The following is a 52,457-nucleotide window of genomic DNA, read 5'->3' on the forward strand; positions in this document are numbered from 1 at the left end:
TAAAAGATTAGGGCTCTTTTTATTATTTATCTTCTCTTAATAAGTATTCGTTGTTATCTTGGTCTTTGAATGAGAACATTTTACCATAAGGCATAATCATAAGTTCTCCAACTTCAACCCCATTTTCTTTCATTTCATTGTATGACTTTTCTATATCAGTAGTACTTAGTAATATAGATGGATGATTAACATTTGCAGATGGGTTTTGAGCTAGCATCATTTTCTTATCATATAAAACAAATGTTGTAAATTCGCTTTCGCTTGGACCAACTTCTAACCACGTCATAGGACCCATTGATTGTTCAAGCTTTACTACAAAGTTTAACTTTTCAGTCCAAAATTTCTTAGCATCATCTTGATTATTTACATATATTGTTATCTTACCTATTTTATTGATCATGTCATCCTCCAAGGTTATGTATTATTTTTATTAGTATTCTTTACTTAAAATAATAATACTATAAATGAAATATTTAGTCAAACTTATGTTTGTAATTTTGCACAAACATAAGTGCTTAAAAATTATTGTTTTAAAATTATACATGGTTAATTATATCAAAATAAATATATAGATTTAAAATCTAATAAAATATATAATTAGTTAAATAAAGAAAAATTTAGAAACTATTAAAACGAGGGGAAAGATTATGAAGAAAAAAGCATTAATTATACTTGGAGTAATATTAGTAGTTATAGTATTAGCTCTAGGAACATATAAACTTATGAACTCTAGAACTTACCAAGTTATGGGTAATATTACAAATAAAATTAACACTGATAAAAAAGTGGTAGCTTTAACTTTTGATGATGGACCTACAAAAAATACAGATAAGATACTAGATATATTAAATGAAGAAGATGTAAAAGCTACATTTTATCTAATAGGTTCAGATATAGAAAAAAATTTAGAAGAAGGTAAAAAATAGTTAAGGAAGGTCATCAAGTAGGAAACCATACATATACTCACACAAGAAATGTATTTAAGTCTCCATCTTTTATAAGAAATGAATTAACTAAAACTAATGAATTAATAAATAGTATTGGATATAAAGGAGAAATAAACTTTAGACCTCCATTTGGTAAAAAACTATTTGTTCTACCATATTATTTAAATAAATATAATATGGATACTATAACTTGGAATTTAGAACCAGATACATATTTTGATAAAGCTAAAGATAAGGAAAAGTACGTGCTAGAAAATATTGAACCAGGTTCTATAATATTAATGCATCCAATGTATAATGAAGAATCTATAGATGCACTAAAAGGTATTATTACAGGTTTAAAAGAAAAAGGATATGAATTTTTAACGATAGATGAGTTGCTAAAACTAGAAAAATAATAACTTACTATATCAATTAATATACATAAATAGTATCAAAATCTTACTAATATAGAAATAGGCATAGAGGTGTGCTATAATTTATATAAAGGAACGAGGAAGTATATTCTGTATGTGGGCATCTGGAATATACGGAGTTAATGATGCAACCGACTTTAGACAATTACTGTCTAAAGTCTTTTTTTTTAAAGAAACGAGGAAGTATATTCTGTATGTGGGCATCTGGAATATATGGAGTTAGTGATGCAACCGGCTTTAAACAATTAATGTTTAAAGTCGGTTTTTTTATTGCAAAAAATTTTAGTAAAGGAAGTGTAAGTGTGAAAAGTAGTAAAAGGTATAGTTTTTTATTTACAACAATGTTAGTGTTAATTAGCTTAATGATAAACCTTATATCACCTGTTATGAATGTATTTGCCCTAGATGCAAATAAAAATATTAGCTTATCAATAAGTAGTAATAAAAATCCTATAAAAGAAAATGATGAAGTTAAGTTTATTGTAAACTATAGTATAAAAGGAGAATTAGGAACCTTAAAAGATGGAGGAAATGTTATAACATTTAACCTTCCAGATGGTTTTAGGGACGTTAAACCGTCTTATCCGAAAGATCATTTTGACAATGTTACAGTAGAGGGAACTAAAGTAGTAGCAACTTTAAGTGAAAAGGCACTTACAAATGGTATAGGGGGATACTTGAGTATTAGAGCTTTTGCACCTAAGGTGGATGAAGATAAAAAAGTTAGAGTGGAAGCTAGTTTAGATGGAGATAGTACATATTTAGATGTTGATTTAGTAAATACAGATCCTGTTATAATTCCAGATGAGAAACCAGATCATAACCCTATTGGAGATAGACTTTTGCATAAGTATGCACAAAACGCAAGCTATTATACTGATGGTATACCAACTGCAAATATACCTGCGCCTGCTGTAGGTAAAAGATGGGAGTTTTTTGTTTCTGTTAATGAAAAATATTCTAATTTAAACAATGTTGTTTTAAAAGATAAAATGCCTAACGGTTTAGAGTTAGATGTAAATAGTCTAAAAATAGAAGAAACACCATACATAGGAAGTAAAAAAGATGTAACAAAAGAGATACTTTCAAAAACAGAAAAGACTAAAGATGGACTAGTAATAAATTTTGGAGATATAAACTCAAGATATGATATTTCCTACTATGTTAATATAACTGAAGAGTTTCCAACTTATAAAAATACAGCAATATTAAATGAAAATGGAAATACTATTGAAAGTTCATCTATGCTAAAGACTGAAAAAGTAGAAGTACCTATGATTAAAAAATATGAAAATACAAAGTTTCATGATAAAAAAGGAAATAGTATAGTTACTGATATAGGTGATGAAATTGGTTATACACTTGTTGTAAATCAAAATGGAGAGAAAATTAAAAATGCAGTAATAAATGATATATTACCACAAGGTACAAAATATAAAGAATCAAGTGCATCAATATATTATTATGATTCACAAGGTAGTTATCAATTTGACCCTAATAGTAGTGATAAAGTTACTGTTAAGGATAACAAGATGACTATAAAACTTGGAGATATTAAAGATAAATATTTAATATACTATAGATTAGTAGTTACAGATAAACAAGAAGAGTACAAAAATAAGGCGATAATTAGTTATGATGATGAAACTTCAAGTTCTAATTCAACTGTTAAATATGAAAAAGATTCAGGTTCTATAAATGCTATAAAAAAAGTAGATAAAAAGACCCTTAAAGATGGAGATAATCAAATAGTAAACTATTCTATAGAAATTGATTCACATGGATTTTTCAGCGATGGATATATAGATTTATCAGATAATATTAATCCAGATGTTAAGATTGTAGGAGTTAATGTTGAGAAGCATAAGATTATTGGAGAAAAAGATGGTAAATATATAACTGAAAAAATAGAAGATAATTCAAATGGTATTAGTCTTAAAGTTGATAAAGTAAATAATAAAATAGAAGTTGCTAACGACAGTGTAAATATGAACTATGACGAAATTTACAAAGTAAATATAAAAACTGATTTTACTAATGTTAAAGATGGAACAACTATATTAAATGTTGCTAAAATAAAAGACTCAAGTACTAATACAGTTGAGACTAAAAAAGGGTATGCGTTTAAAGCTCTTAAAGTAGACAAAAAAACTAAAAAATTATTATCTGAAGCTAGATTTAATATATTAGATAAAGATAAAAAAGTTATTGGAACTGTTACTAGTAATGAAGATGGAGTAATAAGAGAAAAAATAGTTACCCCAGGAACATATTATCTAAAGGAGATAAAAGCTCCGAAAGGATACTATTTAAACAACGATTATATAAAATTTACTATAAAAGAAGATGACTTAGGAACTACAATTGATTTAGGATATATATATAATAACAAAATGGAAAATGATAAAAATAGTGGCGGAAACAACACAGACGAAATAGTAAAAGACCCAGATAAAACTACTGGGGAAGATAAACCAGATGAAAAGGTAAAAGATCCAGACAAAGCAACTGGAGAAGAAAAACCAGATGAAAAAGTAAAAGATCCAGACAAAGCAACTGGAGAAGAAAAACCAGATGAAAAAGTAAAAGATCCAGGCAAAACTACTGGAGAAGAAAAACCAGATGAAAAAGTAGAAGAACCAGAGAAAACAACTGAAGAAGATAAACCAAATGAAAAAGTAAAAGAACCAGAGAAAACAACTGGAGAAGATAAACCAAATGAAATAGCTAAAGAAAATAAGTTAAGTACAAATGATGGAGAAGCTAAAGTAGATAAAGTTATTAACGAAAAAAGTACTAATGTAAATAAATCTCAAAACTATAATAATCCAAAAACGTATGATGTAGGTATCGCTCCATATGTAGGTGTAGGTATATTAGCAATGAGTGGATTAGTTATAAATACAAGAAGAAAAAAATAAAATAATTAAAATAAAAGGACTGTGAAAATGATTCACAGTCCTTTAAATATTCACTATTAATTAGGTGTATATTTAAATTTTAGTTATACTTTCTAATCTATAACTAAGTAGATTTTCATATTTATCTAATTTTTCAATAAGTCTTATCATGATAGTATCACCGATATTTACAGTATCAAAAATGTCTTTATCATTTATTTTATAAGGTCTGTTTTTATATTCTAATTCTAATAAATAAGAGTTTGGTAAATTTGAAATAAAATACTTATTTCTATGAGCATAATTACAAGGCATGCCTTTAATAAAGTATTTGTTTTTTACAGTCATATTTACATTAGTTACCCTTATTTCAGAAACTCTCAATTTTCTATAAATGTTTTTTATAAAATCTCTAATTCTAAGGAGTATAAAAAATATTATACCTGCAATAGTAGCTAGGACTAAAAAATTATCAGATATTTCATTTCTCATTAATAATCTCCAATCTATTTATATATAATAGCTCAATTAAGAATAATATTTAAGTATGTATAATGCTAAACTAGTACGCCAACTTAAGTTATTATTTACTAATACAGCATAGTTTAAAAGTAAATTTGGTACTATACCTTAAATTATAACAGAAAATGTTAAAAAGTGCTAATTATCAAGATGTATTATGAAGCACATTTAATTATAAAGAGTAGGAAAGATAGATTAAACATTAAAAAAGGCAGGTTCCGCTGCCTGCCTTTTCGTAAGGATATAAAATTAGGATAAAATTTGAATAAAAACATTAATGAGTATACTTTAATTATATCCAGCATTCTTAGTTTTATACATTTATTTTAAAATTGATATGAATAAAATTATTGACAAAAAAAATAATAGTACATATAATAAATTTAACAACTGGTTTAATTAAATTAAATTTATATAAATCATTGAATGGAGAAAATAAATGAGTAAATATGATAAAATAAAATTAGAAAATCAAATATGTTTTTCATTATACGCAGCATCAAGAGAGGTTATAAAGCTATATAAGCCCTTACTTGATAAACATAACTTAACATATACACAATATGTAGCAATGCTTGTAATGTGGGAAGAAGAAAAAATTATATTTAAAGAATTAGGTAAGAGACTACACCTAGATTCTGGAACTCTTACTCCAGTAGTAAAAAAATTAGAATCTATGGAATTAATTACTAAATATAGAAATAAAGAAGATGATAGAGTAGTTACAGTAGAAATAACTGAAAGAGGTAAATTATTAAAAGAAGATATACTTGAAGTTCCAGAAAAATTATACTGCAACTTCAATGGTGATAAAGAAAATCTTAAAAAATTAAAGGTATGCTTAGATGAATTTTTAAGAGAATTAGATTAATAAATAGAGTTAAATTCTATATAGAATTTAGCTTTATATTTTAAATAAATCAATTGGATTAAATTAAATTTAAACAAACTAATGTAAACGAGGAAGGAAGTATTAATATGAAATTTTATGATTTTAAAGCTACAAAGATGAACAAGCAAGAAATAAGTATGGAAGATTACAAGGGGAAAGTAGTTCTAGTTGTAAACACTGCAAGTAAATGTGGATTAACTCCTCAATTTAAATATCTAGAAGAGTTATATAAAGAATATAAAGACAAGGGGCTTGAGATACTAGGGTTTCCTTGTAATCAATTTGCAAAACAAGATTCAGGTAGTAATGAAGAAATACATGAATTTTGCCAACTAAACTATGGAGTTACATTTACTATGTTTGAAAAGATTGATGTAAACGGAAAAAATGCACACCCGCTATATAAGTATTTAAAAAGCCAAGCAAAATCATTACTTAGCAAAGAAATAAAGTGGAATTTTACTAAGTTTTTAATAGACTCTAATGGAAATGTAATAAAAAGATATGCACCTACAGTATCACCATTAAAAATTAAAAATGATATAGAAAACTTATTAAAATAAACAAACATAAGGGAAAATATAAATTTAAGGTAAAGAATATGAAGGATTAATATAAACTTAACCTCTTAAAGTAGACACAAGTGAAAAATACTTGTACAATCTTAATTTAAGAGGTTATTTATTTTACTTTTATTTATAATGATTAAATAATAAAATATATAGTATAAGATAAATATATTTGATATAAATAATATATATAAGAAAATGTAAATTAGTGGGGGACAATATGTTTTATAATATTTCAAATAAAAAGTTTATGAACTTGTAATAGAACAAATACAAGATAGTATATTAAAGGGGAAACTAAAAAAGGAGACAAGCTACCATCAGAAAGAGAATTATCAGAGAGTATGAGTGTAAGTAGAACGTCAATAAGAGAGGCTATAAGAGTTTTAGAAACAATGGGAGTAATTGAAAGTAAGCAAGGTGAAGGTAATTTTATATGTAATAATATAGAAAAATCACTAATAGAACCATTATCTATGGGATTTAAATTAAATGAGGGTACATGGAAAGATATATTAGAGTTAAGGGAAGTTTTAGAGTTACAAACGGTGGCAATAGCAGCAGAAAAAGCAACAGAAGATGATTGCAATGAATTAAGAAAAATAATAGAGCAGATGCAAAATGAAAATGATAAGTTAAATTATAATAGTAAAAAGATAGTTCAACTTGACCAAAAATTTCACAATAAAATAGCATCTATAAGTAAAAATTATTTAATAGAAAGTGTATTTATGACATCATCTAGACTTTTTGAAACTTTTATAGAAGACGCAAGAGAAAAAATTATAGACAATTATAGAGATGAAAAAACATTATTTGAAAGTCATAAAATGATATATGAAGGGATAAAACAAAATAATCCTAATTTAGCATATCTAGAAATGAAAAGACACATGTCAATTATTAGAGAAAGTTATTTAATGAAATAATTTTATGGAAAATGTTAATTTTTAGACAATCGTTGAAAAAATCATCACTATATTATACTATTAAAACATAAGTGGTAATACCACTGACCATCATTCAAGTGACCGTCACAAAATAATATTTAGGAGGAAACTTGATGAACGATTATATGTTATTTTTAATAGCTATAATACCAATTATATGGTTGATTGTGTCATTGGGAGTATTGAAATTACCAGCACATAAAACTTGTCTTTTTACAGGAATACTTACATTTATTATAGCTATGGCATTTTGGAAAATGCCATTTATAGATGCAATTACGGCATCTATTGAAGGCGTATTAGTTGCACTATGGCCTATACTTTTAGTTATAGTTGCAGCTTTATTTACTTACAACTTAGCTGTTGAGACAAAAACGATGGATACTATGAAACAAATGCTATCTAGTATAACAACAGACGAGAGAATACAAGTACTTATACTAGCTTGGGGGTTTGGAGGTTTCTTAGAGGCAGTTGCAGGATATGGTACAGCTGTTGCAATACCAGCCAGTATACTTGCATCATTAGGATTTAATCCAATATTTGCAGCTATAATATGTCTTATAGCTAATACAGTTCCAACTGCATTTGGAGCAATAGGTATTCCAGTAAGTACACTAGCAACAGTAACTGGACTAGATGTAATGAAATTAAGTTATATGACAGCAATTCAATTAGCACCATTCATAATATTAATACCTTTTGTATTAGTAATTCTTACTAAAAAAAGTTTTAAAGCATTAAAAGGAGTATTTTTAATAACTCTAGCATCAGGAGTAGCCTTTGCCATACCACAAATATTTATAGCAAAATATTTAGGAGCTGAATTACCAGCACTTGTAGGAAGTTTGTGCAGTATGTTAGTCACAATACTTATGGCAAAAGCAATGAAAAAGAATGAATCTAAAACAAGAGACGATGATGCTTCTGGAAATGTAGCAATAAAATCTAGTGTAACTTTAAAGGAAGGGTTACTAGCATGGCTTCCATACATATTATTATGTATCTTGATATTAGCAGCAAGCCCATTATTCCCATCAATAAACGAGTTTTTATCTAAATTTACAAGTGAATTTAAAATATATACAGGAGAAGGAGCAACAACAACTAAATTTGTGTGGTTAAATACACCAGGAATGGTAATTATAGTTGCTACGTTCTTAGGAGGATTAATACAAAGAGTAAAAGTTTCTACTATGTTAGATGTATTAATAAGAACAGTAAAACAATTATCTAAATCATTTGTAACTATAACATCAATAGTTGCAATATCAAAAATTATGTCATATAGCGGTATGACAGGATCAATTTCATTTGGACTTAGTGCAATAACGGGGTCTTTCTATCCGATAATATCACCACTTTTAGGTTCAATTGGAACCTTTGTAACAGGGAGTGACACATCAGCGAATATTTTATTTGGTGGGCTACAAGCTCAATCTGCAACAGCTCTAGGCATAGACCCATATTGGATAGCAGCAGCAAATACAGCAGGTGCAACAGCAGGGAAAATGATATCACCACAAAGTATAGCAATTGCAACATCAGCAACTGGATTAATAGGAAAAGAAGGAAAGATACTTAATTCAACATTAAAATTCTGCTTAGCTTATGTAATAATACTAGGCATTATGGTTTATTTAGGAAGTTATATAGGTATTTAATTAAATATTAGGGGGGATAAAATGCCTACTTTAAAAGTACCATACTCAAAAGAAGGAATGACTTTAAATATTCCAGACGAAAACTTTATCAAATTACTCACATCTAAGGCACACGATTATAAAGTCAGTGAAACTCAAGAAGAAATAGTTGAAAAATCATTAGACAATCCAATTGGATCACAGAAACTAGAAGAATTAGCAAAAAATAAGAAAAATATAGTAATAATAACAAGTGACCATACAAGACCAGTTCCTAGTAGAGTTACTATGCCAATAATTTTAAGAAGAATAAGAGAAGTAAATGAAAATGCAAATATTAAGATATTAGTTGCAACAGGATTTCATAGAGAAAGTACAAGAGAAGAACTAATCTATAAAATGGGTGAAGAAATAGTAAATAATGAAGAGATAATAATGCATATATCAACAGATGAATCTCAAATGGTAAAAATGGGAGTATTACCATCTGGTGGAGATTTATATTTAAATAAATTAGTTAAAGAAGCAGACTTACTAATAGCAGAAGGATTTATAGAACCTCATTTCTTTGCAGGATTCTCTGGAGGAAGAAAAAGTATACTTCCAGGAATAGCATCAGCTAAAACTATAATGTATAACCATTGTAGTGATTTTATAGATAGTGAAAATGCAAGAACAGGTACACTTAACAAAAATCCTATACATGAAGATATGGTATATGCAGCTAAAGCATCAAATATAGCATTTATATTAAATGTTGTAATAGATCAAGATAAAAAAGTTATAGCATCCTTTGCTGGAGATGTAGAAAAGGCGCATAAAAAAGGATGCGAATTTGTAACTGAACTATCTAGAGTTAAACCTTATAAAACCGATATAGTTGTCAGTACTAATGGTGGATATCCACTAGACCAAAATATATATCAATCGGTAAAAGGAATGACAGCAGCAGAGGCAACATGTAATGAAGGTGGCGTAATAATTATGGTATCTGCATGTAATGATGGACATGGAGGTCAATCTTTCTATGACAATATAGCAAATTCTAAATCTCCAACTGAAGTACTAAAAAGAGTTAGACAGGTAAGTAGGGCACAAACAGCTCCAGACCAATGGGAATTTCAAATACTAGCCAGAATACTAGAAAAACACACAGTAATAATGGTTACAGATAAGTGTGATAAAGATATGATAGAAAGTATGCATATGAAGCATACATCAAACTTTGATGATGCTTTAAATATAGCCTTTGATATAAAAGGCAAAGACTCAAAAGTTGTAGTTATTCCTGATGGAGTATCTGTAATTGTTAAGTAGATAAGGGGGATAAATAATGGAAATTTTAACATGTATCAAACAAGTTCCAGGAACTACTGAAGTTGAAGTTGATGAAAAAACAGGGGTACTTAAAAGAGATGGTATAGATTCTAAAATGAATCCATATGATTTATACGCATTAGAAACAGCCCTTAAAATAAAAGAGGAAAAAGATGCAACTTTAAAAGTATTGACTATGGGACCACCACAAGCAAAGCAAATAATAGAAGAAAGTTTTATGATGGGTGTTGATGAAGGGGCTATACTTAGTGATAGAAAATTCGCAGGAGCAGATGTACTTGCAACATCGTATACACTATCTCAAGGTATAAAAAAGGTAGGAAGTCCAGATTTAATAATATGTGGAAAACAAACAACTGATGGAGATACTGCTCAAGTTGGACCAGAGATAGCAGAATTTTTAAATATAGCTCATGTTACAAATGTAACTAAAATAATCGAAGTAAAAGAAAAGAGTATAGTTGTAGAAGCTGACATGCCAAATACATTAGAAGAATGTGAGGTTAATTACCCATGTCTTATAACTGTTGAAAAAGGAATATTCCAACCAAGATTACCTTCATTTAAATTAAAATTAGACACTAAAGATAGAGAGATACCTATTTATAGTTTAAATGATTTTGAAGACAAAGACGAAAATAACTATGGACTTAATGGATCTCCAACTCAGGTATTAAAAATTTTCCCTCCAACTTCTAATAATGAAAAAGAAGTTCTAAGAGGAAGTAGTGATGAAATAAGTGATAAGTTAGCAGATAAACTTAAGGAGTTAAAGTTAATATAGGGGGATGATTTAAAGTGGCTAAAATAATAATAAATCAAGAAAAAATAGAGAATGTTGATGAAGTAATTAAACTATGTCCTTTTAATGCAATAGAGCTTATAAATGATAAAGTAGAAATAAACGCAGCTTGTAAAATGTGTAAAATGTGTGTTAAAAAAGGACCAAAAGGGGCATTTGAATTTGTTGAAAGTTTAAAGGTAGAAATAGATAAAGACAAGTGGAAAGGGATAGCTGTATATGTAGACCACCATGAAGGAGATATACATCCTGTAACTTATGAGCTTATAGGTAAAGCTCGTGAAATGGCTGAAAAAGTAAATCATCCAGTATATTGTGTATTCGTAGGAAAAAACATAAAAGATAAGTGTGATAAATTAATATCTTATGGTGTAGATAAAGTATTCGTATATGATGAGGAAGAATTTGAACACTTTAGAATAGAACCATATTCTAGTGCTATTGAAGATTTTATAGAGAATGTAAAACCAACAATAATGTTAGTAGGGGGAACTACATTAGGAAGATCATTAGCACCAAGACTTGCAGCAAGATTTAAAACAGGTCTTACAGCAGACTGTACAATATTAGATATACAAGAAAACACAGACTTAGATCAAATTAGACCTGCTTTTGGTGGAAATATAATGGCTCATATTCATACACCAAACAATAGACCTCAATTTGCAACAGTAAGATATAAAATATTCTCTGCACCAAATGAAGTAGAAAATCCAACTGGAAAAGTTATTTTATGTAACGTCGGTAAAGAAAAATTAAACTCAAATATAAAAGTATTAAGCACTAAGCCTAAAACTAAAGAAGTTGGTCTTGAAGATGCAGAAGTTATTGTTGTTGGAAGTAGAGCTATAAAAAAACAAGAAGATATGGATATGATTTATAAATTAGCGGATGTATTAGGGGCACAAGTTGCAGGAACAAGACCACTAGTTGAATCTGGATGGATAGATGCCAAAAAACAAATAGGTCTTAGTGGTAGAACGGTAAAACCCAAACTTATAATAACTTGTGGTGTATCTGGAGCTGTTCAATTTGTGGCTGGAATGCAAGGTTCAGACTACATAGTAGCAATAAATAAAGATGAAAAAGCTCCTATATTTGATGTTTCTCACTTAGCATTAATAGGTGATATTTATGAAATAGTTCCGAAGTTAATAGAAAAAATAGAGAAAAAACAATTAGACTTAGCATTATCAGTGGAAGAATAGGGGGATTAGCTATGTATAAAAAAATTGATAAAAATGATATAGATTTTCTTATAGATATTTGTGGGAAAGATGAAGTTTTTGTAGGGGAAGGAATAAGTGAGGACTTTTCTCATGATGAGTTAGGTGGAGTTGAAAAATATCCAGAAGTACTTATAAATGTATATGAAACACAACAAGTATCTAAAATAATGAAATACGCATATGAAAATAATATACCAGTAACACCTAGAGGACAAGGAACTGGATTAGTTGGAGCAGCAGTAGCAATTCATGGTGGTATTATGATTAACTTAAGCAAGATGAATAAAATATTAGAACTTGATGAGGAAAACTTAACATTAACAGTAGAACCAGGTGTATTACTTATGACTATAGGTCAATACGTTCAGGAAAAAGACTTATTTTATCCACCAGATCCAGGTGAAAAAAGTGCTACAATAGGTGGAAATATAAATACAAATGCAGGTGGAATGAGAGCAGTTAAGTACGGAGTAACTAGAGATTATATAAGAGGGTTAGAAGCAGTTCTTCCAAATGGAGAAATAATTAATATAGGTGGAAAAGTCGTTAAAAATAGTTCTGGATATAGTATAAAAGACTTAATAGTAGGTTCAGAAGGAACATTAGCAATAGTAACAAAGGCTATACTAAGACTATTACCACTTCCTAAAAAAGATATAAGTTTATTAGTTCCTTTTAAAGATTTAGCAACAGCAATAGATACAGTACCTAAAATAATAAAATCAAAATCTATACCAACAGCAATAGAGTTTATGGAAAGAGAAGTAATACTTGCTGCAGAAGAATTTTTAGGAAAGAAATTCCCAGATAATAGTTCAGATGCATATTTATTACTAAAATTTGATGGAAATAGCAAAGAAGACATAGAAAAAGAGTATGATAAAGTTGCTCATCTATGTTTGGAAAATGGAGCATATGATGTATTTATATCTGATACACAAGAAAGAAATGAATCTATATGGTCTGCTAGAGGAGCGTTTTTAGAAGCTATAAAAGCATCAACAACAGAAATAGACGAGTGTGATGTTGTAGTTCCTAGAGATAAAGTTGCTGATTTTATAAGATATACTAATGAGTTACAAAAAGAATTAAATGTAAGAATAAAAAGCTTTGGTCATGCAGGAGACGGAAACCTTCATGTATATACATTAAGAGATGATATGGATGATAAAACATGGGAATTAAAACTAAAAGAAAGTTTTGATTGTATGTATAAAAAAGCAAGAGAATTAAGAGGGCAAGTTTCAGGAGAACATGGAATAGGATACGCTAAAAAAGGATACTTACACGAATCTCAAAGTGAAGCATATATGGATGTTATAAAAAATATTAAAATGGCTTTTGATCATAAAAATATATTAAATCCAGGAAAAATATATTAAAAAATATAAAAAGCTATACTTGTTGGAATCTAATCATCAAGTATAGCTTTTTTATATTTAAGGAAATTATATTTTATCTGATTTGTGGATAAGTATAATTTCCAGCCGCTAAGCTTTAGCAACGGACCTGGTTTGTAGGTCGTTGGCGATATGAGCGAAGCGAATTTTTTATTAATCTAATATTTTATTTACAAAATCTATAAACTCATCAGAATTATCACTTAGTATATTTGAAAATAATACATTTTCAAAATTACCTTTAATAGTTATATATTCTTTTAATAAAATTTTCTTTTTTTCAATTGAATACATATCTTCGTAATTAATTACTTCGATTAACTTAGCATCTCCTAAGTTATAAGCATAAAATATAAATCTCTTATTAGTAGCCGCAAGTATACCTGGTCTATAAACTTCTGTTCGTAAAAATGTTCTTATAGAACATCTTAATGATGATAATATTTCCTCATCTTCATCTAATATATTAATAATTTCGTTAATTATTTTGTCCATTATATATCCCCCTTAAAGATTAATCTCTAATAACCTTTTAAATATAGTATAGGATACGTATTAATATTTGTAAATTAAACTATAGTAAGTTTTCGTACTAATAATTATTGTTGTTGTATATTTTAAAGTGTAGTAACATCATAAATATAAAATGATTTTATATTGAAATATATAAAGGGGGAAATTTATTTGAATAGGAAAATGTACATATCTAATAATGATTCAGTATTTGCTGGTGTTTGTGGTGGAGTATCTGAATTCTTTGGATTTAAGTCATCAACTCTTAGAATAATATTTGTTTTATTCACAGTATTCCGGAATATAGGGATGGGTGTAATGTTATATGTAGCTTTAATTTTTCTTATGCCTAATCAAGCAAATTATTAATTATAAAACAAGGTAGTGATATATTAAAAATTTTAACTATTATCATACTTAAGATAAATAAAACTATGTTATATCATCATAAAATTCTAAATCTATTTTTCAGTATTCAGTTAATTTTATATTTCGTCCATTTTTCTCAAACAAAGGAACTTTTAATTCTTCTTCTAATTTTGATATTGATTTACTTAAAGCCGGTTGGGTTACGGAAAGTAAATTTGATGCAGTTGTAAAATTTTAAGTTTCGGCTATTGTCTTAAAGTATTCTAACTGTTGTAGATTCATTTTTATACTCCTTATTATTGTAGTTAATACATGACTAAAAGTTATACTTATATGAAAAATAGAAATTAGACATATATAAATTTATAGTGATATAATCTCAATAAATGATTAAAAAATAAATTAATTGTACTAATATAATTACATAAATTATAAATATTATTTATAGTTATGTCAAAGATAGGGGGAAATAAATATTATGATGAAAGTAGATAAAGATAAATGTATAGGTTGTGGATTATGCGTTAAGGACTGTTTCTTAAGAGATATAGAGCTTGTAGATAAAAAGGCTAATATTAAAAATATAACTTGTATTAAATGTGGCCACTGTATAGCAGTCTGTCCAAAGAATGCAGTATCAACTGATGAATACAATATGGAAGATATTAAAGATTATAATAAAGAAGAATTTGAGATAGATGCGAATAATTTATTAAACTTTATAAAGTTTAGAAGAACTATAAGACAATTTAAAAATAAAGATGTAGAAGTAGATATGCTTTCTAAAATTATAGAGGCAGGAAGATTTACTCAGACAGGAAGTAATAGTCAAAACGTATCTTATATAGTAGTAAAAGATGATATAGAAGAATTAAAATCAATGACATTAGAAAGATTAAGCCGAATGGGAGAACATATACTTTCTAATTTAAATCCACAGACAATGCCTATAAAAAAGTATGCCGATATGTGGGTTAATATGTATGAGGCTTACAAAGAAGATAAAGTAAAGGGAGATAGTTTATTCTTTAATGCTCCTGCTGTAATACTTGTTGTATCTGATTCACCAGTAAATGGTGCTTTGGCTTCTTCAAACATGGAGCTTATGACTAATGCATTAGGTCTTGGAACATTCTTTAGTGGATTCTTTGTAAGAGCAGCTCAAGGAAATAAAAAAATAATGGATTATCTAGGATTAGAAGAAGGTCAAGAAGTAGTTACTTGTATGGTAATAGGATATCCTTATATAAAATATTCAAGAACTGTACCTAGAAAAGATGCTCAGATATCTTGGAGATAATTAATAAAAACTATAGTTTAGAGTAAAAAATAAGTAGTCATAATGGCTACTTATTTTTGTATAAAGTTATATTAAATGACTTATGATTTAAACCATAGATATTAGTCTAATAACTCTGATTTAATAACATTTTTGATATTAGGTAGGTACATTAGTTTATATGTTTTATTTTCATCAATTTTATTGAATTTAGGATTATAATAATAACACTCTTTATTTAGTCTATATGATAAAATATTTTATGTAGAAATATTTGGGTGAAATTATAAAAAGGGAGAAAAATTATGAAGAAAAAATATTTATTATACATAGTATCTACTATTGTAATAGTAACATCATTAGTATTAATTAGGGAAAAAACACTAAAAAACAATTTAGAAACAGTAACAAAGGCATACGAAAAATTAATTGACTCAAGGGGAGATGTGGAATACGTTAAAGTAACTAAAAATGATGGCTCTTATGAAGAGTATTACAAAGACTCAGAAACAGCAATAGAGCAAAGAGATGAGTATAATAAAAATAATGAACTAAAAGTTAGAGAAATATTTCATAAAAATGAAGGTAAAATGAGTAGTATATATAATGAAAATGGTAAATTTGAAGGTAGTACAACTATACTTTCACCTCAGATAGCAAAAGAAAATAAAGAACTAGAAAATATATCTTTAATGGAAAGTATGTCAAATCAGTACACAACAAAATACTTAAAGGATAAATTTAAAAAAGTTAAAAATGAAGATAGTTCAGTCACAGAATACAAAAGTAAAACAGCTAAAATATATATAAATAAAGATACTGATACTATAACTAAGGTAGAAAGTATTCATCCTAGTGGAAAAAGTGAAGTAATAGAGTATAAAAAACTTAAAAAAGGCGAGAAAGATTTATTTAGAATAGATGCAAAAAATAATTCAAATATAGACCTTAGTAATGTAAAGCTTAAGGAGTATATGCAAGAAGATATTAATTATGAAAATGTAAAAGGATAAATATAAATATGGGAAGATTTGTATAAAAAGGCTACTTTACAGTAGCCTTTTTACATACATTATTAGATAAACAAATAAAAATTTGGGGGATAGAGATATTGAATAGTAATTCAAGAAAAATAATAATGGCAGTATTAATAATTATATTAGGTTTAATAATTGCACAAATAAGATTAAATATATATAAAAAAATAAATAATAATCAAAAAAATATATATCTTAATTGGGATATTAGTCTAGATACACCAGACAATGTAGTAGATATTTTTATAAGTGAGCCATCTTTTCATGGTGATGGTGAAAGATATGCTTATTTAGAATATTCCAAAGAGGATTTAAATAAGGTGAAAAATTTAAAAGAATGGATAATTATAAATAAAGACAATATAAAATCATTAAACAAAAAAATAGAGAAATTTAAAGAACAAGCATTTGAAATGAATAAATCTAACATAAAGTCTTATGAAGAAAATCCAATAAATTTAGAAATAGGGGATAAGTATATATACAAAAAAGATAGTGATGGTAGCTATATAATATTAATATTAAAGGGAAAAGAGAATAGAGTTTATTTACAAGAGTGGAAAATATAGTTTTACAAATGAGACAGAAAAACAGTTTATTCGACAAAGATTTAATTATAATGTTGGTTAGATGACGTAATATAACAATATGAAAAATATAAATGTTAGATACTTGTTGAATATTAAAGATTAGTTTGCTATCATTTGTGTTGTAATCAATTTTTTATATCTATAAAATTATATTCATATTAAAAGGGGGATTTATTATGAAAAAAATTTTTAACAGCTTAATTTTTAAGCTAGTGCTAGCAGTTACTATTGGTCTTATAATTGGTTTTGCGTCTTCAGAGTCTTTGATGAACGTAATAGTTACTCTTAAATACATTTTAGGGCAAGTGATATTTTTCTCAGTGCCACTAATAATAATTGGTTTTATAGCACCATCAATTGCTAGATTAAGACATAATGCTTCTCAATTACTAGGGTTTGCAATTGGATTTGCATATATATCATCAGTAGGTGCAGCTGCATTTTCTGCAATATTTGGTTATATGTTAATTCCAAAACTATCAATCGCTTCAGCTACTGGATCTTTACGTGAATTACCAGAGCTTATCTTCAAATTAGATATACCTCAAGTAATGCCTGTTATGAGTGCTTTATTTTTATCTATAATAATTGGTTTAGCAGTGACATGGACAAAAGCTGATTTAGTTGAAAAATTATTAAACCAATTCCAAGATATAGTTTTAAGCTTGGTGAATAGAATAGTAATACCTATACTACCTTTCTTTATAGCTACAACATTTGCATCTTTAGCATACGAAGGTTCTATAACTAATCATCTTCCTGTATTTTTAAAGGTTATAGCTATTGTTCTTATTGGACACTTTATATGGCTAGCAGTTCTATATATTATTGGAGGTGCTATATCAGGTAAAAATCCAATTGAAGTTATAAAACACTATGGCCCAGCTTACTTAACAGCTGTTGGAAGTATGTCTTCTGCGGCAACATTACCCGTAGCATTAGAATGTGCTAAGAAATCTAAATCTTTAAGAAAAGATATATTAGATTTCTCTGTTCCACTTTGTGCAAATATACATCTTTGTGGATCTGTTTTAACTGAAGTATTCTTTGTAATGGTTGTATCTCAAATTCTTTATGGAAAACTTCCAAGTGTTACTACTATGATTTTATTTATAGTATTACTTGGAATATTTGCAATAGGAGCACCGGGTGTTCCTGGTGGTACAGTTATGGCATCTCTTGGTTTAATAACTAGTGTTCTTGGATTTAATGAAACTGGAACAGCACTTGTATTAACTATATTTGCTCTTCAAGATAGCTTTGGTACAGCTTGTAACGTTGTTGGAGACGGTGCAATAACCCTTATGCTTACCGGAGTTGCAGATAAAAAGAACATAAAAAGTGAGGAAGTTTCTTCTGATTTATCAGAAATTTAATATACGTATAAGTTTATAAATAAAAACAAGCCTTATTAAAAGATATTTTTTATAAGGCTTGTTTTTATTATCGCATAAAATAATTTTGATATAAAATATTAGGATATGGTAAGATAAAACATAAGTAGTAGGTGGAATTATGAAAAAATATTAAGTGAGGGAAACTAATGAACATAAAAATAAGACAAGAAAATGAAAAAGATTATAAAGTAAGCGAAGATTTAGTAAAACTAGCTTTTGAAAATGAAGAATTTAGTGATAAGAGTGAGCATTTGTTAGTAAATAGACTTAGAAAAGGAAACTCTTTTATAAAAGAATTATCTATGGTAGTAGAAGATAATGAAAAGATTGTAGGACATATTTTATTTACAAAAGCACTAATAGATAATGGTAAAGAAAAGTTTGAAACTTTAGCTTTAGCACCACTTTCAGTTTTACCAAAGTATCAAGGTAAAGGTATAGGAAGTAAGTTAATTAAAGAAGGTTTAAAAAAAGCAAAAGAAATGGGATATAAATCAGTTATAGTTTTAGGTCATGATAAGTATTATCCTAGATTTGGATTTATACCTGCAAGTAATTATGATATAAAAGCTCCATTTGAAGTACCTAATGAAGCATTTATGGCTTTAGAATTAATCCCTAATGGTTTAGAAAATATTAGTGGAACAGTAGTTTATGCAAAAGAGTTTCTTATATAATAATTACAACTAATAAACAATCTAAATACTCTATATAGTTAAAATCAATATGTGTTCTAATTTTATAGGAAACTATAAGAATTACAAAACTAATTATATAAGTATAGCGAACTTATGTTAATATAATGGGTGGTAAATCCTCATGCATATTACAAAATGCTTTGCAGTTTGTGGATGAACCAGGATATGCCTGTGCTATCATCAGATTATCATATGCAGATTTTAATAATATAATAGCATCTATAGGAGCAATAGCCTGTGAAAGTATATTAATAAGTAATAATAGGAAAAAATATCAAGAAATAAATGAAGAAAGACAAAGAATTGAAGACTTAAAAGCAATGGTAGTTGAAATGCCTAATTTCATTGGTGGACCTGTAGAAAAAATTGGAGAATTTTTTAGAAAATGAAGTACATTACATAATTAAAGCAACTTCAAATGATAATCCAAATAAAGCTGGATTAGTATATGACAAAGGAAGAGATCCAGGGGATAATGTAGGTATGTTTAGATATGAAGGTAGACTAAGTATCCCACTTACAATAAAAATACATGCAAGGGCGATTTAAGGTGTATATATGAGCAAAGGAATATTAGTAAAATTAATTGATGCAATAAAAGAGAACAACAGAAGAGAAACTATTAAAAAGCAAAACTATAATAAGCAGCAACAGGAAGTGGATTATTTTCAAGTAGGAATAATGACAACAATAATAAATCACAATAAGAAATTCTTGGAGTATATATGTATATTTGGTATACTATGATTTAGATTCAAACATAAAAATATATATTGGAACAAATTAATATAACAACTAAGGAGATTGACAGAATGAAAGAAATAATAAGATTAGGAAAAAAAATAATAAAAATAATGTTTTTTTTATTTATAGTACTGTATATGTGGGGTTTACACTTAGGCTCAAAAGAATATAAAAGAATTGAACCTGAAGTTAAAAAACAATTCAATAATTTAGAATGGAAAATGGATGATACTACATGGTTTGGAAGTGAAGTAGAAACTAAATTTAAAAATACTACTAGAACAACTTTAGGTGTTAAAATTAGTTATAAATTAAAAGATTATGATGGAACAATATTAGAAGAAGGTATTTCAGATGAAGTTAGAATTGAACCAGGAGATACAAAATTGATTGAAATTCCACTTGGATATAAAAATGTATCAGTTGATAATCTTGATTTTAAATTGAATAATTTTTAAAAGGAGAATCTGCATGAATATATATGTTTAAATATAAGATTTATATAGTAAAAAAGACCGCTTAAATTTAAGTGGTCTTTTTTACTATAACTAAAGAAACATAGGTACTTTATTTAAAATTAAAAAACAATAATGCAAATCATTAAAATTAATGAAGATACAAGTTTAAACAAAGTATAATAATAAGATTTCTTATATTTATCTAATTTATAAAGCTTAATAGTTTTTAAATAATTCTCAAAGGCACTAAGAGCATACAGAAAAATTAATACATAAGAGTAATGCATATTCTTAATTGCTACAAGGTAAAGACATATTAAAAGACCAAAAGATAATAGATATCTAAGCTTATTAGGTAAAAGTTTAAGTTCAGTCTCTTTATCAATATTTTTTATATAAAATTTCTTCTTTAAAATAAAACCAATAATAATATCTGAAGCTAATAAAATAAGTACTAATAAGGCCATTTAGGCAAATCTCCCTTCAAGGATATATAATCATGTAAATTAGAATACTTCTAAAATGAATAATAGTATATTTTTTGAGAAAGTTCAACAAAGAGTAACATTGTTTAAGACAAGTTCATAGCTTATATTAGGGGTGCTATTATGAAAATAGAGGAAATTATGAAACAAGTAAAAGACACTATGGACAATTATAATTTGACTTTTGAACAAGCCCTAGAACTATTCAAAGTTCAAAACACTTTAGGAAATTTAGAAAGCTTATGTGAAAAGTTAGATAAAACAAGTGCAGAAATATCAAATCTATCTGAAAAAGTTGATGCTGTAGTAGCAATACTATCATATACAAATTTTAAATAATACAAAAGCACCTGTTTAATTATAGGTGCTTTTGTATTATTTAAAAAATTTAGAAAAAATCGAAATTTGTATTTCATATAAAAAGGAAAAAAGCATATATATGTAAAATATAATAACTAACACAAATATGATATTAAAACTAAAATAGGGGATGTGTATATATGAACATTACAGAAGGAAGGTATAGAATGTTTGAAATATATGCTAAAGAATACAAAAAAATTATGCAAGAAAAAGATCAAAAAAAGATTAATAGACTAGAAGAAAAGATGAATTACATAGATAAAGAATTAACTGATTATACTAAAGAATTTTGCAAGCTAGATTTAGAATTTAAGGAAAATTCAAATGAAATTCCAGACCCTATAAAATATTATATGGAAAATGGTATTGCCTTAAATCCACATAATTACGTAAATAACACTAAATGGGAAGGATTTTGGAAAAAGTGTAGTGGAAAGGATTTAGAATATTTTATATCATACCTAGAATATCCAATTATGTATCCAAAACATGAAAATTATATAGAAAATAATAAAAATTTGATAGATGTGTTTAAAAATGAAACAGGATTTAATAAAACTCCATATGGAGTAATTTGTGCAGAAACTATAAATAAGAAATATTTTAAATAGATTATAAAAAATGAGTTTAAAGATTCGATTTTAAGAAAGTTGGGTAATTAATAATTTTGAAATAAAAGCTAAACAAATCTTCATTATTGACGAATAAATAATAAAGGAATATTTTAGAATAATACCATTATTTACTAAAAGAATAACATGTCGTATAATTGTTGCATATGGAAAATAATGGAAATGAGGATGAGGTGGAGATAATTGAAAAATAAAATTGCATTAGCAACATTAGCTATGTTACCTATAGCAGCCACTAATGTAAGTGCATCTGGACATATAGGAGTCGTGACAACAAGTTCCTTAAATGTAAGAAGCGGAGTAGGAACTAATAATAGTGTTATTTTTACAATAAAAAAAGGTGACCAAGTCGAAATAAAAGAAACATCAGATGGATGGTATAAGATAAGAACTAACTCAGGACAAGAGGGTTGGTCATCTTCTGAATATATATCAACTAGTCAAATTGCAAGCCAAGAATCTTCAACAGGAAATAAGAAAAAAACTACTGATAGAGTAAACTTAAGAAATGGAGCTGGAACTAGTTATAGAGTTATTACCACTTTAAATAAAGGTGAAGTGTTGGAAGTTGTTTCAGAAAGCAATGGATGGGCAAAAGTTAAGCATGATGGAAGACTAGGTTACATTTCTAGTCAGTACCTAGAAAATTTAGGGTCGAGTTCTAGTAATGTATCATCAACAAAAATAGTTGATACAGATACACTAAATGTAAGAAGTGGACCAAGTACTAGCAATGGAATAGTAGGTAAACTACATAAAGGTGAAAAAGTAGGTGTAATATCAGAAGGCAATGGATGGTCAAAAATAAAGTTTAATTCTACTGAAGCATATACTTCTACAATGTATCTAAAAGCAGAAGGTCAGGTTACTGTACCAGAAAAACCATCAAAACCAGATACTACTCCTGAAGCTACTAAAGAAACGAAAGTAGTAAATACATCTTCATTAAATGTAAGAAATGGAGCGGGAACTAGCAATTCTAAAATAGGAAGCTTAAAATTAGGAGAAAAAGTAGAAGTAATATCAGAAAGCAATGGATGGTCAAAAATTAAGTTTAGCGGGTCTACTGGGTATGTATCAAGTCAGTATTTAAGCAAAATAAATACAAGTCCAGAAACACCAGAAAAACCATCTCAACCAGAAACTACTAAAGAAACAAAACAAGTAAATACATCTTCATTAAATGTAAGAAGTGGAGCAGGAACTAATAATTCTAAAATAGGAAGCTTAAAATTAGGAGAAAAAATAGAAGTAATATCAGAAAGCAAAGGATGGTCTAAAATTAAGTTTAATGGATCTACTGGATATGTATCAAGTCAGTATTTAAGTAAAGTAAATACAAGTCCGGAAATACCAGAGAAACCATCTCAACCAGAAACTCCAACACAAGCAAAAGAGGTAAATACATCTTCATTAAATGTAAGAAGTGGTCCAGGAACTAACTATTCTAAAGTAGGAAGCCTTAAGCAAGGAAATAAGGTAGATGTAATATCTGAAAATAACGGATGGTCAAAAATAAAGTTTAGCGGAAAAGATGGCTTTGTATCAAGTGAATACTTAAGCCAAGAAGGTGGCTCTAAACCAGAAAATCCAGTACCTCCTGTTGTAGGTGGAGATAGTGTTCAAATAGTAGATGGTGCTACTGTACATAATAAAGGACTAATTTATTCATTAAGTAATCACGTTGAAAAGCAGATTAATGTGGGTAAAAATGTAATGAATTCAGCTAATGCGGGTAAAAATGACTTAGAATATTTCTTAAATCCTAATAATTTTAGAAATAGTAAAAAGGGAATGATGCAGTTCTTAAGATTAGACAGCTACAAAGGTGGAATAACTGCTGGTGAGTTAAATTCATTTTTAAATGCTCAAAGGCTTTCTTCACAAGGAACTAATGTATTCTATAATCAGGGGCAAGCTTTTATAGATGCTGCTAGAAAATATAATATAGATTTAGTATATCTTGTAGCACATTCTATGTGGGAAACGGGATATGGTTCTTCAACATTAGCACAAGGACAAGTTTTAACAAGCTATAAGGGACAAGCTTTAAGTTCACCAGTTAAAGTTTATAACTTCTTCGGTATAGGTGCATTTGATGGAACAGCTAACCTATCAGGAGCAGAAGCGGCTTATGCAAATGGATGGACAAGTGTAGAAAAAACTATTGAGGGATCTGCAAAATGGATAGCAAATAATTATTTAAAGAGCTCAAAATATGACCAAAATACGGTTTATAAGATGAAGTTTTACTATGAAAATCCAAGACACCAGTATGCAACAGACGTAAACTGGGCAAATGGAATATCAGGTATAATGTATAGATTAATAGGAATGTATGATACAACAAGTAATTTAAAATATGAAATTCCGATTTATCAGGGATAGTATAAAAAATAACTAGATTAATAAAATATTAATCTAGTTATTTTTTATTAAATATTAATTTTATTTTTCGATGTTTGGATTATTATTAAAAATTCTATAAACTATTGCTGATAATAATAAAATGTTTAAGATAAAGCAACCTAAGCCAAGTAATCTTAAATCTTTACTAGTAGTTAATACCCAAATAGTAGTAAAGATTGTGAATAGTACAATTGGAACAAGAGCTACAAAGTATCTTTTTTTAGAAAATAAAACACATATTATAGTTAAAATACAAATAAGAGCAATTGGTAATAAGAACAATCCAGTTTCACTTATAACGACTGGATAATCAGAACTATCAAATAAATAGAATGAAGATGGTATTACCATTCCCATTAAATATATGAAAACCCCAATATTTCCGAATATATCATAGAGAATACTTCCTTTTTTCATTTTAGTCACATCCTTGTAAAGTATTAAAATATAACTAAATTATAACATTAAATTTCATATTACAAAAATATTTTAAACAACATAAAAATTCCCCAGAAAATATAGATTTTAATAAGTTCTATTTTACGGGGGATTTTTTATTAGCGAATTTTTATTTAAAATATCTTTTGTACTTGAAAAATACATCTATATTATGTTCTTTAACAATATTTTTTAAATTACCAAAGTTATAGGTAGCTAGTGCATATTCTCTCATCTTATTAAAAACTAGTTTTTCACTATCATCTTTAAATATTAAAAAGTCTCTTGCTATATCCCAGGCCTTAGACTCTCTAGCAATTAGGTTTTGCTTTAATTTTAAAACACAAAGTTCAAGATCATAAGGTATATTACCTTTATGAAAATCAGTATTATTAATATCTATATCATATTCAATAATTTTATCTACAATATCAGATAATATTTCTGAGTACTCCTCTTTAGACTTAGAAATATCAGGGTCTAATATATGGCCAATTTCATGAGATAGTACAAACTTGGCTATGGATTGAATGTTAGCGGAATTAATAGGGATAACATTTTTATCTACATTTATAAAAGCAAAAAAATTATAACAAAAAGATAAAAATCCAAGTTTTGATGCTAAAATAAGTCTAAAGTTAGGCAGTGTACAAATAGGTATATTTCTGGTTCTAGAGTAATAAAGATATACTTTTTTACTTATGTTAATGTTTGATAAAGACTTTTTAAGTAATTTTTTTTCTCCTAATTCTCGGTAGTAAAGTGCTATTTTTCTATAATTATCTGCATCAAAAGAAGACATGATAACACCGCCTTGCGTTATAGTATTGTATATTATAATATTAAATAAAGTTAGATTTGTAGCTAATCCAATTTAAAATAGTACAGGTATAAAATTAAGTTTTAAAAATCAAAATATTTTGAAAATGTATTACTTAAATATTTTATTAAAATATTGATGTGAAAATTTAGATAACACACTGGTCAAAAGGGTATATACCTATGATATAATAGTTAGTCTATAGAAGGGAGTTGCCTATGGAAAGTGTAAAAGAGTATTTAGATAAATTAGAGATAAATAACAATATACTAGCAAAACAATTAAAAGAAGTTTATATAAAGAAAGTAGTGTATTTTAAAGAGAATAAAATAGTTTATTTTTACTTAACTTCAAAGGATGTAGTATCAAATGAACTTTTAGAATCTTTTAGAGAAGAGTTAAAGGAGAAATTAAATTATTTTAAAGATATAAAATTAAAAATAAGGTACACAGGGCTTGATAGGAAATCAAACAAAGATATAATCAAAAGATACTGGGTAAATATTATGTATATACTAAAAAGCTTGTGCCCGTCATTAGCAGGATGGCAAAAACAAGTTGAATACTTGTGTATAGACGATCTATTAAAAATAAAATTACCTAAAGGTTTATTTTATGATAGATTAATGAAACAAAATATAATTCATGTAATTAAAACTGTATTAGTTGAAGAAATAGGAATGGAAATTAATATAGAAATTGAAAGAGCTGTAGATGAAGAAGTAAATATTGAAAAAATAATTAAAAAAACAGATAGAATAACTGAAGAAAGAATTAGAGAGTTAGAAATAAGTAGCCAAACTAAATCTGAAGAAGAGGAAGAAGTAGCTTATGTTATAAAACCAGAAGTTGATGAAAGTTTAATATATGGTGAAAATGTTCATGCCATGGTAGAAGATATTAAAGACTTAAATAATACCTCAGGGACAGTAAGTGTAATTGGGGAAGTTTTTGATGTTGAAACTAAAGAACTTAGAAATGGAAAGATTTTATTAATAGCTTCAGTTACAGATTATACTAGCTCAATAAGTTGTAAACTTTTCTTAAATGATACTAATAAAGATAGTGTACTTGACCATGTTAAAAAAGGTTCTTATTTAAAAATTAAAGGTGACGTAATTTATGATACTTACCAAAGAGAGCTTACTATGACTATAAGTGGTATAAGAAAAGAACATAAACCTGAAAGAAAAGATTTAAGTGAAAATAAAAGGGTAGAATTACATGCGCATACTCAAATGTCTTCTATGGATGCACTTTGCCCTGTAAAAAAATTAGTAGAAAGAGCAGCTGCATGGGGACATAAAGCAATAGCAATAACTGACCATGGTGTAGTTCAAGGATTCCCAGAGGCTATGAATGCAGCTAAAGCTTCTGGTATAAAAATACTTTATGGAGTAGAAGGATACTTAGTAGAAGACGATGCTTTAATAATAGAAGATGCAAATGATAAGCCATTAACACAAAGCTTTGTAGTATTTGATATAGAGACTACTGGTTTTTCTAATACTAATGATAAAATAACAGAAATTGGTGCAGTTAAAATAGAAAACTTTAAAGTAGTAGATAAATTTAGTGAACTTATAAATCCTCAAAAGGATATATCTTATAAAATACAAGAGTTAACGGGTATAACTAACGATATGGTAGCTGATAAGCCTACAATAGAAGAAGTACTACCTAAATTTTTAGAATTTATTGGAGATAGTGTATTAGTTGCTCATAATGCAGAGTTTGATATGGGATTTATATCAGAAAAATGTAGACAACAAGATATAGAGTTTAATAATAAAAGTGTTGATACATTAACACTTTCACGAATATTACTTCCAGATTTAAAAAGACATAGATTAAACGTAGTTGCAAAAGCATTAGGAGTACCACTGTTAAATCACCATAGAGCAGTAGACGATGCACAAGCAACAGCACTTATATATATAAAGTTTTTAGAAATGCTTGATAAAAAAGGTGCAAATACTTTAAGAGAAGTTAACGATGTATTAGGAAAAATAGATTACCAAAAGTTAGGAACCAATCATATAACATTAATCGTTCAAAATTATACAGGACTTAAAAATCTTTATAAAATAGTTTCAGATGCTCATGTTAATCATTTTTACAGAGCACCTAGAATACTAAGAAGTGTGCTACAAGAACATAAAGAAGGAATAATTATAGGCTCTGCTTGTGAGGCAGGTGCTGTATTTAGAGCAGTTAAGAAAAATGTTCCTGATGAGGAAATGGCAAAGATAATAGAAATGTATGATTACATTGAAGTTATGCCAATAGATAATAACCGTTTTATGATTGATAAAGGTGAAGTAAGTGATGAAGAAGAGTTAAGAGATTTAAATAGAAAGCTCATAGAAACAGCATATAAATTTGGTAAAATACCAGTTGCCACAGGTGATGTTCACTTTTTAGATAAGCATGAAGCAGTTCATAGAAAAGTGTTAAAGTACTCTCAAGGATTTAAGGTTGAAGATGAAGAAACTTATCTTCATTTTAGGACAACTGATGAAATGCTAGAGGAATTTAAATACTTAGGTGAAGATTTAGCTTATGAAGTAGTAGTAACAAACACTAATAAAATTGCAGATATGGTAGAGGTTATAAAACCAATACCAGATGATACTTATCCTCCAGTAATAGAAGGATCAGACGTAGAACTTAGAGAAATGTGCTATGAAAAAGCTAAAAGAATATATGGAGATCCAATACCAGAGGTAGTAATAAATAGACTTGATAGAGAATTAAATTCTATAATAGGTAATGGATACGCAGTGATGTATATAATATCTCAAAAGCTAGTTACAAAGTCACTAAGCGATGGATACCTGGTTGGTTCAAGAGGATCTGTTGGTTCATCATTTGCAGCTACGATGAGTGACATAACAGAGGTTAATCCACTTCCAGCTCATTATATTTGTGATGATCCAGAGTGTAAGTACTCATACTTCTTTGAAATTGGAGAGTATGGTTCAGGAGTTGACTTACCTGATAAGGATTGTCCGAAATGTGGCAAGCCACTTAGAAAAGATGGACATGATATACCATTTGAAGTTTTCCTAGGATTTGAAGGGGACAAAGAACCTGATATAGACTTAAACTTCTCAGGAGATTATCAGCCGGTAATTCACAAATATACAGAAGACTTATTTGGTGAAGGTTATGTTTATAGAGCAGGTACAATAGGTACAGTAGCAGAAAAAACAGCCTTTGGATATGCTAGAAAATATATAGAAGAAAATAATATAAATGTACCAAGTGCAGAAGCATTAAGACTTGCTAATGGATGTACAGGAGTTAAAAGAACATCAGGGCAGCATCCTGGTGGAGTTATGGTTATACCTCACTATAAAGATGTATACGACTTTACTCCAATACAGTATCCAGCAAATGATACATCTTGTGGAGTAATAACAACACACTTTGACTACCACTCAATAAGTGGTAGAATACTGAAACTTGATATACTAGGGCACGATGCTCCGACCATGATAAGAATGTTAGAAGATATTACAGGAATTATTGCAACAGATATTCCGCTAGATGACCCAGAGACAATGTCACTATTTACATCAACAGATGCATTAGGTGTAACACCTGAGGAGATAAACTGTCCAATAGGATCTCTAGCAATACCTGAGTTTGGTACAAAGTTCGTTAGACAAATGCTACTTGATACTAAGCCAACAACTTTTGCAGCATTAGTTCGTATATCTGGACTTTCTCATGGTACCGACGTTTGGTTAAATAACGCACAGGACTTAGTAGTGGCTGAGGTAGTTGGAATAGATGATGTTATATCAACTAGAGATGATATAATGAACTACCTTATATTTAAAGGACTAAAGCCTAAAAATGCCTTTACAATAATGGAAAACGTAAGAAAAGGTAAAGGACTAAAGCCTGAACATATAGAAGAGATGAAGGAAAATGATGTACCAGAATGGTATATAGGTTCATGTCAAAAGATAAAGTACATGTTCCCTAAGGCCCATGCTGTTGCTTATGTTATGATGTCATTTAGACTTGCATATTGTAAGGTACATCATCCTGAGGCATTTTATGCAACTTACTTTACAACTAAAGCAGAGGACTTTGATGCAGATTTAATAGTAAAAGGACTTCCTGCTATAAAAGCTAAGATACATGAAATCGAAAGTTTTGGAAATGATGCAACAACAAAAGAAAAGAATATGCTTACAGTACTAGAAGTAGCTCTTGAAATGTATGCAAGAGGATTAAAAATACTTCCAGTAGATATATATAAATCAGATGCAACGAAATTCCAAGTTGCAGGAGAAAAAACATTACTTCCACCAATGATAGCTCTACAAGGAGTTGGGGAAAATGCAGCGATAAATATCCAAAAAGAAAGAGAAAATGGAGAATTTATTTCAAAAGAAGAATTAAGAAAAAGAACTAAGATTTCAAAGACTGTAATAGAAACACTTACAGTTCATGGTTCACTTGAAAATATGAGTGATGAAAACCAATTATCACTATTTTAAATAAAAACAGGTATTGATAAAAAATACAATACCTGTTTTTATTTGTTTAAAAAGAATAAGTACAATTTGTATATTACAAATTTGTAAGGAAATTGAGATATAAATCGATTATACATAATTATAAAATCCTATATACTAAGTTACTGTAAAGAGGAAAAAGGAGGTACACAAATATGTCTAAAATATTAGAAGTTAAAAACTTAAAAAAATCATATGGAACTAAAAAAAATATACAAACAGTGTTAGATGGTATAGACCTTGAAATAAACAAAGGAGAATTTGTAGGGGTAATGGGACCTTCGGGTGCTGGTAAAAGTACTCTTTTAAATATTGTTTCTACAATAGATACAGCATCAAGTGGAGAAATAAATATAGAAGGAAAAAACATAACTAATTTAAATAACAAACAAATATCTAAGTTTAGAAGAGAAAGTTTAGGATTTATATTCCAAGACTTTAACTTACTAGATACTTTATCTGTAAAGGATAATATTGCATTACCATTAGCCCTTGCTCGTGTTAATGCAAATGTGATAAATAAAACTGTAAAATCAATAGCTACGACACTAGGAATTGAATCACTACTTGATAAATATCCTTATGAAATATCAGGGGGGCAAAAGCAAAGAACTGCTTGTGCTAGAGCTATAATTACAAAGCCTTCACTAATATTAGCTGATGAACCTACAGGAGCACTTGATTCTAAATCATCTACGGACCTTTTAAATGCTATGACTAGCTTAAATAAAGAACAAGATGCAACTATAATGATGGTTACTCATGATGCATTTGCTGCTAGTTATTGTAAAAGGGTTTTGTTTATAAAAGATGGATTAATATTTAAAGAATAATAAGACATGAGTCTAGAAAAGAATTCTTTAAAGAAATTTTAGACGTTTTATCATTGATAGGTGGTGGTGATAATGGTCTTATTTAATATAGCTAAAAAAAATATAGAGAAAAATTTAAAAGGGTATTTCTTATATTTTTTCTCTATAGTATTTACTGTATGTATATACTACTCATTTAAAAACTTACAGTATAACCCGGCTATAGATAGTGCATTAGCAGGAAGTAGTAAAGCTTCTACTGCTTTTAATTCTGCTTCAGTTGTAATTGCTTTATTCTCAGTACTATTTATATGGTACTCAAATAGTTTCTTTATAAAGAAAAGGAAAAAAGAAATTGGGTTATATGCTCTTTTAGGAATAGAAAATAGAGAAATCGGGATTCTTTTATTCTTTGAAACATTAATAATAGGAGCAGTTTCACTAATAATAGGAATAGTGTTTGGAATTATATTTTCAAAACTTATGTTAGGAATACTTTTAAAGATTATCGGATTAAATTTAAGTATACCTTTTTACGTATCATTTAAAGGAATATTTGATACACTTGTACTTTTCATATTTGTATTTTTAGTGATTGCTTATCAGAGCAATAGAATAATTTACAAGTTTAAGCTTATAGATTTATTTAAAGCTTCAAGTGTATCGGAAAAAGCTAAAAAGGGATCAAAGTTATTGGCTATAACATCAATAGTTCTTATAGGGTTTGGATACGTAAATTATATTTCAGTTTTAAAAGGAATGGATATAGTAGTGTCAGCTATGATTACCTTATTTACAGTTGTATTAGGTACATTTTTATTCTTTAGCTCATTTATGTATTTTGTAATTAGAAAGAAGAAAAATCAAGAATCAAACTATTACAAAGGACTAAATATGATATCTACATCTCAATTACTTTATAGAATAAAAAGTAATGCGAAGATGTTATCTATAATATCAATATTAAGTGCAACTACTTTAACCGCTATAGGTATATCTATGACAACATACTTTATGAGTTCTGAAAACGTAGATAGCATTGCTCCATTTTCTTATACTTTAAAAATTGATAATAAAGATTATATAAAAGAATTTGAAGAAACTTTAAGTAATTCAAGTAATCATAAATTACTTGATAAATCTAAATTTACTTATATAACATTACCAGAAGTAAAAAATAATTCAAATTCTGATTATCTTGAAGAATATGAAATAATTTCTTTATCAAACTTAAATCAATTATTAAAGATAAAAGGTGTTAAAGAGGCAAGTAATATAAAAGATAGTGAATTTATTCATGTATATCCTAAATATAACGACTATCGAGCTAAGTCAGTTGTTGATATAGATCATAATGGGACTACATTTAAATTAAATCTTAACTCTAGTATAGATGAAAAATTATATAATACAGAAATACCTCAAAATACTATAGTTGTATCTGATAGTACTTTCGAAAGTTTAAAATCAAATAATAAAGTAAATAACTACTATTTATATGATATATCTAATGAAAAAGATAGTGAATATTTTAATAATAAAGTTTTAAAATTAACTGAAAAATATGCAGTTGGAGAATATGAGAAGCCTTCTAATAGCTTAGTAAATTCTTATTACTCAACATTTAAAGATATATTCACAACTTCTGGAATAATGGTATTTATAGGAGTCTTTGTGGGGTTAGTATTTTTAGTTTGTACTGGTAGTGTTATATTTTTCAAGCTACTATCTGAGGCTCAAGATGAAGCACCTAGATATAATGTATTAGATAAAATTGGGGTAGATACTAGTGATGTAAAGTCATCTGTTTATAACCAAGTTGGATTTAATTTCTTCGTACCATTATTAATAGGAAGTATTCATAGTATTGTAGCAAATTATGTTGTATGTAAAATGTTTGGTCAAAATTTAATATTTGTAATGGCTTGGACACTTATACCTTACTCAATAATCTATGTAGTTTACTACTTGCTTACATCTAAGTTTTATTTTGATATAGTTACTAAAAAAATTAAGGAGAATTTAATATGAAAAAAATAATATCTATTGCAATAGCAATTTTAATAATACTAGGGGGAGCATTTTTCGCTTTAAGAACAGTGTTATTCCCTGTTAAATATACATCTGATATAAAGAGTATTTCTAGCGAATACAAGATAGACCCGTATATATTAGCTTCACTTGCACACTTTGAATCAAGATTTGATGATAAAAAATATGAGAAAAATTCAAATAATGGGATTTTAAGATTTAGTGATGAATCTTCAACTAAATTAGCAAAAGAGTTAAATATTAATAATTTTAAACCTGAGGATTTAGTTGACCCCAAAACTAGTTTAAAACTAGGAGCATATTATATATCTAAGTTTAGTAATGAAGGTTTAAGCAAAGTAGTTCAAGAGTGGAATGTTAAAAATGGAGAGGAAGCTAACTTTGATAGAAGAGACTATGCAAAGCAGTACTATCTTCCTAAAATAGAAAAGAATATAAAAATATTTAAATTTTTATATCCAGATTTAAAAAATTAAATTTATCTCTTTTTATAATGATTTTAAAAGATAAATAATTATAATACGTAAAAGGTATTGGCTAAATAGTCAATACCTTTTTATTTAAATTGCATTAGAATATACTATTCTAAATTACTACTTTCATTAACTTCATTTTTAATTAAACTAGGTTTTAAATACATTGTTCCTAACCCTAAAAGCATTCCAATTATTGCAGGTACTACCCAACCTAGACCTTGAGAGTATAAAGGTAATTTACTAAATAAATCTGAAAGATAACTTAATTTTATTCCTACTTGACCTAAAGTATCAACGACGCTTACTACACCAGTAAATAGTATTGTAAATTTATAAACTAAAGTATTTTCTTTTATAAACTTATCAAACATTGATAGTAATATAAGCATTATTGAGATTGGGTATATCGCATTTAATAGAGGTACTGATACAGCTAGTAGCTTTGTTAATCCTAGGTTAGCAAGGGTCATACTAGAAACAGATAAGATTCTAACCCAAGATTTATAAGATACTTTATTAGTAAGAGTTGCAAAGTATTGGCTACAAGAACTTATAAGCCCAACACTAGTTGTCAAGCAAGCTAATGTAAATGTAGCTGCTAACAATAATGCTCCTGGTTTACCGAAAATATGCGTTGTAACATTTGTTAAAGTTTGAGCTCCATTTTCAGTAGCACCAAATCTAAAACCACTAGTTGCTCCTAGATGAGCAAGTAACGAATATATTATTACCAATAAAGTTCCTGCTATAAGTCCTGCTTTTATAGTTGCTGAAACTACGGCTTTTTCATCTTTTACCCCGTTAGATTTTATTGCTAGTGCTATAACTATACCAAAATTTAAAGCTGCTATTGTATCCATAGTTAAATACCCATCTAAAAATCCTTTGACTAACGGATTAGCTAAATAATCTTTGCTAGGCTCTCCATAACTACCTAAAGGTCTAAATAAAGATCCTAAGAAAATAACAAGTATTAAGAGTAACAAAGTTGGAGTTAACACTTTACCCATACGGTTTACTAACTTTGTTGGAGAGAGTGAAAGCCAATATGCAACTGAAAAGAAAATAAATGTAAATAAAAATAATGCAAGAGATTTTGGAACACTTTCTGGTAAATAAGGTGATACTACCATTTCGAAAGGTAAACTTCCAGCTCTTGGTATACCTAAACCAGGTCCTATTGATAAATATATTAAAATAGTAAAAACTATTGCAAAACTATTATTAACTTTCTTAGCTAAGTTAGTTAACCCACCTGACTTAGCAACAGCAATCACGCCTAATATAGGAAACCCAACCGCTGTTATAAAAAATGATGCCATTGCTATCCATGTGTTATGTCCTGCTGATTGCCCAAGAAATGGTGGAAATATTAAGTTTCCTGCTCCAAAGAATAAAGAGAAAAGCATTAATCCTATAAATAATAAATCTTTTTTTGATAAATCGTTCATTTTTATATCCTCCTGTTTTAATTATATTTTTCAGTAATTCATTATTTCACCTTCAATGTCCATTAAAATTCCCCCTTTCAAGAAATAAAAAAACCGCCCCTTGTAAAATACAAGGGACGGATTATCCGCGTTACCACCCTAGTTCCACAAAATTAGGTTATAAAAAATAAACCTTTTCGTGGCTCTTAGTTACGTATCTATCAATACGCTTACCTTTTAACGGTGGAAGATACCGGCAATACTTACTTAAAATACGTTCAGCATTGCTTCTCAGAGATGATTTTTCAGTATAATTTGAACATTGGTTTTCAGCAAACACCAACTCTCTGTGGAACAAAATAATACTTACTTTTTCTCTTCATAGAATTTATTTCCTTTAAATTTATTAATCTAATAATATAGACTATTTTTAATTATGTCAACATAAAAAATAAATTTTTTATATTTTAAAATTTATTTTAATAATCAATTAATTTAAAGATACGTTGACCGTATAATTAAAATATATTTTTCTACTTTTAAATTCAAAAAATAATATAAATACGCATAATATCTTAATTATTTACAAAAAATTCCATTCGTGTTAATATAAAATGTAAAATTAAATATTAAATAAAATTAAATTAGCAAACCCGGAGTGATTCGGCGACGCAAAGCTATAGGGACTTTTTATTAAAGTCAGCCAGTTGCATAAATTTTGTACCTTTGTATATTAGAATAAGAGTGTTAACTGGTTTATGTTAACGCTCTTTTATTTTTTGTATTACGTAAAGTGGATTTTAATAATTATAATATTTTAACTTGTGAGGGGGGATTATTGAAAATTATAAAATACAAGTATTTTAAAATAATACAATTAAAGGACAAAGCCTAAATAGTTAGCTCTGTTAATAGTGCTGATAAATTAGCAGATAAAGCAAAATAATAAAGGGGAAAAAATAAAAAATGAAATTTAAATTAAGAGAAAAAGTAAAGAAAAAACAAAAGTATAAAAACTCAACTTGCTTTGACAATTGTATGTTTTGCAGTTGTTTGCTGTTTATGTTTAGGATCAATTACAAGTTTTTTAAATTATAAAACTTCTAACAGTATTTTATCGAAAACAGCAGTAGAGACGACTAAACAAGCTGCTGAAACTGTTTCTCAAAAAATTACTAATCTTAAAAATGCAGCAACTCAAACAGGTATTATAAAAGAAATATCAGATCCTAAGGTAAGTGTAGAAGAAAAACAAAGTATTATAACTAGACAGGAAAAACTATATGGATTATCATTAGGTCAAATTTTAGATGCAAACGGTAAAGATCTTTTTAGTGGAAAAGATTATTCTGGAAGGGATTATTTTAAAACTTCTATGGAAGGAAAAGCTTATATGGGTAGTCCTGTTGTTAGTAAGGTAACAGGAGAACTTACACTTGTAGTCTCAGCGCCTATTTGGGAAAATGGAGTACAAGATAGCAAAATAGTGGGAGTTGTAACTTTTGATGCAGATAAAGATTTCCTAAATGATATTATTAATAATATAAAAATAAGTGAAAATAGTTACACTTATCTTATAGATAATGAAGGAACAACAATTGCTGATAAAGACCCTAGTCTTGTTGCTAAGGAAAATACTATAAAAGAAGCAGAAACAAATAAAGATCTAGTGCCTGTTGCAGAAGCTGATAAAAAGCTAATTTCAGGAGAAACAGGGTACACTGATGTAGAGGCAAAAGGAGAAGATTGGATTTTAGGATATGCTCCAGTAAAAAATAGTAGTGGCTGGGGTGTAGGAGTAATGATAAATAAAGCTGATTTCCTTGATCAAATGTATACTTCAATAATGATTACAGTTATACTATCTATAATATTTACAATTATAGCATTTATTGCAGCAATAAAGTTTTCTAATAAAATAGGAAATCCATTAAAAGAATGTAGCGAAAGACTTAAAAAACTAGCCGAAGGTGATTTAAATTCAGATATACCAGTTATATATGAAAATAATGAAATAGGTTTAGTAGCAGAGGCAACAGGTAAAATAGTTACTGATGTTAGAGAAATGATAAATACATTAACAAATATATTAGCTGAAATTAGTAATGGTAATTTAGATATTAATATAGATGATGATAAATACAGTGAGTTATTTGTAAATGACTTTGAACCGATGTTAATAGCTTTAGATAAAATTGTAGACAGTTTAAATAGTACTTTAACACAAATAAATGTTTCTGGGGAACAAGTTGCAATTGGAGCAAATCAAGTAGCAGAGGGAGCTCAAGTACTTTCTCAAGGTGCTACAGAACAATCAAGTTCAATTCAAGAGCTTTCAGCAACTATAAATGAAGTATCAGAGCAAATAAAACAAACTGCAGAAAATGCAGCAAGAGCAAAAGAAATATCTATAAATTCAAGTATTGCTACAGACAAAGGAAAAAAACAAATGCAAGAGATGATTTCAGCAATGGATGAAATTAGCAATACATCAAATGAAATAGGAAATATAATTAAAAACATTGATTCAATAGCATTCCAGACAAACATATTAGCTCTTAATGCAGCTGTAGAAGCAGCACGTGCTGGAGAAGCGGGTAAAGGATTTGCTGTTGTTGCTGATGAAGTTAGAAACCTTGCTGAAAAATCTGCACAAAGTGCAAAAGATACAGCTGAGTTAATAGAAAAATCGCTTATAGCAATCAAAAATGGAAGTGTAATTGTTTCAGAAACTGCAAAATCTCTTGAAGAAGTTGTTAATGGTGCTAAAAAATCAGCAGAAGTTATACAAGAAATTGCAGATGCAAGTAATGAACAATCAGAGCATATAAACCAAGTAAATATAGGTGTAGAACAAATATCTATAGTTGTACAGACTAACTCAGCAACTTCTGAAGAAAGTGCTGCAGCAAGTGAAGAATTATCAAGTCAGGCTGAAATGTTAGAAGAACTTCTTCATAAATTTAAATTAAAAGATGAAAAACCTAAATATTTTGATAGTAAGATGTTATTTGATAGTGAAGAATTCTAGGTATAAATATTTTAAATTTATACATACAGAAAATATATAATATATTAATATTCATAGTATAATGGAAATTCTTATTAATTTCTTCGCAGATAAAAAATTAATAGTTAAGAGTACAAAAAATTACTATTGAAAAATCATCTGATGATAAAACGTTATTTCTAGAATCAGAAGATATTACAAATATAATTAGTTTTAAGTGATTAAATTAATAAAAAAGACACATTTACTTTTATAGAGTAAGTGTGTCTTTTAACATATTATGCAAATAGTTGATAACTAAAAAATTTATAATGTCTCAATCCAAGAATGATAATAATCATATGATTTATCTGAAATTAAATATTTTGATAATATAATTCCACAGTTTTTACCGATACTTTTTATATAGTCTAAATGGTCTTGTAAATAAACCTGATCAACCTCTTCACCCTCAGTTCTTATTAAACACTCAATATATTCATGTTTCTTATTATCACAACTCCATAATATCTTACCATTTGAACTATCAATATTATTAGATACTACACCATAGTGCTTGATTTCTTTATCACCTAGATGAAGAGGAAAGGCTAAAATATTTTGGTTATTGATATAATTTAAAACATTTTTTGTTTGACCTAGATGCAAATGTACAATGCTAGTAAATGGTGGAATCCCATTTCTATAAGGGTTATCTTTTAATTCATTATATGTTTTAATACCTTCTAAGTTTTGGTCAATTTTATATTTTATTGATTCTAACTCTGTAATCTGCTGTTCAAGTTTATCCTTAGAATTAAGGAGAAGTTCTTCAGTATCAGAAACGCTCATTTTCCAGGTTTTACTAACATCTTTCACTGGAATATTTAAATTCCTATAAAAAATAATATCACAAATTTTAATAAGACTATCAGTACAGTATTCTCTATAGTTATTTGAATTATTTCTTAAAGATGAAATTAATCCTTCACTTTCCCAATATCTTAATGTTGATTTAGGAATATTAAATAATTCTGATATTTCTTTAATTGTATATTTTTCGCTCACTAATCATCACCCAATCTTATTTTAAGTTTTATATCGAGAATGGTCAATAAAAAGGTTTTCATAAATTTAGGAAAAGGTATTTACATTAAAGTTACTTTAAAGTATATAATGACATCAAGAGGAGGGATGTAAAATGTATTTAAAATTTCAAGCATTCTTAGAAAAAGCTATAGGCCCAATAGCTACAAAAATGTCAGAAAGTAAAATTGTTCAAGCTCTGACAAATGGTATGATGTCGGTTTTACCAGTTACTTTAGGGGTTGCTTTTATAGCTATAGTGGGTAACTTACCAATTGAGCCATGGCAAAATTTACTTGCCGAAATGGGGTTAACACAATTAATTCAAGATTTAATTAATATTACAAGTGGTCTTTATGCAATTTATATTGTTTGTACAATTTCATATGAAACAGCAAGATTGGAAAATCAAAATCCGATAACTTGTGTAATTTTAAGTTTAGCATCATTCTTAGTTTTAGTTCCACAGGTACAAATACCAGTTGGAGAAGAAGAGTATATGACAGTAATTAAAACTGTATCTATTGGTAGTGAAGGTATTTTCATTGCAATAATAGTAGGTATATCTATTACAATGTTTTATAGTTTCTTAGTTAAAAAGAAAGTAACTATTAAGATGCCAGAATCAGTACCACCAATGGTTAGTGACTCTTTATCACCAACTTTTGCTGCTATGATTATCTTTATGGTTGCATTTATAGTAAAAGCAGGATTCCATTTTTCACCATATGGAGATGCTATGAACTTTGTAAATACTGTTGTATCTGCGCCAATTAGTGCAATTGGAACAAATGCAGTATCAGTTATTATTGTATTTACATTTGCAAATGTATTATGGTTCTTTGGAATACATCCAAGTGCAATAATAAATATATTCTATGCAGTAATTACTCCATTAATTATTGAAAATATTACGGCATTTTTACAAGGTCAACCATTACCATACTTTGAGATTATGTTTATGCTAAGTGTAATAATGATAGGTGGAACAGGGAATACATTAGGTCTATCTATTAACATGTTGTTCTCAAAGTCAGAACGTTATAAATCATTAAGTAAGTTATCTTTTGTGCCAAGTATATTTAATATTAACGAGCCACTAATTTTTGGTGTTCCAGTTATATTAAATCCAATATTCTTCTTACCGTTAGTATTTTCAACAGCTGTTGGGGGAGTAGTAGTTCATTTATTGTATAAAATTGGATTTTTAAATTATATGAATCCAACAATAGAGTTACCATGGGTTACACCGCCAGTAATAGCAGAATGGTTTTATGGTGGATGGCAGTTCGCCCTAGCAATAATTATAGTAATTGCAGTTCAAACTCTTTTATTTATGCCGTTCTTTAAGATGGCAGATAAAAAAGCAGTAGACGAAGAAAAAATGGTAGAGAAGGGGTTAAATTAATGAGCTTTTCAAAAGAATTTTTATGGGGAGGCGCAGTATCAGCTAATCAATGTGAAGGAGCATATAATATTGATGGAAAAGGATTAAGCTCTTCTGATTTTGCTGCTGCTGGAAAGCATAAAGAAGGAAGGTTACATACAGATACCATAAAAATAGGTGAATATTATCCTTCACATGAAGCAATTGATTTTTACCATAGATATAAAGAAGATATTGCATTATTTGCTGAAATGGGATTTAAGTGTTTTAGATTCTCTATTAACTGGCCTAGAATATTTCCAAATGGAGATGATAAAACACCGAATGAAAAAGGATTAGAGTTTTACGATTCATTATTAGATGAGCTAGAAAAATATAATATTGAGCCGATTGTAACTATTTCACACTATGAAGTTCCACAGAACTTAGTAGAGAAGTATGGTTCATGGAAAAATAGAAAGATGATAGACTGCTACATTAATTTTTGTGAAGTTTTATTTAAGAGGTATAAGGATAGAGTAAAATACTGGATGACTTTTAATGAAATAAATGTAATTGATTATAACTCATTTTTCTCTACAGGAATTCAAACTGATAATCTTCAAATAATAATGCAAATGGCACATCATCAACTGATAGCAAGTGCAAAAGCAGTGATGCTTGGACGTGAGATTTCTAAAGAATTTAAAATAGGAATGATGTTAATGTATGGACCTTCATATCCTTATACTTGTAGCCCAAAAGATGTACTACAATCTATTAAGGAAAATGATGAGACTTATCATTACTCAGATATCCAGGTTAGAGGTAGATACTCTAATAAGTCTAAAAAAGTATTAGAACAGAGAAATATAAAAATTGAAATGGAACATAATGATGAAGAAATATTAAAAAAAGGTACAGTTGATTATATTGGGTTTAGCTATTATATGTCATGGACAACAGGGGAAGGTGCTAGTGAGGGTAGCGGTAATATGAGTACAGGTGGTGAAAATCCTTATTTAGAAAAAAGCGAGTGGGGATGGCAGATTGACCCAATAGGACTAAGAATTAGCTTAAATAATTTATATGATCGCTATCAAATTCCACTATTTATAGTAGAAAACGGATTAGGAGCTAAGGATGAGTTAACTGAAGATGGAAAGATTCATGATGAATATAGAATAGACTACCTAAGAAAACATATTGAACAAATGAAATTAGCTGTAGAGGAAGATGGCGTAGACTTAATGGGATATACTCCATGGGGATGTATAGACTTAATAAGTGCATCTACAGGTGAAATGTCTAAAAGATATGGCATGATTTACGTTGATAAAGATGATAAAGGAAATGGATCATTAAAGAGAATTAAAAAAGATAGTTTTTATTGGTACAAAAAAGTAATTGAAAATAATGGGAGGAACTTATAATGAGAAAAATAGTATTATTTTGTAATGCAGGAATGTCAACTAGCTTACTAGTTAACAAAATGAAAGAAGCAGCCCAAAAAGATAAATATGAAGTTCAAATAGAGGCACATGCTATATCTGAAGCAGCAGAGTATGGACCAAGCGCAGATATTGTATTACTTGGGCCACAAGTAAGATTTAATCAAGCAAAGGTAAAAGCACAGTTGCCAAATATTCCAGTTGAAGTAATAGATATTGCTGATTATGGAGCTATGAATGGTAAGTCTGTTATTGATAAAGTGAAAAAAATATTAGGTGACTAAGGCAAAGGGAGATTAGCTATGGAAGGAATGGAATTAATAAGCTTTGAAATTATTTCGAATGTAGGTGGAGCAAGAAGTTGTTATGTAGAAGCAATTGGTCTTGCTAAAAATGGTGATGCAAAAGCTGCAATGGATATGATAAGTGAGGGTGAAGCTTTGTTTGTAAATGGTCATCGTGCTCATGCTAAGCTAGTTCAAGAGGAAGCAGCAGGGAATCCAGTAGTACCTAACTTACTACTTATACATGCAGAGGACCAATTAATGAGTGCAGAAACTTTTAAGATTGTAGCACTAGAATTTATATCTTTATATGAAATGATGAATAGTAACACTAAATGATAGTTATTAAAAATAAAGAAAACCGTACCATAATTAAAGGTGCGGTTTCTTATAATAATGCTTTTAATTTTAACTATTAGGATAACGTTTTCTAAAATATTGATGATAATTCTACATTATAAAAATTTAATTTGTATTAGGGGGATTAATATGATAAGAAAAAATAAATTTATTAAAATTTCAACTCTAATGACAACTTGTATTATTGGTATGACAATGAACGGTTGTAGTTCAACAAGCAATGATATAAGTACTTTAGATTCTTCAAATGTAACACTTATAACTAAGGTTCTTCCATATGGTGAAGTTGGTTATGCTATGGTTTGCGACTTTGGAGATACAGTAGATGCTTCTGAATTAAAACCAGAAAATTTTAAGGTAGAAGTAACTATTGATGATAAAACAGAAGAGAGAACAGTAACTAAGGTATACACAAACGATGAAATTGATTTATCAGAAGAGTCAAAAGAAGGACAGTATGTAGTTATTGAGTTAGATATAGAAGATGAAAATGCAAGTACAATAGTATTTGAGGAAGAAAGATTTTTAAATGACAGATTAGGTACGGATTATACAGTAACTCAAAATACAGATATAAAAACAAAGAATGGAAAGACTTTTAAATCAAGTGAAGATAAAATTAAAAAATCAAATATAGTAACTCCTATTGTAGATGAATTTGAAAAATTAACTTATAAAGACTCATCAGGAAATACGATGGACTATAGACTGTTTGAACCTAAAACTGAAAATAATGAGAAATATCCATTAGTATTATTTTTACATGGCTCAGGAGAAAGAGGTAGTGACAATGAAATGCACATGCTTGGAAATGAAGGTGCATTAGTATGGGCCGACCCTAAGCAACAAGAAAAAAATCCAACATATGTATTAGCACCTCAAGTACCTGCCGCTGATGAACTTACAATGTACTGGACAGAAGAGCCTAATTATACTACGATGTTAAACTTATTAAAAGAAACAATTGAAAAGTATAATATAGATGAGAATCGAATTTATGTTGTTGGAATGTCTAATGGAGGAATAGGAACTTGGAATATTATTGAGAAAAATCCAAAATTATTTGCGGCAGCAGTTCCTATTTGTGGTATAGGAGATATTAATGGTTTAGACCTTGAGTCAGAATATATTCCTATGACAGATTATTCAGCATTTAAGAATATAAAAGATATGCCTATTTGGATTTTCCATGCAGAAGATGACCCATTAGTTGATGTCAGATATAGTAGAGATGCCGAAAAAGCAATAAAAGAATTAGGTGGAACTTCTGTTAAATATACAGAGTATAAAGAGGGAGAAGTTATGCCAATGGGGCATTTCTCTTGGGTACCAGCATTACAAAACCAAGAAATGATAGATTGGGTATTTAGTCAATCAAAATAGTAAACATAGAAATATAACATGAATTAATAAAAATTATGGGGGATTTGTTATTATGGTGAAGAAAGCTATTTTATTATGTTTAGTTGGAATATTGTCAGTTCCACTATATGGATGTTCAAGTAATGATACTGAGGCAGCCAAGGAAAGTAAGCCTGTTGAAATATATTTAACAAGACATGGAAAGACTATGTTAAATAATACAGATAGAGTACAAGGATGGGCAGATGCACCTCTTACAGAAGATGGAATAGAAGTAGTACAGTTTTTAGGAGAAGGTTTAAAGGATATAAAATTTGAAAAAGTATATAGTTCTGATAGCGGTCGTGCAATAGAAACAGCTAAAATAGTATTAGATAAAAGTGGTCAGAGTGATTTGGAAATAATTCAAAGAAAAGAATTAAGAGAATCTTGTTTTGGAGAATTTGAAGGAGAATTAAACTCTACTTTTAGGGAGGAACTTGCTAAAGCTAATAATATGACAATTGAAGAATTTATGCAAAGATTTGATGTTGATGTAATGCTTGATACATGTAAGAAAATTGATAAAAGTAAACAAGCTGAAAGTACAGAAGAGGTTTCAAAGAGAATAAGATCAGAAGTTGATAAAATTATAGAAGAAGCATCAAAAGATGGTGGAGGAAATGTTTTATTAGTATCTCATGGAATATCATTAATGGGATTATTATATACCATAGAACCGGAAGCATTAAATGAAGTAGAAGAGGGGCTTCATAATGCCAGTGTATCAAAGATAGTATATAAAGATGGTAAGTATAGTGTTGAATCAGTAAATGATATGAGCTATGTAGAAAAAGGAAAAGATAAAAAATAATATTATAGCTTTATTTTAGATAATTAGATATTAAAGTGTTCAATGTATAAGAAGTAAAGTTTAAATAATAAAAAAAGGTGTAAAATAGAAAATCAATTCTACTATTACACCTTTTTATTATACCTAATATAATTTAAGTATTAATATTAGTTTTTTACTTAAGTAATGAAACACCTTTATTATAATACTCATCCATCATATCTTTTGGTACCATACTTCCACCAGTTGCCCATGCAATATGAGTTATATTGTTTAATTTATCTTCAAGATTGTTATCTCTTAAATATTTTTTACCTTCTTCAGATGTAAGTATATTTACAATACCTGGAACACCAGCAAGTGCTGAAGGTTCTAAGAATATATTTTCACTATCAGCCATTTTAGTTAATAGTCTGTACATGTTTTCATCTGTAATTGAATAGCATCCACTCATTAATTTTTCTAAAGTTTTACCAACAAATCCAGAAGCTCTACCTACTGCTAATCCATCTGCTGCAGTTATATTATCTATTCCAAATTCTTGAACAGATATATTATCATGTTCTCCAGTCATACATCCCATCATCATACATGGAGAATGTGTTGGTTCAGCAAAGAAGAAATGCACATTATCTTTATATAAAAGCTTAAGTCCAAAAGCAACTCCACCAGGACCTCCACCAACTCCGCATGGTAAATATACGAATAATGGATTATTACTATCTACTTTTACACCCATATCTTTTAGCTGCTTATCTAATCTTTTAGCTGCTACTGAATATCCTAAGAATAAGTTTTTAGAATTTTCATCATCTACAAAGTAGCTACTAGCATCTGCTTCAGCTTGCTTTCTACCTTCTTCAACAGCTTTACTGTAATCAGATTCATATTCTATAACCTCTACACCTCTGCTTCTTAAAAGATCCTTTTTCCATTGTCTTGCATCTGCTGACATATGAACAGTAACTTTGAAACCAAGCTTAGCACTCATTATACCTATACTTAAACCTAAATTTCCAGTTGATCCTACTACCACAGAATAATTAGAGAAAAATGCTCTAACTTCATCGCTATCTAACTTTTCATAGTTATCTTCTAATGTAATTATATTATTTTCTAAAGCTAAATCTTCTGCACGCTTTAAAACTTCATATATACCACCTCTAGCTTTTATAGATCCTGATACTTTAAGATGACTATCGCACTTTAATAAAAGATTTCCTAAAAGCTTCTCACCACATATTTCTTCTAATTTAGCTTTCATATTATCTATTTTAGCTATTGGAGATTCTATTATACCGTTTTCTGGCTTAGTTTCAGGGAATACTTTTGCTATATATGGAGCAAATCTATCTAATCTTTTCTCTGCATCTAATACATCATCATCAGATAGAGAAACATTTTTCATTCCTTCTTCAAAGTTGCTATGTTGTGGATTTATCCATAATGATTCCTTTAAATCTATTATCTCTTGTAATAATGGATATTCTTCTATCCAAGTTGATATTTCTTTGTTTAATACTTTTGAATTAGTCATAATTAACCATCCTTATCTTAATATTATATAGATTTATATATTATTCTTAGTTAAATAATATTTAATTTCAACTTAATAAATTAAGTGTGTTTTAATAAATACTAGCATGTTTTTTTATGATAGTCAATAATATTTAATTATTTTAATTTTAATTAAATAGAATTTAATCAAATTGCGTAAAGTAGTCTATACTGATATAATTATCTAAATAATAATTTAAAATACGTAAAAATGAGGTAGTTTATAAATGAATGAAGTAGATATATCAAAAAATATTTCTGAATACAGAAAAGGAAAAGAATTAACTATTAAAGAGTTAGCTAATTTAATAGGTGTTACACCATCACTGCTTAGCCAAATAGAAAAAGGAAGCGCTAATCCGTCTATTAATACACTAAAACAAATTGCTAATGCTTTGGATATACCAATGTTTAATTTTTTCATAAATGATGTTGCAACTGAAAGTTTAGTAGTTAGAAAAGATAGTCGTAAGAAAATAATGTTTGCTGAAGATGACAGTTTTGCATATGAATTGTTAACACCCAACTCAAAAGGAGATATTGAGTTTATGCTTATGAAAATACCTCCTAAGAAATCTTCCTCAAAAGAACTTTTTAGCCATAAGGGTGAAGAGGTTGCTTATGTAATGAAAGGATCAGTTAATCTTTATTTAATGAATGAGGTAGTTGAACTAAATTGTGGCGATAGTATAAAAATACCTCCACACTCAAATCACAAATGGGAAAATATATCTGATTTTGATTGTGAAGTGATATTTGCAGTAACACCACCTTCTTTCTAAAGTTATCTATAATAGGAAGCGTTACTTGATGCCGTAGTAAAAAATATAATATTAAAATTAAATATACAAAAAATAATATAGGAGATATAAATGTTAGCTCAAGAGAGATATGAATATATAATAGAAATTTTGAAGAGAGATTGTGCAGTTAAAGTATCTAAATTAATAAAAGAACTAAATGTATCAATAGAAACTATAAGAAGAGATTTGGAACACTTAGAAAAAGAAGGTATATTAGAACGAGTTTATGGAGGCGCTGTTTTAAAGAAAGTATCAGTAGATAAACTAAGCTTTGAAAAAAGAGAAGAAGAATTTAAAGAAGAGAAATTGGAGATAGCATCTATTGCTATAAAATACATAAATGAAGGTCAATCTATAGCATTAAATGATAGTACAACTAATGTAGAAATAGCTAGGCAATTAAAAAATAAATTTAAAAATATAACAGTTATAACTAATTCTTTAATAATAGCAACAGAATTAGCTAATAGCCAAGGTATAAATATAATACTAGCAGGTGGACTATTAAATAATAAAGAATATGCATTTTATGGTGAGTTTGCAAAAAATATATTGAAAAACTTTATAGTAGACAGAGCATTTATAAGCGTTGGAGGAGTTTCTTTAAATAGAGGAATAACAGATTATGATATACATACTGTAGAGATACAGCAAATGTTAATTGAAATATCAAAAGAAGCAATTATATTAGCTGATAGTAGTAAGATAGATAGTGTGTCTTTAACTAAAATTTCAGATATAGAAGACGTTAATTTTATAATTACAGATAGCAAGGCCGATAAAAATATTGTTAGTAAATATTTAAAACATGGTGTAGAGATAATAAATAAATAATAAATTTATAAAAAACGACTTAAATTAAACTTAATTTAAGTCGTTTTTTTAAAATTTAATTTAAGTTGTCCTTTTGTGTAATTTCAAGAGTTATAAGGAATAAAGATGTAAATAAATGCAATCAAATACAAATAAATACAATAAAAACAATTGCAAATCCACAAAAATCTATATATACTAAAAATGAAAATGGTATCCTTTAAAACGAAACCATTATTAAATGAAATTAAGGAGGCAAAGAAGTAAAATAATCAGCGGGAAAATGATATCTCTAAAGTGAAATCATTATTAAATAATATTAAGGAGTGAGACAGATGAATAACAAGAAAGAAAACATTAAAAAATGGATTACTTTTATAATCTTAACATTAGGAGCAGGAACCATATATAAGTTATGTTTTTTAAAAGATGCATTTTATGTTCCGATGCAAGAATACTTAGGGCTTACACATACTCAAATAGGAAATGCTTTGTCTATAAGTGGTACAGTAACGACTCTGGGGTTTATAGCAGCTGTATGGTTATCGGATAGAATATCTAAGAGAATACTATTACCAGTTGGTCTTATTGGTACAGGACTTTTAGGTTTGTGGTTGGCAACTTTCCCAGGATACAACCAAATATTATTAATATGGGCATTATTTGCTTTAACAAATGATATGATTTTCTGGCCAGTTTTACTTAAAAGCATTAAATCATTAGGTGGTAAAGACGGACAGGGTAGAATATTTGGATACTTTGAAGCAAGTAGAGGACTTGTAGATACTTTGGTAGCTTTTGCTGCACTTGGAATATTTGCTTACTTTGGGTCTAGTGAAATAGGATTTAGAAATTCTATATTATTTTACTCTATAACAGTAATAGTTATAGGTATAGCAGCGTTCTTTGTTCTTGAAGATGATAAAAATTATTCTAAAAATAATAAAGAAGAAGGTAAAAAAGCTAAGGTTTCTCCAATAGTGGCTTTCAAAACAAAAGAGATATGGCTAGCAGCATTTAATACTTTCTTTGTGTATGCAATATACTGCGGAATAACTTACTTTATACCTTTCTTAAAAGATGTATATGCTTTACCAGTTGCATTAGTTGGAGCTTATGGAATTATAACTCAATATGGATTAAAAATGGTTGGTGGACCAATAGGTGGATACTTAGCAGACAAAAAATTCCATTCACCAACAAAATATATAAGATTTGGATTTCTAATATGTATAGCTCTTTTAGTTATAATGGTCATAGCACCACATAATTCATTAAATGTTTATACAGGTATGGCTATGACATTAATATTTGGAGCTGTACTATTCTCTATGAGAGCGGTATTCTTTGCTCCAATGGGTGAAATAAATATATCTGAAGATATAACAGGTGCAGCAATGTCTATAGGTAGTTTTATAGGATATGCACCAGGAATGTTTTGTTATTCACTATATGGAAATATTTTAGATAAAAATCCAGGTTTATCAGGATATAGAATGATATTTATTATGATGATAGGATCTGCTGTATTAGGGTTTATAGTTAGTACATTACTTGTAAATGCAATTAAAAAAATAAAATAGAACAATTAAATTCAGAAGTAAAATAAAAATTAATATATATAAATATTCAATAAAGTTTAGTCATAGAGATTTTTATTAAATTTAAAATAAACAAATATTATTATATAAGTATAAAAGTGACAAATAGGAATATAAATTTTTAAAAGTATGATAAATATTATATAATAAATTAGGTTTTAGAATCAAAATTGAAGGGAAAACGATTTATGAAATCTGAAAAGAATATAAAAAAATATATTACATTTATAATTTTAACAATGTCTACGGGAGTAGTATATAAATTACCTTATATTCAAGATGTATTTTATGTTCCAATACAAAAAAGCTTAAATTTAACTCATACTCAGATTGGAAATATACTATCCATAGCTGGATTTTTTAGTACTTTTGGTTTTCTAGGATCTATATATTTTATAGATAGAATATCTAAAAAAATATTAATACCATGTGGCCTTATAGGCGTTGGTATTGCAGGTATATATTTATCTACTTTTCCAGGTTATTATATGCTTATATTAATATGGATTTTATTTTCATTATTTAGTGATATGCTTTACTGGCCAGTATTAGTAAAAAGTGTGAAAAGCCTTGGCAATAACAATGAGCAAGGAAGAATATTTGGATTTTTTGAAGCTGGTAGAGGTTTATTTGATACAGTAATAGTATTTATGGCATTGTATTTATTTTCTAGATTAAAATCTCTCAAGTATGTAATATTATTTTACTCAATTTCAGCCATAATTATGGGTATATTAGCATTTATAGTTTTAGAAAAAGATGAGCCTACAAAAGCGAAAAAAGAACGTAACTCAAGGGTGAATTTTGAGATAGTAAAATTAAAAGAGGTTTGGTTAGTAGCAGGAAATATGTTTTGTGCTTATGCAATTTATTGTGGATTAACATATACAATGCCATTTTTACAAAATACATATAACGTTAGCGTATTACTAATTGGAGTTTATTCAATGATAAATCAATATGGAATAAAAATGTTAGCAGGACCATTTGGAGGATATTTAGCCGATAAAAGATTTAAATCTCCATCAAAGTACTTTAGATTTAGTTTTATATCAATAATACTTGTTATGATTTTTATGATTGTTTTACCTCATAAAAATCTTAGTGTAAATATAGGCTTTATATTTGTTATTGTTTTTGCAGCACTAGCAAATTCTATGAAAGCTCTATTGTTTGCACCTATGCAAGAAGTAGGAATTGATGAGAATATATCAGGAGCGGCAATATCATTAGCAAGTTTTATAGGATATTCACCATTAGTATTTTGCTATTCATTATATGGGAATATTTTAGATAGATTTAAAGGCCTTCTTGGATACAAAATACTATTTAGCATTATAATAGTTTTTGGCCTGGTAGGATTATTAATAAATAAAAAACTTATAAAAGTAACTAAATTGAAAAAATCGATAGAAAATTAATAACATTGTTTAAAATAAGGAGAATATAAAATGAACAGTAGACCAAGTGTTTTATTAATATCAATAGATGCTCTAAAACCAGAGTTTGTATTTGAATCAGAAAGAATAGGAGTTAATCTTCCTAATTTAAAAAAATACTTTGTGGAAAATGGAACTTATGCATCAAAAGGTGTTAAAAGTGTATTTCCTACATTTACATATACTTGCCACCATTCTATGATAACAGGTACTTATCCGGCAACTCATGGAATACACACTAATAAAATATTTGATCCAACAGGGAAGCATATGGATGCATGGTATTGGTATGTAAGTGAAAATGTTAAAAATTTATGGGAATGTGCTAAAGAAAATGGATATATATCTTCAAGTGTAGGATTTCCTGTATCTGTTGGAGCAAAGTCAGATTACCATATACCAGAAATATGGAGAGATGGAAGTGAACTTGATAGCAAACTAATAGATGCAGTAAGTGCACCACAAGGAATAGTTAAAGAAATAGAAAAAGAAATCGGTAGATTTGCAGGGGGAACAGACTTAACTATTGAAGGAGATACTGTAAGACAAAAAGCAGCTATGTGGATATTAGAAAATAAAATAAAAAATCGTATAGAAGAAAAGCCATTTTTTATGTCATGCTATTATGCATCATATGATGAGACTGCTCACGGTAATGGCGTATATAGTAAAAAAGCAATAGCAGATCTTGAAAAAATAGATGAATTAGTTGGAGAACTAGTAAGAAAGGCTCATGAAATTACAAATGATAATGTAGTAGTATGTGTGGTTTCAGACCATGGCCTTATAGATAATAACTATGATATAAAGCCAAATGTAATTTTAGCTGAAAATGGATTACTTGAAATTAATGAAAATAATAAAGTAATAAACTGGGAAGCTTGGTGTCAACGTTCTGGTGGAGTTGGACAAATAAAGCTTAAAGATAGAGAAAACAAAGAAGTAAGAAAAAAAGTCGAAGATATATTAAAAGAGCTTTCAAAGGATGAAAACAGTGGAATTAGTGAAATAATAACAGGAAAAGAAGCTAAGAAAACTAGAAGAGGATTCCCGGATGCTGATTATGTTATTATATCTAAGCCAGGATATGAAGTAAGAGAAGATACAGTAGGAAAATATCTAGATAGCAATACATCACAAAAAGCTCAACACGGTTATTGCGAAAATTTAAAAGATATGAGAGCATCTTTTTATATAGAAGGAGTTAATATAGAAAAGAATAAGGATATAGAAGAACTAAGATTAATTGATGTTGCTCCAACTCTTGCAAATATAATGGGATTTGAAATATCAACAGCTGAAGGAGAAAATATATTAGTTTAAAACTATGATTATATAAACTGAAAGTATTATTAATTTGAATAGGAGA

48 protein-coding genes, 3 pseudogenes, 3 riboswitches and 1 other annotated feature are annotated in these 52,457 nt (G+C 28.2%); of the genes and pseudogenes, 41 read left to right on the plus strand and 10 right to left on the minus strand.

The genetic code is table 11. The annotated features are described in order from the left end of the window. Window positions 1–22: 22 nt before the first annotated feature. Complete coding sequence (locus BN899_RS02705) at window positions 23–400, minus strand: VOC family protein (protein ID WP_042272625.1); 378 nt, start codon at window positions 398–400, stop codon at window positions 23–25. A gap of 247 nt (window positions 401–647) precedes the next feature. On the opposite strand from BN899_RS02705, the gene BN899_RS20065 reads away from it, so the two are divergent. The 4 genes and pseudogenes from BN899_RS20065 to BN899_RS02715 all read left to right on the plus strand — a co-directional run bounded on the left by BN899_RS20065 (window position 648) and on the right by BN899_RS02715 (window position 4,284). Beyond that, the gene (locus tag BN899_RS20065; RefSeq protein WP_278244950.1) at window positions 648–926 is read left to right on the plus strand and encodes a polysaccharide deacetylase family protein; all 279 of its coding nucleotides are present in this window, start codon (window positions 648–650) and stop codon (window positions 924–926) included. Continuing rightward, window positions 923–1,066: pseudogene (locus BN899_RS20925) on the plus strand (polysaccharide deacetylase family protein); the annotation flags it as partial. The gene BN899_RS20065 and the pseudogene BN899_RS20925, both read left to right, overlap by 4 nt. 57 nt (window positions 1,067–1,123) lie before the next feature. Beyond that, entirely contained in the window at window positions 1,124–1,345 is a 222-nt protein-coding gene (locus tag BN899_RS19505; RefSeq protein ID WP_242824057.1) for a polysaccharide deacetylase family protein, read from the plus strand. 80 nt (window positions 1,346–1,425) lie between these two features. After that, a riboswitch (cyclic di-GMP riboswitch) is annotated at window positions 1,426–1,509 on the plus strand. Between the two features lie 16 nt (window positions 1,510–1,525). Then, window positions 1,526–1,609, plus strand: a riboswitch (cyclic di-GMP riboswitch). 56 nt (window positions 1,610–1,665) lie between these two features. Further along, window positions 1,666–4,284, plus strand: a complete 2,619-nt coding sequence (locus tag BN899_RS02715) for a SpaA isopeptide-forming pilin-related protein (RefSeq protein WP_071162425.1) — start codon at window positions 1,666–1,668, stop codon at window positions 4,282–4,284. A 72-nt stretch (window positions 4,285–4,356) separates the two neighbouring features. Here BN899_RS02715 and BN899_RS02720 read toward each other — a convergent pair whose 3' ends face one another. Continuing rightward, window positions 4,357–4,755, minus strand: coding sequence for a hypothetical protein (locus BN899_RS02720; RefSeq protein WP_042272631.1), 399 nt, complete (start codon window positions 4,753–4,755; stop codon window positions 4,357–4,359). Between the two features lie 469 nt (window positions 4,756–5,224). On the opposite strand from BN899_RS02720, the gene BN899_RS02725 reads away from it, so the two are divergent. From BN899_RS02725 to BN899_RS02760, 8 genes are all read left to right on the plus strand, one after another. Further along, window positions 5,225–5,656: a MarR family winged helix-turn-helix transcriptional regulator gene (locus BN899_RS02725; RefSeq protein ID WP_042272634.1), complete on the plus strand. Its 432-nt coding sequence runs from the start codon at window positions 5,225–5,227 to the stop codon at window positions 5,654–5,656. A gap of 107 nt (window positions 5,657–5,763) precedes the next feature. Then, window positions 5,764–6,240 carry a glutathione peroxidase gene (locus tag BN899_RS02730; protein ID WP_042272637.1) on the plus strand — a complete coding sequence of 159 codons (477 nt, stop codon included), beginning with the start codon at window positions 5,764–5,766 and terminating at the stop codon, window positions 6,238–6,240. A gap of 350 nt (window positions 6,241–6,590) precedes the next feature. Beyond that, window positions 6,591–7,175, plus strand: a complete 585-nt coding sequence (locus BN899_RS02735) for a FadR/GntR family transcriptional regulator (protein ID WP_242824056.1) — start codon at window positions 6,591–6,593, stop codon at window positions 7,173–7,175. A 134-nt stretch (window positions 7,176–7,309) separates the two neighbouring features. Then, window positions 7,310–8,860, plus strand: coding sequence for an L-lactate permease (locus tag BN899_RS02740; protein ID WP_042272639.1), 1,551 nt, complete (start codon window positions 7,310–7,312; stop codon window positions 8,858–8,860). 21 nt (window positions 8,861–8,881) lie between these two features. Next, entirely contained in the window at window positions 8,882–10,156 is a 1,275-nt protein-coding gene (gene larA / locus BN899_RS02745; protein ID WP_042272641.1) for a nickel-dependent lactate racemase, read from the plus strand. Between the two features lie 16 nt (window positions 10,157–10,172). After that, complete coding sequence (locus tag BN899_RS02750; protein ID WP_042272644.1) at window positions 10,173–10,961, plus strand: electron transfer flavoprotein subunit beta/FixA family protein; 789 nt, start codon at window positions 10,173–10,175, stop codon at window positions 10,959–10,961. 14 nt (window positions 10,962–10,975) lie between these two features. Beyond that, window positions 10,976–12,187: an electron transfer flavoprotein subunit alpha/FixB family protein gene (locus BN899_RS02755; RefSeq protein ID WP_042272647.1), complete on the plus strand. Its 1,212-nt coding sequence runs from the start codon at window positions 10,976–10,978 to the stop codon at window positions 12,185–12,187. An 11-nt stretch (window positions 12,188–12,198) separates the two neighbouring features. Beyond that, entirely contained in the window at window positions 12,199–13,590 is a 1,392-nt protein-coding gene (locus BN899_RS02760) for an FAD-binding oxidoreductase (RefSeq protein WP_042272650.1), read from the plus strand. 171 nt (window positions 13,591–13,761) lie between these two features. On the opposite strand, the gene BN899_RS02765 is transcribed toward BN899_RS02760, so the two are convergent. Next, window positions 13,762–14,103 (minus strand): PH domain-containing protein, encoded by a 342-nt coding sequence (locus BN899_RS02765; protein WP_042272652.1) that lies wholly within the window; start codon window positions 14,101–14,103, stop codon window positions 13,762–13,764. A 189-nt stretch (window positions 14,104–14,292) separates the two neighbouring features. Here BN899_RS02765 and BN899_RS02770 point away from each other — a divergent pair, with 189 nt between their 5' ends. Then, window positions 14,293–14,490 (plus strand): PspC domain-containing protein, encoded by a 198-nt coding sequence (locus BN899_RS02770; protein ID WP_042272655.1) that lies wholly within the window; start codon window positions 14,293–14,295, stop codon window positions 14,488–14,490. A 99-nt stretch (window positions 14,491–14,589) separates the two neighbouring features. On the opposite strand, the pseudogene BN899_RS20745 reads toward BN899_RS02770, so the two are convergent. Further along, window positions 14,590–14,712, minus strand: a pseudogene (locus BN899_RS20745) (LysR family transcriptional regulator); the annotation flags it as partial. Window positions 14,713–14,968: 256 nt separating this feature from the next. Between BN899_RS20745 and BN899_RS02775 the strand changes: the two are divergent. From BN899_RS02775 to BN899_RS02815, 9 genes are all read left to right on the plus strand, one after another. Further along, window positions 14,969–15,790: a nitroreductase family protein gene (locus BN899_RS02775; protein ID WP_042272658.1), complete on the plus strand. Its 822-nt coding sequence runs from the start codon at window positions 14,969–14,971 to the stop codon at window positions 15,788–15,790. Window positions 15,791–16,074: 284 nt separating this feature from the next. Further along, window positions 16,075–16,782, plus strand: coding sequence for a hypothetical protein (locus tag BN899_RS02780; RefSeq protein WP_042272660.1), 708 nt, complete (start codon window positions 16,075–16,077; stop codon window positions 16,780–16,782). Between the two features lie 98 nt (window positions 16,783–16,880). Then, the gene (locus BN899_RS02785) at window positions 16,881–17,375 is read left to right on the plus strand and encodes a hypothetical protein (RefSeq protein ID WP_042272663.1); all 495 of its coding nucleotides are present in this window, start codon (window positions 16,881–16,883) and stop codon (window positions 17,373–17,375) included. Window positions 17,376–17,572: 197 nt separating this feature from the next. Then, window positions 17,573–18,772: a dicarboxylate/amino acid:cation symporter gene (locus tag BN899_RS02790; protein WP_042272665.1), complete on the plus strand. Its 1,200-nt coding sequence runs from the start codon at window positions 17,573–17,575 to the stop codon at window positions 18,770–18,772. Window positions 18,773–18,939: 167 nt separating this feature from the next. Continuing rightward, entirely contained in the window at window positions 18,940–19,470 is a 531-nt protein-coding gene (locus BN899_RS02795; protein WP_042272668.1) for a GNAT family N-acetyltransferase, read from the plus strand. Between the two features lie 125 nt (window positions 19,471–19,595). Beyond that, window positions 19,596–19,880 carry a hypothetical protein gene (locus BN899_RS02800; protein WP_147568478.1) on the plus strand — a complete coding sequence of 95 codons (285 nt, stop codon included), beginning with the start codon at window positions 19,596–19,598 and terminating at the stop codon, window positions 19,878–19,880. Then, window positions 19,858–20,040: a hypothetical protein gene (locus tag BN899_RS02805; protein WP_042272673.1), complete on the plus strand. Its 183-nt coding sequence runs from the start codon at window positions 19,858–19,860 to the stop codon at window positions 20,038–20,040. The genes BN899_RS02800 and BN899_RS02805 overlap by 23 nt, the downstream gene beginning before the upstream one ends. Window positions 20,041–20,049: 9 nt before the next feature. Beyond that, window positions 20,050–20,238 (plus strand): hypothetical protein, encoded by a 189-nt coding sequence (locus tag BN899_RS02810; protein WP_042272676.1) that lies wholly within the window; start codon window positions 20,050–20,052, stop codon window positions 20,236–20,238. A 65-nt stretch (window positions 20,239–20,303) separates the two neighbouring features. Next, window positions 20,304–20,693, plus strand: coding sequence for a hypothetical protein (locus tag BN899_RS02815; RefSeq protein ID WP_042272678.1), 390 nt, complete (start codon window positions 20,304–20,306; stop codon window positions 20,691–20,693). A 119-nt stretch (window positions 20,694–20,812) separates the two neighbouring features. Here the strand turns inward: BN899_RS02815 and BN899_RS02820 are convergent, their stop codons facing one another. Continuing rightward, entirely contained in the window at window positions 20,813–21,160 is a 348-nt protein-coding gene (locus BN899_RS02820; RefSeq protein ID WP_042272680.1) for a hypothetical protein, read from the minus strand. Between the two features lie 141 nt (window positions 21,161–21,301). On the opposite strand from BN899_RS02820, the gene BN899_RS02825 reads away from it, so the two are divergent. The 3 genes from BN899_RS02825 (at window position 21,302) to BN899_RS02835 (ending at window position 24,561) form a co-directional block, all read left to right on the plus strand. Next, complete coding sequence (locus BN899_RS02825) at window positions 21,302–21,517, plus strand: hypothetical protein (protein ID WP_042272682.1); 216 nt, start codon at window positions 21,302–21,304, stop codon at window positions 21,515–21,517. 161 nt (window positions 21,518–21,678) lie between these two features. Next, the gene (locus tag BN899_RS02830) at window positions 21,679–22,152 is read left to right on the plus strand and encodes a hypothetical protein (RefSeq protein WP_042272685.1); all 474 of its coding nucleotides are present in this window, start codon (window positions 21,679–21,681) and stop codon (window positions 22,150–22,152) included. Between the two features lie 204 nt (window positions 22,153–22,356). Beyond that, on the plus strand, window positions 22,357–24,561 hold the full coding sequence (locus tag BN899_RS02835) for an SH3 domain-containing protein (protein WP_052356532.1): 2,205 nt from the start codon (window positions 22,357–22,359) through the stop codon (window positions 24,559–24,561). Between the two features lie 60 nt (window positions 24,562–24,621). On the opposite strand, the gene BN899_RS02840 is transcribed toward BN899_RS02835, so the two are convergent. Beyond that, a complete protein-coding gene (locus BN899_RS02840) occupies window positions 24,622–24,999 on the minus strand; it encodes a hypothetical protein (protein ID WP_042272688.1) in 378 nt (125 codons plus the stop codon). Window positions 25,000–25,150: 151 nt separating this feature from the next. Next, window positions 25,151–25,822 (minus strand): hypothetical protein, encoded by a 672-nt coding sequence (locus BN899_RS02845; protein ID WP_042272691.1) that lies wholly within the window; start codon window positions 25,820–25,822, stop codon window positions 25,151–25,153. A 236-nt stretch (window positions 25,823–26,058) separates the two neighbouring features. Here BN899_RS02845 and BN899_RS02850 point away from each other — a divergent pair, with 236 nt between their 5' ends. The 4 genes and pseudogenes from BN899_RS02850 to BN899_RS02865 all read left to right on the plus strand — a co-directional run bounded on the left by BN899_RS02850 (window position 26,059) and on the right by BN899_RS02865 (window position 33,715). Beyond that, window positions 26,059–30,357 carry a PolC-type DNA polymerase III gene (locus tag BN899_RS02850; protein ID WP_042272693.1) on the plus strand — a complete coding sequence of 1,433 codons (4,299 nt, stop codon included), beginning with the start codon at window positions 26,059–26,061 and terminating at the stop codon, window positions 30,355–30,357. Window positions 30,358–30,530: 173 nt separating this feature from the next. Further along, window positions 30,531–31,294: pseudogene (locus BN899_RS02855) on the plus strand (ABC transporter ATP-binding protein). Further along, window positions 31,281–33,218, plus strand: a complete 1,938-nt coding sequence (locus tag BN899_RS02860; RefSeq protein ID WP_042272696.1) for an ABC transporter permease — start codon at window positions 31,281–31,283, stop codon at window positions 33,216–33,218. The pseudogene BN899_RS02855 and the gene BN899_RS02860 overlap by 14 nt, the downstream one beginning before the upstream one ends. Then, window positions 33,215–33,715 carry a transglycosylase SLT domain-containing protein gene (locus tag BN899_RS02865; protein WP_042272698.1) on the plus strand — a complete coding sequence of 167 codons (501 nt, stop codon included), beginning with the start codon at window positions 33,215–33,217 and terminating at the stop codon, window positions 33,713–33,715. Before BN899_RS02860 ends, BN899_RS02865 begins: the two co-directional genes overlap by 4 nt. A gap of 104 nt (window positions 33,716–33,819) precedes the next feature. Here BN899_RS02865 and brnQ read toward each other — a convergent pair whose 3' ends face one another. Beyond that, window positions 33,820–35,166, minus strand: coding sequence for a branched-chain amino acid transport system II carrier protein (gene brnQ, locus BN899_RS02870; RefSeq protein ID WP_042272701.1), 1,347 nt, complete (start codon window positions 35,164–35,166; stop codon window positions 33,820–33,822). Between the two features lie 109 nt (window positions 35,167–35,275). After that, window positions 35,276–35,537, minus strand: a binding site (T-box leader). Window positions 35,538–35,781: 244 nt separating this feature from the next. After that, window positions 35,782–35,860, plus strand: a riboswitch (cyclic di-GMP riboswitch). 312 nt (window positions 35,861–36,172) lie between these two features. On the opposite strand from brnQ, the gene BN899_RS02875 reads away from it, so the two are divergent. Beyond that, on the plus strand, window positions 36,173–38,176 hold the full coding sequence (locus BN899_RS02875; RefSeq protein ID WP_042272705.1) for a methyl-accepting chemotaxis protein: 2,004 nt from the start codon (window positions 36,173–36,175) through the stop codon (window positions 38,174–38,176). A gap of 285 nt (window positions 38,177–38,461) precedes the next feature. Here BN899_RS02875 and BN899_RS02880 read toward each other — a convergent pair whose 3' ends face one another. Then, entirely contained in the window at window positions 38,462–39,202 is a 741-nt protein-coding gene (locus BN899_RS02880) for a MerR family DNA-binding transcriptional regulator (protein WP_042272708.1), read from the minus strand. Window positions 39,203–39,335: 133 nt separating this feature from the next. On the opposite strand from BN899_RS02880, the gene BN899_RS02885 reads away from it, so the two are divergent. From BN899_RS02885 to BN899_RS02910, 6 genes are all read left to right on the plus strand, one after another. Then, the gene (locus BN899_RS02885) at window positions 39,336–40,628 is read left to right on the plus strand and encodes a PTS sugar transporter subunit IIC (protein WP_042272711.1); all 1,293 of its coding nucleotides are present in this window, start codon (window positions 39,336–39,338) and stop codon (window positions 40,626–40,628) included. Beyond that, entirely contained in the window at window positions 40,628–42,019 is a 1,392-nt protein-coding gene (locus BN899_RS02890; RefSeq protein WP_042272714.1) for a glycoside hydrolase family 1 protein, read from the plus strand. The genes BN899_RS02885 and BN899_RS02890 overlap by 1 nt, the downstream gene beginning before the upstream one ends. Next, entirely contained in the window at window positions 42,019–42,321 is a 303-nt protein-coding gene (locus BN899_RS02895; RefSeq protein WP_042272716.1) for a PTS sugar transporter subunit IIB, read from the plus strand. Before BN899_RS02890 ends, BN899_RS02895 begins: the two co-directional genes overlap by 1 nt. An 18-nt stretch (window positions 42,322–42,339) precedes the next feature. Beyond that, a complete protein-coding gene (locus BN899_RS02900; protein ID WP_042272719.1) occupies window positions 42,340–42,660 on the plus strand; it encodes a PTS lactose/cellobiose transporter subunit IIA in 321 nt (106 codons plus the stop codon). Window positions 42,661–42,810: 150 nt separating this feature from the next. Next, complete coding sequence (locus tag BN899_RS02905; RefSeq protein ID WP_052356534.1) at window positions 42,811–44,064, plus strand: prolyl oligopeptidase family serine peptidase; 1,254 nt, start codon at window positions 42,811–42,813, stop codon at window positions 44,062–44,064. A gap of 52 nt (window positions 44,065–44,116) precedes the next feature. After that, window positions 44,117–44,896: a histidine phosphatase family protein gene (locus BN899_RS02910; RefSeq protein ID WP_081712140.1), complete on the plus strand. Its 780-nt coding sequence runs from the start codon at window positions 44,117–44,119 to the stop codon at window positions 44,894–44,896. Between the two features lie 154 nt (window positions 44,897–45,050). Here the strand turns inward: BN899_RS02910 and BN899_RS02915 are convergent, their stop codons facing one another. Then, entirely contained in the window at window positions 45,051–46,412 is a 1,362-nt protein-coding gene (locus BN899_RS02915; RefSeq protein ID WP_042272721.1) for a D-serine ammonia-lyase, read from the minus strand. Window positions 46,413–46,659: 247 nt separating this feature from the next. Here BN899_RS02915 and BN899_RS02920 point away from each other — a divergent pair, with 247 nt between their 5' ends. From BN899_RS02920 to BN899_RS02940, 5 genes are all read left to right on the plus strand, one after another. Then, on the plus strand, window positions 46,660–47,214 hold the full coding sequence (locus BN899_RS02920) for a helix-turn-helix domain-containing protein (protein ID WP_042272725.1): 555 nt from the start codon (window positions 46,660–46,662) through the stop codon (window positions 47,212–47,214). A 90-nt stretch (window positions 47,215–47,304) separates the two neighbouring features. Then, a complete protein-coding gene (locus tag BN899_RS02925) occupies window positions 47,305–48,069 on the plus strand; it encodes a DeoR/GlpR family DNA-binding transcription regulator (protein ID WP_042272727.1) in 765 nt (254 codons plus the stop codon). A 314-nt stretch (window positions 48,070–48,383) separates the two neighbouring features. Next, complete coding sequence (locus tag BN899_RS02930; protein ID WP_042272729.1) at window positions 48,384–49,631, plus strand: MFS transporter; 1,248 nt, start codon at window positions 48,384–48,386, stop codon at window positions 49,629–49,631. A 206-nt stretch (window positions 49,632–49,837) separates the two neighbouring features. Next, complete coding sequence (locus BN899_RS02935; RefSeq protein WP_042272731.1) at window positions 49,838–51,070, plus strand: MFS transporter; 1,233 nt, start codon at window positions 49,838–49,840, stop codon at window positions 51,068–51,070. Window positions 51,071–51,100: 30 nt separating this feature from the next. Continuing rightward, complete coding sequence (locus BN899_RS02940; RefSeq protein ID WP_042272734.1) at window positions 51,101–52,411, plus strand: alkaline phosphatase family protein; 1,311 nt, start codon at window positions 51,101–51,103, stop codon at window positions 52,409–52,411. Window positions 52,412–52,457: the final 46 nt, after the last annotated feature.

Origin of the sequence: Faecalimicrobium dakarense (genome assembly GCF_000499525.1) — a bacterium.
In the GTDB taxonomy this organism is placed as follows: Bacteria; Bacillota; Clostridia; order Peptostreptococcales; family Peptostreptococcaceae; genus Faecalimicrobium; species Faecalimicrobium dakarense.

What these genes read in the sequence shown, in the direction of transcription:
- BN899_RS02895 (WP_042272716.1), top strand. Translation starts at nt 42,019, where the DNA reads ATGAGAAAAATAGTATTATTTTGTAATGCAGGAATGTCAACTAGCTTA.
- BN899_RS19505 (WP_242824057.1), top strand. Translation starts at nt 1,124, where the DNA reads ATGGATACTATAACTTGGAATTTAGAACCAGATACATATTTTGATAAA.
- BN899_RS02840 (WP_042272688.1), bottom strand. Translation starts at nt 24,999, where the DNA reads ATGAAAAAAGGAAGTATTCTCTATGATATATTCGGAAATATTGGGGTT.
- BN899_RS02820 (WP_042272680.1), bottom strand. Translation starts at nt 21,160, where the DNA reads ATGGCCTTATTAGTACTTATTTTATTAGCTTCAGATATTATTATTGGT.
- BN899_RS02925 (WP_042272727.1), top strand. Translation starts at nt 47,305, where the DNA reads ATGTTAGCTCAAGAGAGATATGAATATATAATAGAAATTTTGAAGAGA.
- BN899_RS02890 (WP_042272714.1), top strand. Translation starts at nt 40,628, where the DNA reads ATGAGCTTTTCAAAAGAATTTTTATGGGGAGGCGCAGTATCAGCTAAT.
- BN899_RS02850 (WP_042272693.1), top strand. Translation starts at nt 26,059, where the DNA reads ATGGAAAGTGTAAAAGAGTATTTAGATAAATTAGAGATAAATAACAAT.
- BN899_RS02705 (WP_042272625.1), bottom strand. Translation starts at nt 400, where the DNA reads ATGATCAATAAAATAGGTAAGATAACAATATATGTAAATAATCAAGAT.
- BN899_RS02800 (WP_147568478.1), top strand. Translation starts at nt 19,596, where the DNA reads ATGGGTGGTAAATCCTCATGCATATTACAAAATGCTTTGCAGTTTGTG.
- BN899_RS02910 (WP_081712140.1), top strand. Translation starts at nt 44,117, where the DNA reads ATGGTGAAGAAAGCTATTTTATTATGTTTAGTTGGAATATTGTCAGTT.
- BN899_RS02795 (WP_042272668.1), top strand. Translation starts at nt 18,940, where the DNA reads ATGAACATAAAAATAAGACAAGAAAATGAAAAAGATTATAAAGTAAGC.
- BN899_RS02730 (WP_042272637.1), top strand. Translation starts at nt 5,764, where the DNA reads ATGAAATTTTATGATTTTAAAGCTACAAAGATGAACAAGCAAGAAATA.
- brnQ (WP_042272701.1), bottom strand. Translation starts at nt 35,166, where the DNA reads ATGAACGATTTATCAAAAAAAGATTTATTATTTATAGGATTAATGCTT.
- BN899_RS02740 (WP_042272639.1), top strand. Translation starts at nt 7,310, where the DNA reads ATGAACGATTATATGTTATTTTTAATAGCTATAATACCAATTATATGG.
- BN899_RS02920 (WP_042272725.1), top strand. Translation starts at nt 46,660, where the DNA reads ATGAATGAAGTAGATATATCAAAAAATATTTCTGAATACAGAAAAGGA.
- BN899_RS02725 (WP_042272634.1), top strand. Translation starts at nt 5,225, where the DNA reads ATGAGTAAATATGATAAAATAAAATTAGAAAATCAAATATGTTTTTCA.
- BN899_RS02815 (WP_042272678.1), top strand. Translation starts at nt 20,304, where the DNA reads ATGAAAGAAATAATAAGATTAGGAAAAAAAATAATAAAAATAATGTTT.
- BN899_RS02930 (WP_042272729.1), top strand. Translation starts at nt 48,384, where the DNA reads ATGAATAACAAGAAAGAAAACATTAAAAAATGGATTACTTTTATAATC.
- larA (WP_042272641.1), top strand. Translation starts at nt 8,882, where the DNA reads ATGCCTACTTTAAAAGTACCATACTCAAAAGAAGGAATGACTTTAAAT.
- BN899_RS02760 (WP_042272650.1), top strand. Translation starts at nt 12,199, where the DNA reads ATGTATAAAAAAATTGATAAAAATGATATAGATTTTCTTATAGATATT.
- BN899_RS02790 (WP_042272665.1), top strand. Translation starts at nt 17,573, where the DNA reads ATGAAAAAAATTTTTAACAGCTTAATTTTTAAGCTAGTGCTAGCAGTT.
- BN899_RS02765 (WP_042272652.1), bottom strand. Translation starts at nt 14,103, where the DNA reads ATGGACAAAATAATTAACGAAATTATTAATATATTAGATGAAGATGAG.
- BN899_RS02900 (WP_042272719.1), top strand. Translation starts at nt 42,340, where the DNA reads ATGGAAGGAATGGAATTAATAAGCTTTGAAATTATTTCGAATGTAGGT.
- BN899_RS02810 (WP_042272676.1), top strand. Translation starts at nt 20,050, where the DNA reads ATGAGCAAAGGAATATTAGTAAAATTAATTGATGCAATAAAAGAGAAC.
- BN899_RS02775 (WP_042272658.1), top strand. Translation starts at nt 14,969, where the DNA reads ATGATGAAAGTAGATAAAGATAAATGTATAGGTTGTGGATTATGCGTT.
- BN899_RS02860 (WP_042272696.1), top strand. Translation starts at nt 31,281, where the DNA reads ATGGTCTTATTTAATATAGCTAAAAAAAATATAGAGAAAAATTTAAAA.
- BN899_RS02915 (WP_042272721.1), bottom strand. Translation starts at nt 46,412, where the DNA reads ATGACTAATTCAAAAGTATTAAACAAAGAAATATCAACTTGGATAGAA.
- BN899_RS02825 (WP_042272682.1), top strand. Translation starts at nt 21,302, where the DNA reads ATGAAAATAGAGGAAATTATGAAACAAGTAAAAGACACTATGGACAAT.
- BN899_RS02845 (WP_042272691.1), bottom strand. Translation starts at nt 25,822, where the DNA reads ATGTCTTCTTTTGATGCAGATAATTATAGAAAAATAGCACTTTACTAC.
- BN899_RS02885 (WP_042272711.1), top strand. Translation starts at nt 39,336, where the DNA reads ATGTATTTAAAATTTCAAGCATTCTTAGAAAAAGCTATAGGCCCAATA.
- BN899_RS02830 (WP_042272685.1), top strand. Translation starts at nt 21,679, where the DNA reads ATGAACATTACAGAAGGAAGGTATAGAATGTTTGAAATATATGCTAAA.
- BN899_RS20065 (WP_278244950.1), top strand. Translation starts at nt 648, where the DNA reads ATGAAGAAAAAAGCATTAATTATACTTGGAGTAATATTAGTAGTTATA.
- BN899_RS02735 (WP_242824056.1), top strand. Translation starts at nt 6,591, where the DNA reads ATGAGTGTAAGTAGAACGTCAATAAGAGAGGCTATAAGAGTTTTAGAA.
- BN899_RS02935 (WP_042272731.1), top strand. Translation starts at nt 49,838, where the DNA reads ATGAAATCTGAAAAGAATATAAAAAAATATATTACATTTATAATTTTA.
- BN899_RS02940 (WP_042272734.1), top strand. Translation starts at nt 51,101, where the DNA reads ATGAACAGTAGACCAAGTGTTTTATTAATATCAATAGATGCTCTAAAA.
- BN899_RS02905 (WP_052356534.1), top strand. Translation starts at nt 42,811, where the DNA reads ATGATAAGAAAAAATAAATTTATTAAAATTTCAACTCTAATGACAACT.
- BN899_RS02780 (WP_042272660.1), top strand. Translation starts at nt 16,075, where the DNA reads ATGAAGAAAAAATATTTATTATACATAGTATCTACTATTGTAATAGTA.
- BN899_RS02865 (WP_042272698.1), top strand. Translation starts at nt 33,215, where the DNA reads ATGAAAAAAATAATATCTATTGCAATAGCAATTTTAATAATACTAGGG.
- BN899_RS02750 (WP_042272644.1), top strand. Translation starts at nt 10,173, where the DNA reads ATGGAAATTTTAACATGTATCAAACAAGTTCCAGGAACTACTGAAGTT.
- BN899_RS02720 (WP_042272631.1), bottom strand. Translation starts at nt 4,755, where the DNA reads ATGAGAAATGAAATATCTGATAATTTTTTAGTCCTAGCTACTATTGCA.